Source organism: Kitasatospora sp. NPDC057936, assembly GCF_042887525.1.
Taxonomy (GTDB): Bacteria; Actinomycetota; Actinomycetes; order Streptomycetales; family Streptomycetaceae; genus Kitasatospora.
This window is the reverse complement of record NZ_JBHVPD010000038.1, coordinates 1-43612: the sequence shown is the minus strand read 5'-3', so window position 1 is coordinate 43612 and position 43612 is coordinate 1. Positions and strand designations below refer to the sequence as shown.

The window sequence follows — 43612 nt, the reverse complement described above, 5'->3', positions numbered from 1 at the left end:
ATACTGGGATTGAACCAGTGACCCCTACCGTGTCAAGGTAGTGCTCTCCCGCTGAGCTAATCGCGCCTGGTGTGGCGGTCCTGCAGCAGACCCCGAAGGGTCCGACGTGCGCGATACTGGGATTGAACCAGTGACCCCTACCGTGTCAAGGTAGTGCTCTCCCGCTGAGCTAATCGCGCCTGGTGTGGCGGTCCTGCAGCAGACCCCGGAGGATCCAACGTGCGCGATACTGGGATTGAACCAGTGACCCCTACCGTGTCAAGGTAGTGCTCTCCCGCTGAGCTAATCGCGCGGGGAGGTTCTCCCGGCGGAACCGGGCGATCCTCTTGGAGGTGGAGACGGGATTTGAACCCGTGTACACGGCTTTGCAGGCCGTTGCCTCGCCTCTCGGCCACTCCACCAGGCAACACTCGGAGAACGATCTTACACTGTTCCCCATCGAGCGGACGACGAGATTCGAACTCGCGACCCTCACCTTGGCAAGGTGATGCTCTACCAACTGAGCCACGTCCGCCTGTCTCCCGGGACCTTCACCGCTTTTCTTCGGCTGCGCTCCCTGGCGACGTGTTGAACTCTAGCGGATTCCCGGGCCAGCTAAAAATCCGTTCCCGCAGCGTGCACTCGGTGCACACCCGGAAGCCGCTCGCGCCCGGTCGTTCCGGCGTACGCCCCCGGCCTCGTCGAGCGCCCCCGACCTACACTTCAGGCACCGCCGCCCAGCACCACCGCGCAGGAGAACCGTGTCCGGCCGCACCGCCCCCCAGACCCCGCTCGCCCGCTTCGGCGGCCGCCTCGCCACCGGCCTGCGCGACGTCACCTCGGACCCGGCCGCGCTGGACTCCGCCGGCTACTGGGCGGTGGCCTACGACTTCGAGGGCCGCCTCACCTGCGCCCGCTTCGACGACGTCCGCCCCGCCCCCGCCCCGCCCTCCGGCGCCGGCTGGCACGGACCGGACGCCGGCGACTGGCACAGCTCCCTGGACCGCGGCGCCTACACCGCGGGCGTCCGCCGCATCCGCGAGCACATAGCCGCCGGCGAGGTCTACCAGGCCAACCTCTGCCGCGTGCTCTCCGCACCGCTGCCCGATCCCGGTCGCACGGACGTCGACGCCCTCACCGGACTCCTCGCCCACGGCAACCCCGCCCCCTACGCGGGCACGATCCGGCTGCCCGACCACGGCGTCGAGATCGCCACCGCGTCGCCCGAGCTCTACCTGCGCCGCTCCGGCCGCACCGTCTCCTCCGGTCCGATCAAGGGCACCGGCCGCACCGAGGACGACCTCCTCGACAAGGACCACGCCGAGAACGTGATGATCGTCGACCTGGTCCGCAACGACCTCGGCCGCGTCTGCGCGACCGGCAGCGTCACCGTCCCCGACCTGTGCGCCGTCGAGAAGCACCCCGGCCTCGTCCACCTCGTCTCCACCGTCGAGGGCACCCTGCGCGACGGCGTCGGCTGGCCCGAGCTCCTGGGCGCCACCTTCCCGCCCGGATCCGTCACCGGCGCACCCAAGTCCAGCGCCCTGCGGATCATCGAAGCCCTCGAAACCGCCCCGCGCGGCCCCTACTGCGGGGCCGTCGGCTGGGTCGACGCCGACCGGGGCGAAGGTGAACTCGCCGTCGGCATCCGGACCTTCTGGATCGACCGCACCGACCCCGCCGTCCCCGTGCTGCGCTTCGGCACCGGCGCCGGCATCACCTGGGGCTCCGACCCCGACCGCGAGTGGGCCGAAACCGAACTGAAGGCCGCCCGTCTAGTCGCGATAGCGTCGGGCAGCGAGACCCTCTGAAGGCCCGCGAACGCCCTGCGGCACCCGCAGGACCGCAGAGCCCCCAGACCCCCCCCGCCGAAGAACCGCCCCCGAGGAGCAGCGCCCGATGCACACCCCCACCAAGAGCTGGGTCAACGGCACGCTCGTCGATTCCGCCGACGCCGCCGTCTCCGTCCTCGACCACGGACTCACCACCGGTGACGGCGTCTTCGAGACCATGAAGGCCGCCGACGGCCGGGCGTTCGCCCTCACCCGCCACCTCGACCGCCTCACCCGCTCCGCCCGCGGCCTCGGTCTGTCCGATCCCGACCACGACCGGGTCCGCGAGGCCTGCGCCCAGGTCCTCGCCGCCAACCCGATGCCGCTCGGCCGACTGCGCGTCACCTACACCGGCGGCGTCGCCCCCCTCGGCTCCGAGCGCGGTGACTCCGGCGCCACCCTCGTCGCCGCCATCGGTCCCGTGAACCGGCGCCCCGACACCACCGCCGTCGCCGTCGTCCCCTGGCGCCGCAACGAGCACAGCGCCGTCGCCGGCCTCAAGACCACCTCCTACGCCGAGAACGTCGTCGCCCTCGCCGCCGCCCACCGTGTCGGCGCCTCCGAGGCCCTGTTCGCCAACACCGCCGGACTGCTCTGCGAAGGCACCGGCTCGAACGTCTTCGTCGTCATCGGCGGCCGCCTGCTCACCCCCACCCTCGCCTCCGGCTGCCTGGCCGGCATCACCCGCGCCCTCGTCGTCGAGTGGTGCGGCGCCGAGGAGACCGACCTCCCGCTGGAGGCCCTCGGGGACGCCGAGGAGGTCTTCCTGACCTCCACCCTGCGCGACGTCCAGGCCGTCACCCGCGTCGACGACCGCGAACTGCCCGGGATCGGCCCGGTCACCGCCAAGGCCATGGCGGTCTTCGCCGAGCGCAGCGGCGACGACCTCGACCCGTGAGCCCGCTCCGGCGGGCTGGTGTCCTCAGCCGTCTCCGGCGGGCTCGTGTCCTTAGCCGCCTCCGGCGGGCTGGTGTCCTTAGCCGCCTCCGGTGGGCTCGTGTCCTTGGCCGCCTCCGGCGGACTCGTGCCCTTAGCCGCCTCCGGCGGATAAGCCTCCCGGGGCGGGGAAGGGACCACCACATGACCTCCACGCTGCGGCCCGAGGGCCCCGAGACACCCACCCCCGCCGGCGGCCGCACCAGACGCTGGCAGATCTGCGCCAACGGCCGCCAGGTCGGTGCCCTGCGCACCACCGCCGTCCCGCACGGCAGTCAACTCTTCGGAGAGATCGCCGAGTTGGAGATCAGTGAAGGGCGCGGCCGGGGCCGCGGGACGTTCGGCGCGCTGGCCGCCGAGGAGGTGCTGCGCGGCTGGGGCTGCACCCGCGTGGACATCGACGTCCCCGAGTCCGCGCAGGTCGCCCGCGGCCTCGCCCTCGCCCTCGGGTACACCGAGCGGATGCGGAACCTGGCCAAGCACCTGACCGCACCCCCCGACCTCCCGGCCGGTGTCACCGCCCGCGCGATCGGGGCCGGGGAGTTCCCGGCCTGGCTCGACCGGGCCGCCGAGGACTACGTCCGCTCGCTGCGGGAGTCGGGCCTCACCGAGGAGCAGGCCCGCGCCAAATCCGGCGTCGACCACCAGCGCCTGCTCCCGCAGGGCGCCGACAGCCCCGGCGTCGCGCTGCGCCGCCTCTACGGTGGCGGGGACGACGCCGGCACCGAGCCGCTCGGCTCGCTCTGGGTGGACCTCCACCTGCGCGACCTGCCGGACGGCGAACCGCTCGCCTGGGTCATGGTCGTCGAGGTGTCCCCGGCCCACCGGGGCCGGGGACACGGCCGGACGCTGATGCTGCTCGCCGAACGCGAGTGCCTGGCCGCCGGTGTCCGCACCCTCGGCCTGAACGTCTTCACCGTCAACGAGGTCGCCATCCGGCTCTACGCCTCGCTCGGCTACCGGGTCACCAACCGCCTCTACGGCAAGCCTCTGTGACCCGACGATGCGTCAGGAGGCCTTCTTCTCCTCGATGATGGCGACGATCCGCTCGCGCAGGCCGTCCTGGCTCTGCCCGCCGTCCAGCCGCTTCCCCGCGATCACGTACGTCGGCGTGCCCTCCACCCCGATCGCCTTGCCCTCGGCCTGGTCGGCGTCCACGGTCAGCATGTGCCGCCCGTCGATCAGCGCCGTGTCGACCTCGTCGGCGTCCACCCCGACCTCGCGCGCGACGTCCAGCAGCACCTGCTGCCCCTTCGCGTCCAGCTCCTCGACGCGGGCCAGCAGCGCCTCCACGAACGGCCACCCCAACCCCTGCGCGAAGGCCTCCTCGGCCGCCTCGGCGGCCGCGTAGGCGTACTTGTGCTTCTCCAGCGGGAAGTGCCTCACCTCCACCGTCAGCGCGTCACCGTACTGGGCACGAAGCGCCCGTACGTCGTCCAGGGCGGTACGGCAATCCGGGCACTGGAGGTCGCACCAGAACTCGAGACGGGGAAGGGAACCATCGATCATCCCCCCAGTGTTCCACTGGTGGGCCCCCGCGCCGCCCGGCGGTGCGCCCGAGGGCCCGGCGACAGGAGGCACCCATGACCAGGACGACCCGATCCGACCGGACGCCACCGTGCTGAGCGCGGCCGTCAGCTTCGCACTCACGGCGGCCGGCGTCGCCGTCGCGGGCCTGCGCGCCTACCGGCGCCGCTTCCTCTCCGCGACCCGCTGGTTCGCCGTCGCCCTGCTGCCCGCGGGCCTCTACCTGACCGGCCTGTTCCCGGTCGCCCGCACGATCGCCGACGAGGTCGGCACGTGGGCCACCAAACTGGTCTTCGACCCCCGCGTCTGGACCGGCATCCTGCTGCTCGGCATCTCCGTCGCCCTGCTGCTCACCACGCGGTTCGTGAGCCGCCGCGGCGCGGTCGAGGCGCCGGAGGCCCGCCCGGCGGCGGCCCGGACGCCGGAGCGGTCCGCGGTCGAGGCGGCACAGCCCAAAGCCGCGCCGAAGAAGGCCGCGGCGAAGAAGCAGGACGACGGCCTCGGCGACTTCTCGGACATCGAGGAGATCCTCCGCAAGCGCGGCATCTGACCCGACCGCGGGGGCGTGCGGCCGCGGCCTCAGGCGGAGGGCACGGCCTCGGCCGAGCGCTGCCGCGCCCGGTAGGCGGCGACGTGCAGCCGGTTCCCGCAGGTGCGGCTGTCGCAGTAGCGGCGGGAGCGGTTGCGCGAGAGGTCCACGAAGACGCGCGCGCAGTCCGGCGCCTCGCAGCGGCGCAGCCGCTCGCTCTCGCCCGCCATGAAGATGAACGCCAGCGCCATGCCCAGCTCGGCGGCCAAGAGGTCGCCGAGCGCGGCGTGCGGGGCGAAGTAGTGGATGTGCCACCCGTGGTGGTCGTGGTTGGTCAGCCGGGGCGTCGTCCCGGCGGCCGCGACGATCGAGTTGACCAGCTCGGACGCCGCCGCGGTGGACTCCGTCCCGAACACCTCGCGCAGCCGCGACCGCAGGTCCTGCACACTGCGCAGGTCGCCCTCGGTGAGGGAGTCGATCTCGCTGATCCCCTGGTGGACCACGAAGGCGTCGAGCGCGGCCACGTCCGGCAGCAGCTCGGTGCCGCAGACCTCGGGCGCGGTGTTGAGCAGCTCGACGAGCGTGTTCAGCGCGCACTCGGTGTCGTGGGTGATCAGCACGTGGGGACTCCTCGCGGAGGGGGGACGTCGTTACCCCGCGTCGGCGGTTACCCCAGACCATACCGGGCCGTGCGGCGGAAGGCCGCTGCCTTCTTTCGAAGGTATGTACGGATTGCGTCACTGTGACGGAAAGCAGCCGGCGGTCAATCGAATAACCCCTCCGAAGACCGGTCCGCCACCCCGAAAACGGCGGCGCCCGGCATCGAGGCCGGCCACCCGAACGGATGGCCGGCCTCGATGCCGGGCGCCTGCAGTGCTGCGGCCCCGCTCCTGGTGGGAGCGGGCCGGCACCGGCCCCGAGGCCGCGTCGTGCGCGGCTGAGTCTGCTGCCGTGCCCCCGAGTAGGACGGCTGCGATGACGGCAGGGGGTGCGGCCCCGCCGTCGGCGGGGCGTGACCGCCTCCGGGCGGGATCAGCTTTCGGCGAGGATGTGGGACAGCTCCCGGTCGAGGTCGAAGTGGCGGTGTTCGGTGCCGGGGGGCACCGCGGCGTCCGTCCGCTTGAGGAACGACTCAAGCGCCCGGGCAGGGGCCTCCAGCAGGGCTTCTCCTTCCGGAGAGCTCAGCGCGATGCAGACCACCCCTTGCCCGTGGCTGCGCGACGGCCACACCCGGACGTCGCCGGTACCGGTGGGTCGGTGCAGCCCCTCCGCGAGGAGATCTCGGGCGAACACCCACTCCACGGTCTCGTCGGCGCCCGTGTGGAACGTGGCGTGCACGGCGTAGGGGTCGGCGGTGTCGTAGCGCAGGCCCGCGGGGACGGGCAGTGAGGACTCGCTGGACACGATGAGGCGCAGGTGCAGCTCGCAGCTGACCGTGGTGTTCATAAGCGCCATGGCCTTTCGCTCAGTGTGCGCTCGGGGAATCGCACGTCGGCGAACGGACCATCCCACCTCCAAGCCCGATGTAAACCCCTCTGTCCCGATTCGGGGCCGAGTCGTACCCCTTACGGCGCATTGCGGAATCTTCCCCGAGTGCCCCTGCCCGGCATTACCGGGCCGCTTCTCGGTTACTTTCCTGGCATGACTGTGCGAAACGACAAGACCGGCGGGAACACGGGAACGGGTGAATCGATCATGTCGAACGGCACGGCCGGCGGGACGGCCCCCGAAGGCGGCCGGGCGCCCGGCTCACGGGCTCCCGCGTTCATCCGCCGTTCCCGTCCGCTCCACCTCGCCTGGCGGGCGGTGATCTTCCTGGCCGGCCTCGCCGTCGTCGTCCTCGGCGTGGTCATGCTGCCGCTGCCCGGTCCCGGCTGGGTGGTGATCTTCCTGGGCATGGGGGTGTGGGCCACCGAGTTCGCCTGGGCCCAACTGGCCCTGCGGTGGACCCGCCGCAAGGTCAACGAGGCCGCCCGGCGCGCCCTGGACCCGCGGGTCCGCCGGCGGAACCTGACGCTCACCGCCCTCGGCCTGGCCGCGCTCGTCGGGGTCGGCGGCTGGTACTTCGCGCGCTACGGCCTGACCGTCCCCTGGACGGCGGACGAGAGCTGAGCCGATCCGGGGAGCGGCCCCCGCCGGGCGGCGTGTTCGGACCACCCTCCGGGATGCGGTAATGTTTTCCCTGCACCCGGGCGATTAGCTCAGCGGGAGAGCACTTCGTTCACACCGAAGGGGTCACTGGTTCGATCCCAGTATCGCCCACCGGAATGCATTGTGATATGTGAGGCCCAGCCGATTATCGGCTGGGCCTCACATGTATTTCCGGAATCCCGCCGGAAGTGCCCGCGCGAATGCACCTGAGCCCCAGTCACCTTCCGCGCGGAGCACCGGTTCTGCGGTTCGGCCAGGCCGGCCCCGGAAGGGGCGAGTTGTACGACCGGCTCCAAATGGTGCTACAGTTCTTCTCGTTGCCCGGGCGATTAGCTCAGCGGGAGAGCACTTCGTTCACACCGAAGGGGTCACTGGTTCGATCCCAGTATCGCCCACCGGACAGCATGCAGGCCCTGATCGGGATACCGGTCAGGGCCTGCGGCGCGTTCGGAGCCGGCCGCTACGCCGCCGCCTCGCAGCCGTGCTCCGGCTCCAAGCGCCTGCCGCAGCCGCACCTGGCCGGCCGGAGCGGCCAGGACAGGTCCACCCGCTCCGGCGTCCCGGACCGGTCGAACCAGTTCTGCAGCCCCCGCGCCTGCGCCGCGTGCCAGATCGCCTGACGCAGGTGCAGCTCGGCCGCCGTGAGCCCGCCCAGCGCCGCCGGGTAGCGGGCACCGATCGTCCGCGTCAGCGCCAGCGCCGCCGAGGCGTCCGCCGCCGCGTCGTGCGCGCCGGCCAGCTCGACGCCGTAGTGCGCGCACAGGTCGGTCAGCGTCCGGCGGCCCTTGCGGTAGCGGTCCACGTGCTTGTCCAGCACCCGCGGATCCAGCACCACCAGTCCGGCCGCGCCCAGCCCGCCCGTCAGCGGGAGGCCGTGGTGGCGGCGCAACTCCCGGTCCAGCAGCGTCAGGTCGTAGGGCGCGTTCATCACCACCACCGGCCGCCCGGCCCTGGCCTGCGCGGCCAGGGCCCGGGTTATCTCCGCCACGACGGCGCGGGCCGGACGGCCGTGCGCGCGCACGTGGTCGTCGGTGATGCCGTGCACCGCCCGGGCGCCGTCCGGGATCGGGACCCCCGGATCGGCCAGCCAGGTCTCGGTCTGCACGGGTGCGCCCGGGGCGAGTTGGACGACCAGGGCGGCCGAGACGATCCGGTCGTGCTCGACGTCCACGCCGGTGGTCTCGGTGTCGAAGGAGGCGAGTGGGCCGGTGTACCAGTAGTGCTGCATGACTGCCCCTCAGACGTGCGGTCCGCACCCCGGTGATACCCGGTTCTGACGCCCGCTCAACCGTTTGGCGCAGGCCGGGCCGGGGATCCTGGCCTTGGGCCGCTCCCGGGGGTGGCGGGCCCGGGGGGAGGCTAGGGGCGATGGCGCTGACACAGCCGCAGCCCGACGAGGCGGCGGCGGTCCTGCGGGGGAACCTCGCGGTGACGGCCTGCATGGAGACGCTGCAGGTCGGCTACCTGCACGCGGTCGCCGCGGCGGCCGGCTGCTCGCTCTCCCAGCCCTTCCCGGACAACGGCATCGACTGGCAGGTCAGCCACGGCTCCCGGGCGCACGAGGTCGACGACGAGGTCACCATCAAGATCCAGCTCAAGGCGACCCAGCAGATCGCGCCCGACCCGGCCGGGCCGTTCTTCAGCTTCACCCTGGACAACGACCACCTGCGCAAGCTCGCCCGGGCCCGCGTCGCGGTGCCCCGGATCCTCGTCGTCATGCTGCTGCCGCGCCGGGTCGACCACTGGCTGGCGGCCCGGCCGGACGCGCTCGAACTGCGGCACTGCTGCTACTGGGTCAACCTGGCCGGCCACCCCGTCACCGGGCAGCGCCGCACCAACGTCCGGGTGCCCACCACGAAGGTCTTCGACGACCGCGCGCTGTGCGACATCATGGCCAGGGTCGGCGCGGGCGGCAGCCCGTGACGGCCCGGCCCCGGCCGGGAGGAGCCGCACCCATGACACCACCCCACGCACCGGGCGAGCCCGACGGAGTCCTGCCCGGCGGCGGTCTGCCCGACCCGGCCACCGTCGACCCCGCGGTGCTCGCCACCCTGCTCGCCCGGCACGGCTGGGTGCGGCGCGGCGGCCCCGCCGCCCGGTACGGCCGCTGGACGCCCCCGGACGACGACCCCGGCACCAGCCTGCTCGTCCCCGCCGGCGACGGCTTCGACGACGCGGTCGACCTCCTCACCGACGCCGTCACCGCCCTCTCCCGCTCGCACAGCCCCTCCGCCCGCTCGATCCTGCTCGCCCTCTCCGTGCCCGGCGACGAACTGCGCTGGCACCGCGACGTGCCCGGACCGGCCGGCACCGCGCCCTGGGAGGACGCCGAACGGCTCGGGCGGGCGGCCCGCGCCATGCTCGCGGCCGGGGCCAAGGCCGGACGGACCAGGGCCGCCTACTTCGGCGCCCGGCTGGACACCTGGGCCGACGACTTCCTGGACCGCGTCCTGGTCGTCGAACAGGGCGCCGGCCTCACCGCCTACACCCCCGCCCCCGAGGGGCGCGCCGCCGTCACCACCCTCGTCCGCGCGCTGGAGGCACTGCGCGACGCCGTCGACTACCGGCGGGTCAGCGGCGGGCCCGAGGCCTTCGAGAACGCCGTCCAGGCCGGGGTCAGCCGCGAGCTCGTGCAGTCCGTCGAGGAACTCGTGCGCGGCGCGACCGCCGCGCGGCTCGCGGTCGCCTGGTCGGCCGCCGCCGGCACACCGGGCGGCTTCGGCGAGCGCCGCGTCGTCCTCGACTTCTCGCCCGGCGACCTGCCCGCCCTCGCCGAGGCCGCCGAACTCCTGGAGCGCATCGAGCCCGCCGTCGCCGTCACCGTCGTCGGCGTCGTCGTCCGCCTCAAGCGCGCCGACCCGACCGGACCCGGCACCGTCCGCCTGCGGATCCTCGGCGGCGCCGAGGTCCGCGAGCTCAAGGTCCGGCTGCCCGACCCCGACTACCGGCTCGCCGCCGAGGCCCACCTCGCGGGCGTCCCGGTGCGGGTCGCGGGCCGGCTGGAGAGCCGCGGCGGCTTCCGCCGGCTCACCCGGCCGCAGGGCCTTGAGCTGTGCGGATGGGACGAGGGCGACCGAGAGCGGCTGCTCAAGGGACTGACGGACGGGGGAGAAGGCGGCTAGATCGCCGTCGGTGGACGGTGGGGGCGGCGCTCTCGGTACCATCGTCACGCGCAGCGCAGTGTTGCGTCCTCTAATCCAGCACGTCAGGAGAGACCGGTGACGGACGTCCGGGTAATCATCAACCGCGAACCCGATCGGGAAGAGCGCGTGGTGACCACGGGCACTACGGCCGCCGAGCTCTTCGCCGACGACCGTTCGATCATCGCCGCCCGCGTCGGCAGCCAGCTCAAGGACCTCGCCTACGCCGTCCAGGACGGCGACGAGGTCGAGCCGGTCGCGATCGGCAGCAAGGACGGCCTGGACATCCTGCGCCACTCCACCGCGCACGTCATGGCGCAGGCCGTGCAGCAGCTCTTCCCCGAGGCCAAGCTCGGCATCGGCCCGCCGGTCAAGGACGGCTTCTACTACGACTTCGACGTCGAGAAGCCCTTCCACCCCGATGACCTCAAGGCCATCGAGAAGAAGATGCAGGAGATCATCAAGCGCGGGCAGAAGTTCTCCCGCCGCGTGGTCACCGACGAGTCCGCCCGTGAGGAGCTGGCCGCCGAGCCGTACAAGCTGGAGCTGATCGGCCTCAAGGGCTCCGCCGCCACCGCCGGCGAGGGCGCCGACGTCGAGGTCGGCGCCGGCGAGCTCACCATCTACGACAACCTGGACGCCAAGAGCGGCGACCAGTGCTGGGGCGACCTCTGCCGCGGCCCGCACCTGCCCAGCACCCGGCACATCCCGGCGTTCAAGCTGATGCGCAACGCGGCCGCCTACTGGCGCGGCAGCGAGAAGAACCCCATGCTCCAGCGCATCTACGGGACCGTCTGGCCGAGCAAGGACGAGCTGAAGGCCCACCTCGACTTCCTGATCGAGGCCGAGAAGCGCGACCACCGCAAGCTCGGCAACGAGCTCGACCTCTTCTCCATCCCCGAGGAGATCGGCTCCGGCCTCGCCGTCTTCCACCCCAAGGGCGGCATCATCCGCCGTGCCATGGAGGACTACTCGCGCAAGCGGCACGAGGAAGAGGGCTACGAGTTCGTCTACACCCCGCACGCCACCAAGGGGAAGCTCTTCGAGAAGAGCGGCCACCTCGACTGGTACGCGGACGGCATGTACCCGCCCATGCAGCTCGACGAGGGCGTGGACTACTACCTCAAGCCGATGAACTGCCCGATGCACAACCTGATCTTCGACGCGCGCGGCCGCTCGTACCGTGAACTGCCGCTGCGCCTCTTCGAGTTCGGGACGGTGTACCGGTACGAGAAGTCCGGCGTCGTGCACGGCCTGACCCGGGCCCGCGGCTTCACGCAGGACGACGCGCACATCTACTGCACCCGCGAGCAGATGGCGGAGGAGCTCGACTCCACGCTGACCTTCGTGCTCAACCTGCTCCGCGACTACGGTCTGACCGACTTCTACCTGGAGCTGTCGACCAAGGACCCGGAGAAGTTCGTCGGCAGCGACGAGACCTGGGAGGAGGCCACCCGCGTCCTCGCGGCCGTGGCCGAGAAGCAGGGCCTTCCGCTGGTGCCGGACCCGGGTGGCGCGGCCTTCTACGGCCCGAAGATCTCGGTCCAGGCGAAGGACGCGATCGGCCGCACCTGGCAGATGAGCACCATCCAGCTGGACTTCAACCTGCCGGAGCGCTTCGACCTGGAGTACACCGCGGCGGACGGCTCGCGTCAGCGGCCGGTCATGATCCACCGCGCGCTGTTCGGCTCGATCGAGCGCTTCTTCGCGGTGCTGCTGGAGCACTACGCAGGCGCCATGCCGCCGTGGCTGGCCCCGGTCACCGTGACCGGCATCCCGATCACCGACGAGCACGTCCCGTACCTGCTGGAGGTCGCGGCCGAGCTGAAGAAGCACGGGATCCGGGTCGAGGTCGACACCTCGGACGACCGCATGCAGAAGAAGATCAGGAACGCCCAGAAGAGCAAGGTTCCGTTCATGCTGATCGCCGGCAACGACGACATCGAGGCCGGGGCCGTCTCCTTCCGCTACCGCAACGGCGAGCAGAAGAACGGCGTGCTGGTCGCGGACGCCGTCGCGGAGATCGTGGACGCGGTGAAGAACCGCATCCAGGTGTGACGTCGCAGTTCGGTTGACCCCGACGCGGGGCAGGCTCCTGAGGAGTCTGCCCCGCGCGGCTTTGCAGGGGGCCTCGGGCGAATATGCTGATCAGCATGACGACTGAGCCGGAACTGCAGCGGGGCGTCGGTGAGCCGGACGGCTTCCGCCGCCTGTGGACCCCCCATCGGATGGCGTACATCCAGGGTGAGAACAAGCCCACCGGCCCGGCTCCGGACGACGGTTGCCCGTTCTGCTCGATCCCGTCGCTGAGCGACGAGGACGGGTTGGTCGTCGCGCGCGGCACGTCCGTCTTCGCGGTGCTGAACCTCTATCCGTACAACGGCGGCCACTTGATGGTGGTCCCGTACCGGCACGTCGCGGACTACACCGACTTGGACGAGGCCGAGACCGCCGAGCTGGCCGGGTTCACCAAGAAGGCGATGACCGCGCTGCGGGCCGCCTCCGGCGCGCACGGGTTCAACATCGGGATGAACCAGGGCGCGGCGGCCGGGGCGGGGATCGCGGCGCACCTGCACCAGCACGTGGTGCCGCGCTGGGGCGGGGACACCAACTTCATGCCGGTGGTGGGGCACACGAAGGTGCTGCCGCAGCTGCTGGCGGACACCCGCAAGATGCTGGCCGAGGTCTGGCCGCAGGACTGAGCGGACGCGCGTGAGCGGAGGGGCCCGTCACCGGGAGTACCGGTGACGGGCCCCTCCGTCGTGTCGCCCGGCCGATCGCTCAGCCCGCGTCGAACTGGTCGACCTTGTACGGCCGGGTGCCCTGCGCCTCGGACTTGATGATCGAGGTGCGGTTCTTGAAGAAGCGCTCGGTGTCGAGGTCGTGCTCCTCCAGGAACTCCAGCGTGGCGGCGTGGACCGCGCTGAGCACCGGGACGGAGGCGTTGAGCGCGTTGTCCGTCATGAAGCGGCTGCTCCACGGCGGGTTCGCCCAGGCGTGCCGGAAGCCGAAGGGCTCGGGCAGGCCGATGCCGCCGCCGAGCCAGGCGAGCAGCCCGGGGATGCGGACCAGGGGTGCGCGCAGGGCCTGGCGCACCACTTCGTCGTTGTCGATCAGGGGGAGCTGGACGGTCCGCTCCTCCCAGAACTTGCCGGTCTTCTGGATCGTCTTCTCCTTGGGGGCGGGCTTGTCCCCGAAGACGCCGGCGACCGGGCCGAGCGCGTAGCCGGCGACCGTCACGGTGAGGGTGTTGGCGAGCAGGGTGACGGTGACGGTGAAGGTGATGATCAGCTTGCCGTCGAAGGTGATGAACTGGGTGGCGAGGTAGTGCCGGGCGCCGCCGCCGGAGAAGGTCTGCTTGTCGGCGATGGTCTGGACGGCGAAGTCGCGCATCCGGTCGCCGTCCATGTCGGCGCCCGCGGGGCGGGAGATCTCGTCGGCGTTCTCGCCGACTTCGAGCACCGCCCACTGCTTGATCGAGACGTTGGTCATGCCGCTGTTGGCGACCTCGCTGATCGAGAGCCCCTTGAGGTGGGCGCCGATCTTGCGGACGAGGTCCCAGGGGTGGAAGGCGCGGAAGTCGCTGTGGCCCTCGGCGGGCCGCAGCACGTCGACGAGTCGCCATTCGCCCCAGCGGCGGCCGACGCCGAGGATGCCCTTGGGGCCGGCGTAGTGCTGGACGTTGGTCTCCTGCTCGGCTTCGAGGCGGCCGAGCTTGTCGCGCAGGTCGACGGCCTTCTTGTCGAGGTCGTCGCGGGGGACGGCCTTGGCGACGGTGGCGGCGACGGCGTTGCCCTCGACGAGGGCCTGCCAGCGGGCGCGCAGTTCGCGGGTGGAGCGCAGGACGATGCGTTTGGCGAGGAACCAGCCGATCACCGGGGCGATCATGGTGATGCGCAGGTAGAGGCCGAGGAGTCCGGCGGCCGGGGGGCGCAGGGCGAGGAGGACGGCGACGGCGCCGGCGGCGAGGAGGGCGAGGCCGCCGTAGACCTCGTTCTGGCGGGACTTGTCCTTGAGGAGCCAGGTGCGGAGGTAGAACGCGGCCAGCCAGATGAGGCTTCCGGGCAGGGCGAGGAGGCCGAACACCACGGTGATGGTGGTGAGTTGGCGGTCCCGGTTGCCGCGGAACTCCTGGGCGGCGAGGCAGTGTTCGACGATCTGGCGGGTGTCGGTGCCGAAGGAGGGCACGATGGGCTTGCGGGTCGCGCCGAGGGCGCGGGCGATGACGGCGGTGCTGAAGGCCTCGCCGAGATTGGCTCGGAACAGCCGGAAGCGTGGCTTCTTGTAGGTGGCGGCGCCGATCTTCTCGACGAAGGGTTCGATCTCGCCGTCCCGGTAGGCCGCGGAGGAGAGCGCCTGGGTGACGGCGGTCTGCGGGCCGGCGTCGGTCCGGGGTATCTGCGCACCCGGGGTCATGTCGAGTGTGGTCACGGTGGTGTCCCCTCCTCCCCTTGTCAGCGGCAGGTTACCGTGCCGTGGTGGTGCTGCGCGGATGATCGTCTGAAGTACCGTCACGATCGGGCCGCGTTGGTTGCCGCGTTGGCTGCCGCGTTGGTTCGAGAGGCATGATGCCCAGCTTCGCCGGTGTCGATACCCGGTGGTTCCGGTCCGGTGGCGTGGGTGCAGGATGATCGTGACTGCGATGGAAGGGGTTGCCGTGAAGGATCCGGTGCTGGTCTTCGACGGGGACTGCGCGTTCTGCTCGTCGTGCCTGGGGTGGGCGGAGCGGTATCTGCGGCAGACGCTGGCGTCGGGGGGCTGGGAGGCGGTGCCGTTCCAGTTCGCCGATCTGGCGGCGCTGGACGCGCGGGCGGGTGGCGCGGGCGAGGTCACCTGGGAGCGTGCGGAGCGCGAGGTGCTGTGGGTGACTCCGGCGGGGCGGGTGTACGGGGGTGCGCAGGCGGTGGCGCGGCTGCTGATGCGGTCGGGCGGCGCGTGGGCGTACCTGGGCGCGCTGTTGACGCTGGCTCCGGTGCGGCCGGTGGTGGGCGTGGTGTACCGCTGGGTGGCGAGGAACCGGCACCGGATGCCGGGTGGTACGCCGGCGTGCGCGCTGCCGAACCGGCAGGCCGTTCAGTCGTCGTAGCGTTCGGCGACGGCGGCGGGCATGGGTTCGTGCCGCAGGTAGGCGCGGCTGAACTCGGCGGTTCCGTGGGTGAGGGAGCGCAGGTCGAGGGGGTAGCGGGTGAGTTCGAGCTCGGGGACCTCGGCGCGCAGGAGGGTGAGTCCGGGGCCGGCGTTGTCGCTGCCGAGGACGCGGCCGCGGCGTGCGGAGAGGTCCCCGAGGACGGCGCCGAGGTAGTCGTCGGGGAGCAGGACGCTGACGGCGGCGACGGGTTCGAGCAGGCGGATGACGGCGTGTTCGGCGGCGTCGCGCAGGGCGAGGGCGGCGGCGGTCTGGAAGGACGCGTCGGAGGAGTCGACGGAGTGGGCCTTGCCGTCGGTGAGGGTGACGCGGACGTCGACGAGCGGGTGTCCGGTGGCGACGCCCTTGGCGAGCTGGGCGCGGACGCCCTTCTCGACGGACGGGATGAAGTGCTTGGGCACGGCGCCGCCGACGACGTGTTCCTGGAACTCGAAGCCGGAGCCGGCGGGGAGGGGTTCGACTTCGAGGTCGCAGATGGCGTACTGGCCGTGGCCGCCGGACTGCTTGACGAGCCGGCCGTGGCCGGCGGCGGCGCTGCCGAAGGTCTCGCGCAGGGCGACCTTGGGTTCGACGGTGTCGACGTGGACGCCGTGGCGGGTGCGCAGGCGGTCGAGGACGACGTCGGCGTGGGCCTCGCCGGTGCACCAGAGGACGAGCTGGTGGGTGTCGGGGTTCTGTTCGAGGCGCAGGGCCGGGTCCTCGGCGGTGAGCCGGGTGAGGGCCTGGGAGAGCTTGTCGTCGTCGGCCTTGCTGTGGGCTTCGACGGCGATGGGCAGCAGGGGTTCGGGGAGGGTCCAGCCGTCGAGTTCGACGGGGTGGCCGGGGTCGTGGACGGTGTCGCCGGCGCGGGCGGTGGTGAGTTTGGCGGCGCAGACGAGGTCGCCGGCGACGGCGTGCGGGACGGGGCGCTGGAGTTTGCCGAAGGGGCTGCTGAGGGCGGTGACGCGTTCGTCGCCGTCCTGGTCGGCGGGGTGCGCGGGGCCGGTGAGGTGGATGCGGGTGTCGGGGCGCAGCGTGCCGGCGTAGACGCGCAGGAGGCTGATGCGGCCGACGTAGGCGTCGCCGGTGACGCGGATGACCTGGGCGGCGAGGGGGGCGTCGGGGTCGCAGGCGGGCCCGGGGCGGGTGCGTTCGGTGGGGTCGGGGAAGGCGTGGGCGATGAGGTCGAGGAGTTCGGCGGCGCCGAGGCCGTTCTCGCTGGTGGGGACGGCGGGGTGGAGGGTGCAGGCGAGGACTTCGCGGCGCATGCCCGCTTCGAGGGCGTCGGTGTCGAGGGTGTCGCCGGCGAGGTAGCGCTCCATGAGGGCGTCGTCCTGGCCGGAGATGGCTTCGACGAGGCTCTCGCGGGCGGATGCGGTGTCGGGCAGGGGGGTGGCGTCGCCGTAGGTCTGTCCGGTGAGCAGGTCGACGCTGCCGTCGGGGTGGCCGTCGTGGTGGACGGGCAGGAACAGCGGGCGCAGGGTGTCGGGGCCGAGCTCGAAGGCGTCGTGGCAGGCGGTGAGGATGTCGTCGAAGCCGGTGCGGGCGAGGTCGAGCTTGGCGACGGCGACGGCGCGGGGGATGCCTTCGGCGGCGCACTCGCGCCAGAGGGCGCGGGTGGGGGCGGTGACGGGGTCGGTGGCGGAGACGACGAAGACGGCGGCGTCGGCGGCGTGCAGGGCGGCGCGCAGGTCGGCGGCGAAGTCGGGGTGGCCGGGCGGGTCGATCAGGTTGATCTTGGTGCCGCGCCATTCGAGGGGGAGCAGCGCGAGCTGGACGGAGCGCTGCTGCTGGTGCTCGATGTCCTCGTGGTCGGAGACGGTGGTGCCGTCGGCGACGCGGCCGGCCCGGCCGGTGGCGCCGGCGGTGAGGGCGAGGGTTTCGGCGAGGGTGGTCTTGCCCACACCGCTGCAGCCGATGAGGACGACGTTGCGCAGGTCGCGGGGGCCGGTGACGTTGGGGGCCTGGCCGGCTCGTGCGGTGCTGCGGTCGGGCATCGGGGTCTCCTCCCGTGGCGCCGAGGCTGTCTTTCGAAAGTCTAGGGTCGGGTCTCGCCGGGGCGCGTGTCGTGCGGGCGGCCGATCGTGGTGCGCGTGTGCGGGTCGGTCGGTGCGCCGTCGGGCGGTGCGTGCGCCGGAGCGTGTCGTCGGCGTGGCTACGATGGGTGCGCCGGGCGGGCTGATCCGTCCGGCCGTCTGCCGCGCGTGTTGCGCCAGGCGGGTACCAGGGAGATCGGAGCGGTCGGGAAGGCCATGCTCAACAAATACGCGCGTGCCTTCTTCACACGTGTCCTGACCCCGTTCGCCGCGTTCCTGATCCGGCTGGGCGTGAGCCCGGACGCCGTGACGCTGATCGGTACCGCCGGTTCGGTGGCCGGTGCGCTGGTGTTCTTCCCGCGCGGGGAGTTCTTCTGGGGCACCATCACGATCACGCTGTTCATCTTCTCGGACCTGGTGGACGGGAACATGGCGCGCCAGCTGGGCCGGAGCACCAAGTGGGGCGCGTTCCTGGACTCGACGCTGGACCGGGTCGCCGACGCGGCGATCTTCGGCGGTCTGGCGATGTGGTACGCGGGCAAGGGCGACAACAACCTGCTGTGCGCGGTGGCGATCGTGTGCCTGGCGAGCGGTCTGGTGGTGTCGTACACGAAGGCGCGGGCGCAGAGCCAGGGCCTGCCGTGCGACGTGTCGGGGCTGGTGGAGCGGGCCGAGCGGCTGGTGGCCAGCCTGGTGGCGGCCGGGGTCGCGGGTCTGCACGAGTTCGGGGTGCCGTACGTGGAGTGGCTGCTGCCGGTGGCGCTGTGGCTGGTCGCGGTGGGCAGCCTGATCACGGTGCTGCAGCGGATGCTGACCGTGCGCCGCGAGGCGTTCGAGGCCGACCGTGTGGCGGCCGGGAGCTGATGGGGGGCGTCCTGCGGTGACGGACCGACTGGTGTACTGGGCGTACGCGCTGGGCTGGGCGGTGCTGAAGCACCTGCCCGAGCGGGTGGCGCGGGCGCTGTTCGACCGGCTGGCGGACTACGCGTGGCGCAAGCGCGGCAAGCGGGTGCTGCAGCTGGAGGCGAACCTGCGGCGGGTCCGTCCCGGGCTGGACGAGGTGGCGCTGCGTGCGCTGTCGCGGGCGGGGATGCGCTCGTACCTGCGGTACTGGATGGAGTCGTTCCGGCTGCCGGTGTGGAGCCGGGAGCGGATTGCCAGGGACGTGCAGGTGGAGGGTTTCGAGCACCTGCGCGGGGCGCTGGAGGTCGGCCGGGGCGCGGTGATAGCGCTGCCGCACATGGGCAACTGGGACCTCGCGGGCACCTGGGTCGCGCAGCAGGGCCATCCGTTCACGACGGTCGCCGAGCGGCTGAAGCCGGAGCGGCTGTTCGACCGGTTCGTGGAGTTCCGGGAGGGCCAGGGCATGGAGGTCCTGGCACTGACCGGCGGCGGGGTGAACGTGATCGGCACCCTGGCGCGGCGGCTGCGCGAGGGGCGGCTGGTGTGCCTGGTGGGGGACCGGGACCTGTCGGAGGCGGGCATCGAGGTGTCGTTCTTCGGCGAGGCGACGCGGATGCCGGCCGGTCCCGCGGCGCTGTGCCAGCGGACGGGGGCGGCGCTGCTGCCGGTGACGCTCTGGTACGACGGGCCGCTGCTGCGGGCGCTGATCCACCCGGAGGTGCCGGTGCCGGCGGAGGGGGACCGCAAGGAGCGGACGCTGGCGATGACGCAGGCGATGGCGGACGTGTGGGAGCGGGGGATCGCCGAGCACCCCGAGGACTGGCACATGCTGCAGCGCTTCTGGCTGGCCGACCTTCCCGTCCGTGAGACGGTTGGGGGGACAGCGGGGGAGCAGGTGGGGGAGCGGGTCCTGCCGGTGCGCGGGGACGCGCCGGAGCCGGCCGGCGAGCCCGCGGCGGAGGCGACCGGGTCCTGAGACGCCGGGCCCGCTGCCGTACCGGAGCACGCGAAGGAGCATGAGGAACCCGTGAAGATCGGCATCGTCTGCCCGTACGACTGGGACGTCCCCGGCGGGGTGCAGTTCCACATCCGGGACCTGGCCGAGCACCTGATCGGCCTCGGACACGAGGTGTCGGTGCTGGCGCCCGCGGAGGACGACGAGGCGCTGCCGCCGTACGTGGTCTCGGCCGGGCGGGCGGTGGCGGTGCCGTACAACGGCTCGGTGGCGCGGCTGAGCTTCGGGATCCTGTCGGCGGCGCGGGTGCGGCGGTGGCTGCACGACGGGCGGTTCGACATCCTGCACGTGCACGAGCCGGCCTCGCCGAGCCTGTCGATGCTGGCCGCGTGGTCGGCGTCCGGGCCGATGGTGGGGACGTTCCACACGTCGAACCCGCGCTCGCGGGCGATGATCGCGGCCTCGCCGATCCTCCAGCCCGGCCTGGAGAAGATGCGGGCCCGGATCGCGGTGTCGGAGTACGCCCGGCGCACGCTGGTCGAGCACCTGGGCGGGGACGCGGTGGTGATCCCCAACGGCGTGGACGTCGGCTTCTTCGCGGAGGCCGAGCCGGACGAGCGCTGGACGGGCGGCGCGGCGGCCGGCGAGCCGGGCACGATCGGCTTCATCGGGCGGATCAACGAGCCGCGCAAGGGCCTGCCGACGCTGCTGGCGGCGCTGCCGAGGATCCTGGCCGAGCGGCCGGGCGTGCGGCTGCTGGTGGCGGGCAAGGGCGACGAGGAGGAGGCCGTGGCGGGCCTCGCGCCCGAGGTGCGGGCGCAGGTCGAGTTCCTGGGCATGGTGAGCGACCGCGAGAAGGCGCGGCTGCTGCGCAGCGTGGACCTGTACGTGGCGCCGAACACCGGCGGCGAGAGCTTCGGGATCATCCTCGTCGAGGCGATGTCGGCGGGCGCGCCGGTGCTGGCGAGCGACCTGGACGCGTTCAAGCAGGTGCTGGACGGCGGTGACGCGGGCGAGCTGTTCCCGGTGGAGGACGCGGACGCGCTGGCGAAGTCGGCGCTGCGGCTGCTGGGGGACCCGGCGCGGCTGGAGGAGCTGCGGAAGGCGGCGTCGCGGCACGTGCGGCGCTTCGACTGGTCGACGGTCGGCGCGGATATCCTCGCGGTGTACGAGACGGTGACGGCGGGCGCGGCTGCGGTCGTCGAGGAGGACGTGCGCAGCGGGCGGCGGGGCCGGTTCGGGCTGGCCAGGGACTGATCCGGGTGTGAGCGGGGTTAGGGTCGGGCGTCCGTACTGCCGTGACCCATGGGGGCAACGATGCCGCAGATCTCCGTCGACTACTCGGCCGGCCTGGCCGGTGCCTTCGACCGCCGGGCGCTGGGCCTGGCGATCAACCGGCTCGCGGTGAGCACGATCGACGCGAAGCCGGAGGCGTGCAAGACGCTCTTCCGGGCCAACGACGAGTTCGTGGTGGGGGAGAGCGAGGGCGCCGACGCCCAGGTGTACGTCCAGTTCCAGATCTTCCCGGGCCGCACGCCGGAGGCGAAGGCGGCGCTCAGCGAGGGCGTCCTGGCGCTGCTGGCCGCGCACGTCACGCCGCCGGCCGGCACCCGGCTGTTCACCGCGGTGAACGTCGAGGACATCGACCGGGGGAGTTACCGGAACGCTACCGCCGCCTGACCGGGCGGCCTGCGTTCCACGTTTCTCCGGCCCGGTAACGTAGCGGCCCGTGACTACGTGGATCTGGGCCGGCGTGGCCGTGGTGCTGTTCGGCATGTACCTGAGTTGGACGGCCGGCCGGCTGGACCGGTTGCACGCCCGGATCGACGCGGCCCGGGCGGCGCTGGACGCGCAGCTGGTCCGCCGGGCGTCGGTGGCGATGGAGCTGGCGACCTCGTCGCTGCTGGACCCGGCGGCGTCGCTGCTGCTGCTGGACGCGGCGCACGCGGCCCGGCAGGCCGACGACGAGCAGCGCGAGGTGGCGGAGAGCCAGCTGAGCCTGGCGCTGCGGGCGGTGCTGGCCGAGCCGGAGCAGGTGGCGGCGCTGGTGGCGGAGCCGGGCGGCGACGAGGCCGTGAGGGACCTCACGGCGGCGGTGCGGCGGGTGCCGATGGCGCGCCGGTTCCACAACGACGCGGTGCGGGCGGCCCGGGCTGTGCGCCAGCACCGGCTGGTGCGGTACTTCCGGCTGGCGGGCAAGGCGCCCTTCCCGATGGCCTTCGAGATGGACGACGCGCCGCCTCCGGCGCTCACCCCGGAGGGCGCTCCGGCCTGACGCCCGGATAGGGCCTGTTTGTCGCATCCGGTGGGGCGGGCTGGACTTGGTGGCGCATGGATGCGTCAATTCATGCGCCTACCATAGGGCGATAGCACTGGTTCATCTTCGAGTGAGGTCTCACGTGTCCACCACCCCCACCACCGCAGACCAGCCGCAGATCGGCACCGCCCGGGTGAAGCGCGGCATGGCCGAGCAGCTCAAGGGCGGTGTGATCATGGACGTGGTCAACGCCGAGCAGGCCAAGATCGCCGAGGACGCCGGCGCTGTCGCCGTCATGGCGCTGGAGCGGGTCCCGGCCGACATCCGCAAGGACGGCGGCGTCGCCCGCATGTCGGACCCCAACATGATCGAGGAGATCATCGAGGCGGTCTCGATCCCGGTCATGGCCAAGTCCCGCATCGGCCACTTCGTCGAGGCCCAGGTCCTGCAGTCGCTCGGTGTCGACTACATCGACGAGTCCGAGGTCCTGACCCCGGCCGACGAGGTCAACCACTCGGACAAGTGGGCCTTCACCACCCCCTTCGTCTGCGGCGCCACCAACCTGGGCGAGGCCCTGCGCCGCATCGCCGAGGGCGCGGCCATGATCCGCTCGAAGGGCGAGGCCGGCACCGGCAACGTCGTCGAGGCGGTCCGCCACCTGCGCCAGATCAAGAACGAGATCGGCCAGCTGCGCGCCCTGGACCACAACGAGCTGTACGCCGCCGCCAAGGAGCTGCGCGCCCCGTACGAGCTGGTCAAGGAGGTCGCCGAGCTCGGGAAGCTGCCGGTCGTGCTGTTCTCCGCCGGTGGCGTGGCCACCCCGGCCGACGCCGCGCTGATGCGCCAGCTGGGCGCCGAGGGCGTCTTCGTCGGCTCCGGCATCTTCAAGTCGGGCGACCCGGCCAAGCGCGCCGCCGCCATCGTGAAGGCCACCACCTTCTTCGACGACCCGAAGATCATCGCGGACGCCTCGCGCAACCTCGGCGAGGCCATGGTCGGCATCAACTGCGACACCCTGCCGGAGACCGAGCGCTACGCCAACCGCGGCTGGTAATCGCTTCCCCCGCACCGAGCCGGCCCGCCGCAGCGCCTCGGCGCGCGGCGGGCCGCGCCACGCACTCCCCCAGAAGATCGAACGAGGTTGAAGACCGTGAGCACTCCCGTCATCGGCGTCCTCGCCCTGCAGGGCGACGTCCGTGAGCACCTGGTGGCGCTGGCCGAGGCCGACGCGCTCGCCCGTCCGGTGCGCCGCGCCGAGGAGCTGGCCGAGGTCGACGCGCTGGTCATCCCCGGCGGTGAGTCCACCACCATGTCCAAGCTGGCCCTGCTGTTCGACGTGATGCAGCCGCTGCGCGAGCGGGTCGCCGCCGGGATGCCGGTGTACGGCACCTGCGCGGGCATGATCATGCTGGCGGACAAGATCCTCGACGGCCGTGAGGACCAGGAGACCGTCGGCGGCATCGACATGACCGTGCGGCGCAACGCCTTCGGCCGCCAGAACGAGTCCTTCGAGTCCGGGATCGCCTTCGACGGCCTGGGCGACGCGCCGGTGCACGGCGTGTTCATCCGCGCGCCCTGGGTCGAGGCCGTCGGCGCCGGCGTGCAGGTGCTGGCCGAGCTCCCCGCCGCGGACGGCCCGGAGAGCCGCATCGTCGCGGTGCGCCAGGGGAACCTGCTGGCCACGTCGTTCCACCCGGAGCTCACCGGCGACCACCGGGTGCACGCCTACTTCGTACGGATGGTCGAGGAGCACCTCGCCGCGTAGCCCGCGGGGCCGTGTGCTGACCGTGTGCTCCTCACCGGTGACGACACCGGTAAGATCTCATCTGTTTCATTTCCATTTGGCGACGTAAAGGAGCTGGCGATGTCCGGCCACTCTAAGTGGGCTACCACCAAGCACAAGAAGGCCGTGATCGACGCCAAGCGCGGCAAGCTCTTCGCCAAGATGATCAAGAACATCGAGGTGGCGGCGCGTACCGGCGGTCCCGACCCGCAGGGCAACCCGACCCTCTACGACGCCATCCAGAAGGCGAAGAAGAGCTCGGTCCCGATCGACAACATCAACCGCGCCGTCAAGCGCGGTGGCGGTCTGGAGGCCGGCGGCGCCGACTACCAGACCATCATGTACGAGGGCTACGGCCCGAACGGCGTCGCGGTCCTGATCGAGTGCCTCACCGACAACCGCAACCGCGCCGCCTCCGACGTGCGCGTCGCCATGACCCGCAACGGCGGCTCGATGGCCGACCCGGGCTCGGTGTCCTACCTGTTCACCCGCAAGGGCGTCGTGATCGTGCCCAAGGCCGACGGCGTGGACGAGGACAAGCTCTTCGAGGTCGTCCTCGACCAGGAGCCCGAGGAGATCAACGACCTCGGCGACTCGTTCGAGATCGTCTCCGAGGCCTCCAAGATGGTCGCCGTGCGCACCGCGCTGGTGGACGCCGGCGTCGACTACGACTCGGCCGAGGCCAACTTCCTCCCGAGCATGCAGGTCGAGCTGGACGTCGACGGCGCCCGCAAGATCCTCAAGCTGATCGACGCGCTGGAGGACAGCGACGACGTGCAGAACGTCTTCGCCAACTTCGACATCTCCGACGAGGTCGGTGCGCAGCTCGACGCCGAGTGAGTCACCCGGTGACCGGTCCGGCGTGACCGTTCTCACTTCCCGGCCCGGTGGTCCCTGGACCACCGGGCCGGTGTCGTCGGTCGGGTTGTCCGACCGGGACGGTAGCCTTCGCAGGTCGAGGACGAGAGGCGGGGCGTGACGTGCGGGTACTGGGCGTGGACCCGGGGCTGACCAGGTGCGGTGTCGGCGTGGTCGAGGGCACGCCGGGGCGGCCGCTGCGGATGGTCGGGGTCGGCGTGGTGCGCACGCCCGCGGACGCCGAGATCGGGCCGCGGCTGCTGCTGGTCGAGCAGGGCATCGAGGCGTGGCTCGACGAGCACCGGCCCGACCTGGTCGCCGTCGAGCGGGTCTTCGCCCAGCACAACGTGCGGACGGTGATGGGCACCGCCCAGGCCAGCGCGGTCGCGATGCTGTGCGCCACCCGGCGCGGCATCCCGGTCACCCTGCACACCCCGAGCGAGGTCAAGGCCGCCGTCACCGGCTCGGGCCGGGCCGACAAGGCGCAGGTCACCGCCATGGTGCAGCGCCTGCTGCGGCTGGACGCCCCGCCGAAGCCGGCCGACGCCGCCGACGCGCTGGCGCTGGCCATCTGCCACATCTGGCGCGGCCGGACGACGAACCGGCTGGAGGCCGCGATCCAGGCGGCCCGCGCCACCCCCCAGAGAGGAAGCATCCGGTGATCGCCTTCGTACAAGGACCCGTGGCAGCCATCTCCACCGGGCTCGCGGTCGTCGAGGTCGGCGGGGTCGGCATGGCGGTGCAGTGCACGCCGAACACGCTGGCCGGGCTGCGGCTGGGCGAGCCGGTCCGGCTCGCGACCTCGCTGGTCGTCCGGGAGGACTCGCTGACGCTGTTCGGCTTCGCCGACGACGACGAGCGGGCCGTGTTCGAGATCCTGCAGGCCGCGCCGGGCGTCGGGCCCAAGCTGGCGCAGGCGATCCTCGGCGTGCACAGTCCGGACGCGCTCCGGCTGGCGGTGGCGAGCGGGGACGAGAAGGCGCTGGTGGCGGTGCCCGGTATCGGCAAGGCCAAGGCGGCCAAGCTGCTGCTGGAGTACAAGGACAAGCTGGGCGCTCCGCACGGCAGCGTCCCGGCGCAGAAGCCGCTCGCCGCCGGGCCCGCGCCGTGGAGCGAGCAGCTGCACTCCGCGCTGGTCGGCCTCGGGTACGCGCCGCGGGAGGCGGACGAGGCGGTCGCCGCCGTCGCCCCGGAGGCGGAGGCGCAGGCCGTCACCGACGTCGGTGCCCTGCTGAAGGCCGCGCTGCGCACCCTGAACCGGGCCCGCTGAAACCCACCTGACGATCTGTCCGTTTGTCGACATTGGAGCCCCCGCTGATGACCCCGTACGACTCCGACCCGGCGGCCGACCGGCTGGTCACGGCCGCCGCCGACGGCGAGGACCAGGCGGTCGAGGCGGCGCTGCGGCCCAAGCTGCTGGAGGAGTTCATCGGCCAGGAGCGGGTGCGCGAGCAGCTGTCGCTGGTGCTCCAGGCCGCCCGCAAGCGCGGCGCCGCGCCGGACCACGTCCTGCTGAGCGGCCCGCCCGGGCTCGGCAAGACGACCCTGTCGATGATCATCGCGGCCGAGCTGGGCGCGCCGATCCGGATCACCTCCGGGCCGGCCATCCAGCACGCGGGCGACCTCGCGGCGATCCTCTCCTCGCTCACCGAGGGGGAGGTGCTCTTCCTCGACGAGATCCACCGGATGTCCCGCCCGGCCGAGGAGATGCTCTACATGGCGATGGAGGACTTCCGGGTCGACGTGATCGTCGGCAAGGGCCCGGGGGCCACCGCCATCCCGCTGGAGCTGCCGCCCTTCACCCTGGTCGGCGCCACCACCCGGGCCGGCCTGCTGCCGCCGCCGCTGCGGGACCGCTTCGGCTTCACCGGGCACATGGAGTTCTACGCGCCCGCCGAGCTCAAGCGGGTGGTGCACCGCTCGGCCGCGCTGCTGGACGTGGAGATCGACCCGGCCGGCGCGGCCGAGATCGCCGGGCGCTCGCGCGGCACCCCGCGCATCGCCAACCGGCTGCTGCGCCGGGTGCGCGACTACGCCCAGGTCCGGCACGACGGCGTGGTCAACGCCGGGATCGCGGCCCAGGCGCTGGACGTCTACGAGGTCGACGCCCGCGGCCTGGACCGGCTGGACCGCGCGGTGCTGGACGCGCTGCTGCGGCTGTTCGGCGGCGGACCGGTCGGTTTGTCGACACTGGCGGTCGCGGTCGGTGAGGAGGCCGAGACGGTCGAGGAGGTCGCCGAGCCGTTCCTGGTGCGCGAGGGCCTGCTCGCCCGCACCCCGCGCGGCCGGATCGCCACCGCCGCCGCCTGGCAGCACCTCGGGATGACCCCGCCGGTCCAGACCACTCGGGGTGCCGTCCCGGCCCAGACCGAACTCTTCCCGCCGGACGAGGGCTGAACGGGTGATGAGCGGTCCCCGGTTCCCGCAGGGCCCCGGTACCGGGCCGGGCGGAGATGCCGGGGGAGAAGTCCGGGGAAACTGTGCAGGCGGAGGGTCGCCACTTTCGGCGACAGGATGCGATGCTTGGCGTTGTCCGATCAGTTCGGGGTCGCCTAGACTCCGCCGGACCGCCCCTCTCACCTGACGGGCCGACCAATACCACACAGGCCGCCGACCGGCGACCCGTAAAGGACCCTGGCTGCAGTGAACTTCATCATCCTTCTCCTCCCGATCATCGCGATCGTGCTCATGTTCCGGTCGCAGAAGAAGCGCCAGCAGCAGATGCAGAGCATGCAGACCTCGCTGGAGCCCGGAGCGGGAGTGCGCACCATCGGCGGTCTGTACGCCCAGGTGAAGGCGGTCCACGACGAGACCGTCGAGCTGGAGATCGCGCCCGGCGTGTTCGCCCACTTCACCAAGAGCGCGGTCGCGGCCGTCCTGGACGCCCAGGAGTACGACGCGATCATCAACGGCCGCCCCGCCGAGGACGAGCTGTCCGAGCCGGAGGACGCGGACGCCGACGCCGCGCCGGTCGAGGATAAGCCGCTGACGCTCACCAAGGACAGCGCCGAGAAGGGCGATGTCGAGGGCGGGGCTCCCGCGAGCAAGTAGTACGGACGGGCAACCCGCCCGGCCGCGCGGCGCAGTGCCGCGAGCCCACAGGACCTCAGGGCCGCAGATCCGCCATGCCCCCGTTCCGCCACGAGCCGGACGGGGGTCCGGTCGGCGAAGTGGCATGGACAGGGAGAAACGAGCAAGGTGGCAACACCCAAGTCGCGCCCGCGCGACGGCTACCCAGGGCGGGCGCTGGCCCTCATCCTGGTCGTCACCGTCGGACTGGTCGCCCTCATGTTCGGGACGGGCAACACCAAGCCCCGCCTCGGGATCGACCTCGCCGGCGGTACCAGCATCACGCTGACCGCGAGGTCGACCGACCCCAAGGCGATCAACAAGTCCAACATGGACATCGCCACCGGGATCATCGAGCGCCGGGTCAACGGGATGGGTGTCTCCGAGGCGGAGGTCCAGACCCAGGGCTCGGACACGATCATCGTGAACATCCCCAAGGGTGGGGACAAGGAGAACGCGGCCGACAAGGTCGGCACCACCGCGAAGCTCTTCTTCCGCCCGGTCCTGGCCGTGGCGCCCAGCGGTCTCCAGATCCCGGCGCCCACCGCCACCCCGTCCGCCGGCGCCTCCGGCACCCCGGCCGCGGCCCCCTCGGCCACCGGTTCGGCCGCTCCCAGCGCCGCTGCCTCCGGCACGCCGTCCGCGGCCGCCGCCGGCACCCCCGGCGCGAGCGCGAGCGCCACCAAGCAGGGCCGCTCGGTCGGTGAGGCCCTCGCGGCCGACGCGAGCCCCTCCACCGCCGCCACCGGCGTGACCGCCGCCGCCAGTGGTGCCGCGAGCGCCCCGGCCTCCGGCGCGCCCTCCGCGGCCGCCTCCGGCGCCCCGAGCGCCCCCGCCACGGCCCCCAACCCGGCCGACCTCGCCGCCGGGCTGACCACGGGCACCGTGCCGCCGGAGCTCCAGGCCGCGTTCGCCACCCTCGACTGCACCAAGCCCGACCAGCGCCAGCAGCTGGGCGTGGCGCAGCCCGAGGACAAGGCCGTCGTCGCCTGCTCCCAGAAGCCCGAGAAGGGCGGCGCCTACTCCAAGCTCGTCCTCGGCCCGGTGGCCGTGAAGGGCTCGGACGTCTCCAAGGCCCAGCCCAGCCTGGACACCCAGCAGGGCAACGGCTGGCAGGTGCAGCTCCAGTTCAACGGCAAGGGCACCGACGACTTCGCCGCCATCACCGGCAAGCTGGCCGCGCTGCCGGACCCGAGCAACCAGTTCGCCATCGTGCTGGACAACGAGGTCGTCTCCCACCCGTTCGTGCGCGGTGCCATCCCCGGCGGCACCGCCGTCATCTCCGGCACCTTCAGCCAGGCCGAGGCGCAGGACCTGTCCAACGTCCTCAGCTACGGCGCCCTGCCGCTGGAGTTCAACCAGGGTGACGTCACCACCGTCTCCCCGCAGCTCGGCTCCGACCAGCTCAAGGCCGGTCTGATCGCCGGCGCGATCGGCATGCTGCTGGTGGTCGCCTACTCGGTGGTCTACTACCGCGGCCTCGGCCTGGTCTCGATCGCCGGTCTGATCGTCTCGGCGATCCTGACCTACTCGATCATGAGCCTGCTCGGCGGCGGGATCGGCTTCGCGCTGAACCTGCCGGCGGTCTGCGGTGCGATCGTCGCGATCGGCATCACCGCCGACTCGTTCATCGTGTACTTCGAGCGCATCCGCGACGAGGTCCGCGAGGGCGCCCCGCTGCGCCCGGCGGTCCAGCGGGCCTGGCCGCGCGCCCGGCGCACCATCCTGGTGTCGGACTTCGTGTCGTTCCTCTGTGCCGCGGTGCTCTACATCGTCTCCGTCGGCAAGGTGCAGGGCTTCGCCTTCACCCTGGGTCTGACCACCGCGCTCGACGTCGTCGTGATCTTCCTCTTCACCAAGCCGATGATCACCCTGCTGGCCCGCCGGAAGTTCTTCTCCGACGGCCACCCGTGGTCCGGCCTGGACCCGAAGCGGCTGGGCGCCCGCCCGCCGCTGCGCAGCAGCCGTCGCCGTAGCCCCTCCTCTGCCGCCGTGAAGGAGGCCTGACACCGTGTCACGCTTCTCCAATCTGGGACACCGGCTCTACCAGGGCGAGATCAGCTTCGATTTCGTCGGCCGCCGCAAGGTCTGGTACTCGATCTCCGGCGTGATCGTGCTGGTCGCGGCGATCGGCCTGGCCATGGGCCTGCACCTGGGCATCGAGTTCAAGGGCGGCTCGGTCTACACCGTGACCAAGCCGGGCCTGAGCGTCTCGCAGGCGCAGACCACGGCCGACGAGGTCGTGTCCTCGCACCCGCTGGTGCAGTCCACGGACAACAACAAGATCCGCATCCAGGTCAGCACCGACGAGGCGAAGAGCTCGGACGAGATCCGCTCGCAGCTCGCCCAGAAGTTCTCCGTGCCGCTGGACACCGTCGAGGCCCAGGTGATCGGCCCCAGCTGGGGCAAGCAGATCTCCCAGAAGGCGCTCACCGGTCTGATCGTCTTCATGATCCTGGTGACGATCTACCTGGCGATCGCGTTCGAGTGGCGGATGGCGGTGGCCGCCCTGGTCGCCCTCATCCACGACCTCCTGATCACCATCGGCGTGTACGCCCTGGTGGGCTTCGAGGTCACCCCCGGTACGGTGATCGGCTTCCTGACGATCCTCGGGTACTCGCTCTACGACACGGTCGTCGTCTTCGACACCGTGAAGGAGAACACCAAGGGGCTCACCAAGCAGAACAAGCTCACCTACAGCGAGGCGGCCAACGCGGGCCTCAACCAGACCCTGGTGCGTTCGCTCAACACCACCGTGGTCGCCCTGCTGCCGGTCGCCGCGCTGCTGTTCATCGGTGGCGGCATCCTGGGTGCCGGCACGCTGAACGACATCTCGCTCGCGCTGTTCATCGGCCTCGCGGCCGGTGCGTACTCCTCGATCTGCGTCGCCACCCCGCTGCTGGCGCAGCTCAAGGAGGAGCAGCCGCAGATGAAGGCGCTGCGCAAGCGGGTCCTGCAGCACCGCGCCAGCCAGGCGGCCAAGGCCGAGGCGGCCGGGGGCGTCGAGGACGCGCAGGGCGAGGAGCCCGCGGACGAGCCGGCCGGTATGGTCGGTCAGCGCGGCCGGTCGGCCGGCACCTCGCGTGCCAAGGGCCGTCCGTCCACCAAGCGCTGAGCCCCGACCCGAAGGACAGGACACCGTGACCACCGCCGACACCGCACTGGCCGAGCTGCTGAACAGCCGGATCCGGGACGTCCCGGACTACCCGAAGCCGGGTGTGCTGTTCAAGGACATCGCGCCGCTGCTCGCCGACGCCGAGGCCTTCGGCGCCCTCACCCGCGCGCTCGCGGAGCGGGCGCAGGAGCTCGGGGCGACGAAGGTGGTCGGGCTGGAGGCGCGCGGCTTCGTGCTGGCGGCTCCGGCGGCCTTCGCGGCCGGGCTGGGCTTCGTGCCGATCCGCAAGGCCGGCAAGCTGCCCGGCGAGGTGTTCCGGCGCTCGTACGAGCTGGAGTACGGCTCGGCGACGCTGGAGGTGCAGTGCGACGCCTTCGCGCCCGGTGAGCGGGTGCTGGTGGTGGACGACGTGCTGGCCACCGGTGGGACCATCGGCGCCTCGCTGGACCTGGTGAAGGAGGCGGGCGCCGAGCTGGCGGGCGTCGTCGTGCTGATGGAGCTGGGTTTCCTGGACGGCCGCGAGCGGCTGGCCGGTCACCTCGGCGGGGCTCCGCTGGAGACCCTGGTCACGGTCTGAGGGGCCTGCGGGACCTGAGTGACAGGCGGCGGTCGGATCATCCGACCGCCGCCTTCGCGTGTCCCCACCCGGGCGGCTGAACACCCGAGCGCCCGGCTCGGTACCATGAAGATTCATCCCCTCCCGGTTGTGCGCTGGTGGCGCGGCCCGCGAGGGGCCGGCCCGGTGCCCCGAGGAGTGTCCTTGCCCGACGAGGTTGTGCCCACGGCCGCAGCGGCCGCCCCCGAAGACCGTCCCACGCCCTCGGGGGCCACCCCGGCACGCCCGGCGCCGACCTCCTCGCGTTCGTTCCCGCCCACCGGACGGGGCTCCACCACCGGCGGCATGCGCGCCCGCCTGGCCCGCCTCGGCGGCCAGCGCTCCAGCGTGCTCAACCCCGTCCTGGAGCCGCTGTTCCGCTCGATCCGGGCGAACGACCCGAAGGCCGACCCGGTGCTGCTGCGCGACATCGAGCGCGCCTACGCGGTGGCCGAGAAGTGGCACCGCGGCCAGAAGCGCAAGAGCGGCGACCCGTACATCACCCACCCGCTGGCCGTCGCGACCATCCTGGCCGAGCTCGGCATGGACGCCCCGACCCTGATGGCCGGGCTGCTGCACGACACCGTCGAGGACACCGACTACGGCCTGGAGACCCTGCGCAAGGACTTCGGCGACTCGGTGGCCCTGCTGGTCGACGGCGTCACCAAGCTCGACCGGGTCAAGTTCGGCGAGGCCGCGCAGGCCGAGACCGTCCGCAAGATGGTCGTCGCGATGGCCAAGGACCCGCGTGTCCTGGTGATCAAGCTGGCCGACCGCCTGCACAACATGCGCACGATGCGCTACCTCAAGCGGGAGAAGCAGGAGAAGAAGGCCCGCGAGACGCTGGAGATCTACGCCCCGCTGGCGCACCGGCTGGGCATGAACACCATCAAGTGGGAGCTGGAGGACCTCGCCTTCGCGATCCTCTACCCCAAGATGTACGACGAGATCGTCCGGCTGGTCGCCGAGCGCGCCCCCAAGCGGGACGAGTACCTGGCGACCGTCATCGACCAGGTCCAGGGCGACCTGCGCGGCGCCCGGATCACCGCCTCCGTCACCGGACGGCCGAAGCACTACTACTCGGTCTACCAGAAGATGATCGTCCGGGGCCGGGACTTCGCCGAGATCTACGACCTGGTGGGCATCCGGGTCCTGGTCGACACCGTCCGCGACTGCTACGCGGCGCTGGGCACCATCCACGCGCGGTGGAACCCGGTGCCGGGGCGGTTCAAGGACTACATCGCGATGCCCAAGTTCAACATGTACCAGTCGCTGCACACGACGGTGATCGGGCCCGGCGGCAAGCCCGTCGAGCTCCAGATCCGCACCTTCGACATGCACCGGCGGGCCGAGTACGGCATCGCCGCGCACTGGAAGTACAAGCAGCGCGCGGTGGCCGGCGCCTCCAAGGTCCGCACCGACACGCCGACCCAGGTCCGCAAGGACGACAAGGCCGGCGCCGTCAACGAGATGGCCTGGCTGCGGCAGCTGCTGGACTGGCAGAAGGAGACCGCCGACCCGGGCGAGTTCCTGGAGTCGCTGCGCTTCGACCTGGCCAGCAACGAGGTCTTCGTCTTCACCCCCAAGGGCGACGTGATAGCCCTGCCGGCCGGTGCGACCCCGGTCGACTTCGCCTTCGCGGTGCACACCGAGGTCGGTTACCGGACCATCGGCGCCCGGGTGAACGGCCGGCTGGTGCCGCTGGAGTCGACCCTGGAGAACGGCGACGCCGTCGAGGTGTTCACCTCCAAGGCGGAGAATGCCGGCCCCTCGCGGGACTGGCTGGGCTTCGTCAAGTCGCCGCGCGCCCGCAACAAGATCCGCGCCTGGTTCTCCAAGGAGCGCCGCGAGGAGGCGATCGAGCACGGCAAGGAGGCGATCGTCCGGGCGATGCGCAAGCAGGGCCTGCCGATCCAGCGGATCCTGACCGGCGACTCGCTGGTCACGCTGGCCCACGAGATGCGCTACCCCGACATCTCCTCGCTCTACGCCGCGATCGGCGAGGGGCACGTCGCCGCGCAGAACATCGTCCAGAAGCTGGTCCAGGCGCTCGGCGGCGAGGAGGGTGCCACCGAGGACCTGGCCGAGACCGCGACCCCGACGCACGACCGGCGGGCCGTGCGCCGCCGGGCCAAGGGCGACCCGGGCGTGATCGTCAAGGGCGTCGAGGACGTCTGGGTCAAGCTGTCCCGCTGCTGCACCCCGGTGCCGGGCGACCCGATCGTCGGCTTCGTGACCCGCGGCAACGGCGTCTCGGTGCACCGCGCCGACTGCGTCAACGTCGAGGCGCTGAGCCAGCAGCCCGAGCGGATGATCGACGTCGAGTGGGCCGCCACCCAGTCCTCGGTCTTCCTGGTCGCGATCCAGGTCGAGGCGCTGGACCGCTCGCGCCTGCTCTCGGACGTCACCCGGGTGCTCTCGGACCAGCACGTCAACATCCTGTCGGCGGCGGTGCAGACCTCGCGCGACAGGGTCGCGATGAGCCGCTTCACCTTCGAGATGGGCGACCCGAAGCACCTCGGCCACGTGCTCAAGGCCGTCCGCGGCGTCGAGGGCGTCTACGACGTCTACCGCGTCACCTCGGCCCGCAAGTGACGTAGACGACGCCCGCGCCGCAGGCAGCGCGGGCGTCGCGGGGCATGAGGAAGGCCCCCGGGGCTCTTGGAATCCAAGAGCCCCGGGGGCCTTCGCCGTTCAGCGCGCCGAGGGGATCAGGCGCTGAACTCGTCCTGGCTCTTGTGGGCCTGCTCCAGCAGCTCCTGGACGCCGGCCAGCTCCTTCTCCAGCTTGGTGACCTTGGAGGCGTTGCCGGCGGCGCGGGCCTTGTCCAGGTCGGCCTGGATCTTGTCGGCCTTGGCCTGGAAGAGGCCGACCATGCCGGCCGCGCGGGCCTTGGCCTCCGGGTTGGAGCGCTTCCACTCGCTGTCCTCGGCCTCGCGGATCGCCCGCTCGACCGCGTTCAGCCGGCCGTCCAGCTTCGGACGGGCGTCGCGCGGCACGTGCCCGATCGCCTCCCAGCGCTCGTTGACCTCGCGCAGCGCGGCCTTGGCGGCCTTGAGGTCGGTGATCGGCAGGATCGCCTCGGCCTCGACCGCCAGCGCCTCCTTGAGCTTCTGGTTCTCCACCTGCTCGGCGTCCCGCTCGCTGAACACCGCGGAACGGGCCTGGAAGAAGACGTCCTGCGCGCCGCGGAACCGCGCCCACAGCTCGTCCTCGACGTCCCGCTGGGCGCGCCCGGCGGCCTTCCAGCGCGCCATCAGGTCGCGGTAGCGGGCCGCGGTGTCGCCCCACTCGGTGGACGAGGACAGCGCCTCGGCCTCGGTGACCAGCGACTCCTTGGTCTGCCGGGCCTGCTCGCGCTCGTTGTCCAGCGCCGCGAAGTGCGACTTGCGGTGCTTGGAGAAGACCGAGCGGGCGTGCGAGAAGCGGTGCCACAGCTCGTCGTCGCTCTTGCGGTCCAGGCGGGGCAGGCCCTTCCAGGTGTCCACCAGGGCGCGCAGCCGGTCGCCGGCCTCCCGCCACTGGGTGGACTCGGCGAGCTGCTCGGCCTCCGCGACCAGCGCCTCCTTGGCGGTGCGGGTCTCGTCCTGGGCCTTGGCCCGGGCGGCCTTGCGCTCCTCGCGCCGGGTCTCGATCTCACCGGCCAGCGTGTCCAGCCGCTTGGCCAGGGCCTCCAGGTCGCCCACCGCGTGCCCCTCGGTCACCTGCGCGCGCAGGTGCTCCAGCGCGGTCTGGGCGTCCTTGGCGGCCAGGTCGGTGGTGCGCACCCGCTTCTCCAGCAGGCCGATCTCCACCTCGATGCCCTGGTACTTGCGCTCGAAGTAGGCCAGGGCCTCCTCGGGCGAGCCGGCCTGCCAGGAACCCACGACGCGTTCGCCGTCGGCCGTCCTGACGTAGACCGTGCCCTGCTCGTCGACACGGCCCCACGGGTCGCTGCTCATAGCGCGTCCTCCACATGACGTCGCGCCCGCGCCGGGGCGGCGCGCGTCCGTCGTCCACAGTTGATGTGCGGCGGACCGAAGAAGTCCGCCGTCCCCGTCCGCCGTGTCCTGCTCGCCGAGGGTGACGGCTAAGGCGGGTCCGGGCACCCTACACAACGCCAACATAGGCGACCAGGCCCGGTGCTGTCCGCATCCGGGCCGGGCGATTTCGGGCCGGGGCCGCGCCGGAGCGCGCTCGGGAGCGCGCCGGGGCGGGCCCCGGGGTTCGTCAACCCTTGGCCGTGGTCACCGAGTTGAGGGTGACGTCGGCCATCGGGTGGCCGTCCGGGCGGCCCTCCAGGGTGCCCGCGGCGGCGATCTTCTGCAGCACGTCCAGGCCCCCGGTGATCTTGCCGAAGGGGGTGTACTTCGGGTCGAGCTGGGTGTCCTTGTAGACCAGGAAGAACTGGCTCCCGTTGGTCCCCGGGCCGGAGTTGGCCATCGCCACGGTGCCGGCCGGGTAGGTCGCGCCGGCCAGGTTCTCGTCGGCGAACTTGTAGCCGGGGCCGCCCATGCCACCCGGCACGGTCGCGCTGGCGGTCGGGTCGCCGCACTGGAGCACGAAGATGCCGCCCGTGGTGAGGCGGTGGCACTTGGTGTGGTCGAAGTACTGCTCGCCGGACAGGAAGGCGAAGGAGTTCGCCGCGTGCGGGGCCTTGGCCGCGTCCAGCGCGATCGTCACCTTGCCGCAGTTGGTGTCCAGCGTCGCCGTGTAGGTGCCCGAGGCGTCGAGCGTCATGGCCGGCTCGGCCTGCCACTGCTTGCCGTTCGGCTTGCCCGGCGCCGGGTCCGTGCAGCCCTCGACCGGCTTGCGGGTCGGCGCGGGCGGCGCGCTGGCGTCGGTCGCCGCGGGCTGCGTCGGCGCGGCCTGGGCGGTGCTCGACTTGTCCTTGTCGTCCGAGCCGAAGGCGCCCGTGGCGAAGAGGGTGCCGCCGCCGGCCAGGACCACCACGGCGAGCGAGGCGCCGAGGATCGTGTTGCGGCGCTTGCGGGCACTCGCCGCCGCGACGCGGCGCTCCATCTGGCGCTCGTACTTCTCGCGGGCGAGCTGCCGCCGCCGCTGTTCGCTGCTGACCACCGGCCGTGTCTCCTGAACGATGTGCGCTGGGCCTCCCGCCCGATCGCGGGCGAGGAGGGATGGTGAAGGATTCCGGAGCGGATCATCGCATCCATCGGCGGCCAAGTGTAGGGACCCGGCCCGTAAGAAGGCGGTGAACCTGTCAGGCGAACCGCGCCCGGCACCCCAATCTGGTTCGCAACCGGACCCGCACCGCCGGTAGGCTGCCCCTAAATCACTCTTGGCAGCATCCGTACTGGCAGCCGTCACAGCCTGTCGCCGCACACCGAAGGACGCGCGTGTTCATCGCCGGATTCCCCGCTGGAGCCTGGGGCACCAACTGCTACCTGGTCGCGCCGGGGCCCGGTGAGGAGTGCGTCATCGTCGATCCCGGCCACCAGGCCGCCGCCGGCGTCGAGGAACTGGTCCGCGAGCACCGGCTGAAGCCCGTCGCCGTGCTGCTCACCCACGGCCACATCGACCACGTCGCCTCGGTGGTCCCGGTCTGCGGCGCCCGCGGCGTCCCGGCCTGGATCCACCCCGAGGACCGGTACATGATGGCCGACCCGGAGAAGGCGCTCGGCCGCTCCCTGGGCACCCAGCTGATGGGCGAGCTCACCGTCGGCGAGCCCGACGACGTCCGCGAGCTCACCGACGGCAGCGTGCTGGAGCTGGCCGGCCTGCGGCTCACCGTGGACCACGCCCCGGGCCATACCGGGGGGTCGGTGACCTTCCGGACGCCCGGAGCCGAGGACCTCCCCCCGGTGCTCTTCTCGGGCGACCTGCTGTTCGCCGGCTCCATCGGGCGCACCGACCTCCCGGGCGGGGACAGCGAGGCGATCATGCGGTCGCTGGCCCGGGTGTGCCTGCCCCTCGACGATTCCACCGTGGTCCTCTCCGGCCACGGCGGTCAGACCACCATCGGCCGCGAGCGCGCCACCAACCCCTACCTCCGACAGGCAGCGGGGGCGGCCGGCGCCCCGGCTTTCCCGCGACGAGGAATGTGACGGAAGAGAAGTTGAGCACCTTCACCGCCCCCAAGGGCACCTACGACCTGCTGCCCCCCAGCTCCGCGACCTTCCTGGCGATCCGCGAGCGCATCGCCGCGCCCGCCCGCCGGGCCGGTTACGGCTACATCGAGACCCCGGTCTTCGAGGACGTGAAGCTGTTCTCCCGCGGCGTCGGCGAGTCCACCGACATCGTGACCAAGGAGATGTTCTCCCTCACCAAGCGCGGCAAGGAGGACCTCGCGCTGCGCCCCGAGGGCACCGCCTCGGTGCTGCGCGCCGCGCTCCAGGCCAACCTGCACAAGCTGGGCAACCTGCCGGTCAAGCTCTGGTACTCCGGCTCGTACTACCGCTACGAGCGCCCGCAGGCCGGCCGCTACCGCCAGTTCTCCCAGGTCGGCGCCGAGGCGATCGGCGCCGAGGACCCGGCGCTGGACGCCGAGCTGATCATCCTCGCCGACGACGCGTTCCGCTCGCTGGGCCTGTCGAACTACACGCTGCTGCTCAACAGCCTCGGCGACAAGCAGTGCCGCCCGGTCTACCGCGCCGCCCTGATCGACTTCCTCTCCGGCCTCGACCTGGACGAGGAGACCCGCCGCCGCGCCGAGATCAACCCGCTGCGCGTCCTCGACGACAAGCGCGAGTCCGTCCAGGAGCAGCTCGTCGGCGCGCCGATGCTGCGCGACTTCCTGTGCGAGGACTGCAAGGCGTACGACGAGAAGGTCCGCGAGCTGCTCACCGCCAACGGCGTCGCGTTCACCGACGACCCCAAGCTCGTGCGCGGCCTGGACTACTACACCCGCACCACCTTCGAGTTCGTGCACAACGGCCTCGGCGCCCAGTCCGCGATCGGCGGCGGCGGCCGCTACGACGGCCTGTCCGAGATGATCGGCGGCCCGGCGCTGCCGTCCGTCGGCTGGGCCCTCGGCGTGGACCGCACCTACCTCGCGCTGGAGGCCGAGGGCGTCGTCCTCGACCTGCCGGCCGCCACCTCCGTCTACGCCGTCGCGCTCGGCGAGGAGGCCAAGAACCTGCTGTTCGCCAAGGTGGTCGAGCTGCGCCGGGCCGGCGTCGCCACCGACCTCGCCTTCGGCGTCAAGAGCATCAAGAACGCCATGAAGTCCGCCGACCGGTCCGGCGCCCGCTTCGCCCTGATCGCCGGGGACCGGGACCTCGCCGAGGGCGTCGTCCAGCTCAAGGACATGAGCACCGGCGAGCAGTCCCCCGTCGCCCTCGACGCACTCGTCACCACCCTGAAGGAGAAGCAGCTGTGATCCGCACGCACGACGCGGGCACGCTCCGCCCGGAGCACGCAGGCACCACCGTCACCCTGGCCGGCTGGGTCGCCCGCCGCCGCGACCACGGCGGCGTGGCCTTCATCGACCTGCGCGACGCCTCCGGCACCGTGCAGATCGTGGTCCGCGACCTGGACTCGGTGCACGGCCTTCGCGCCGAGTACTGCGTCAAGGTCGTCGGCGACGTCCGGGTGCGCCCCGAGGGCAACGAGAACCCCGACATCCCGACCGGCGCCGTCGAGGTCGTCGTCAGCGACATCGAGGTCCTCTCCGAGGCCGCGCCGCTGCCGTTCCCGGTCGCCGAGTACGAGCCGGGCACGGTCAACGAGGAGGTCCGGCTGCGCTACCGCTACCTGGACCTGCGCCGCGAGGGCCCGGCCAAGGGCCTGCGGCTGCGCTCGAAGGTCAACAACATCATCCGCCGGGTGATGGAGGAGAACGACTTCCTCGACATCGAGACGCCGTACCTCACCCGCTCCACCCCCGAGGGCGCCCGCGACTTCCTCGTCCCGGTCCGCCTGCAGCCCGGTCACTGGTACGCCCTGCCGCAGTCGCCCCAGCTGTTCAAGCAGCTGCTGATGGTGGCCGGCATGGAGCGCTACTACCAGATCGCCCGCTGCTTCCGCGACGAGGACTTCCGCGCCGACCGGCAGCCGGAGTTCACCCAGCTGGACATCGAGGCCTCGTTCGTCGACCAGGAGGACATCCTGGCCCTCGGCGAGAAGATCGTCGGCTCGATCTGGCGCGAGGTGCACGGCTACGAGGTCCCGAACCCGCTGCCGCGGATGACCTACGCGGACGCCATGTCCCGCTACGGCTCCGACAAGCCGGACGTCCGCTTCGGCCAGGAACTCACCGACCTCACCGCGTACTTCAAGGGCACCGAGTTCCGCGTCTTCCAGGCCCCGTACGTCGGCGCCGTGGTCATGCCGGGCGGCGCCTCGCAGCCCCGCAAGGCCCTCGACGCCTGGCAGGACTGGGCCAAGGCGCGCGGCGCCCGTGGCCTGGCCTACGTCGTCATCGACGCCGAGACCGGCGAGCTGCGCGGCCCGGTCGCCAAGAACCTCTCCGAGGAGCACCTGGCCGGCCTGGCCGCCGCCGCCGGCGCCAAGAACGGCGACGCGATCTTCTTCGCGGCCGGCAAGGAGCGCGCCTCGCAGGAGCTGCTCGGCGCCGCCCGTCTGGAGATCGGCCGCCGCTGCGAGCTGATCGACGAGTCGCAGTGGGCCTTCCTCTGGGTCGTCGACTTCCCGATGTTCGAGCCGATCGAAGACGACAAGGGCGAGTTCCAGGGCTGGCACGCGGTGCACCACCCGTTCACCGCCCCGACCGCGGAGTCGCTGGCCACCTTCGACACCGACCCGGGCTCGGCGCTGTCCAACGCCTACGACCTCGTGCTCAACGGCTCGGAGCTGGGCGGCGGTTCGATCCGTATCCACCAGCGGGACGTCCAGAAGCGCGCGTTCGACGCGATCGGCCTGTCCGAGGAGGAGGCGGCCTCGCAGTTCGGCTTCCTGCTGGACGCCTTCAACTACGGCCCGCCGCCGCACGGTGGCGTCGCCTTCGGCCTGGACCGGATCGTCACCCTCCTCGGCGGGTACGACACCATCCGGGACGTCATCGCCTTCCCGAAGACGTCCACCGGCGGCGACCCGCTGACCGGCGCCCCGACCCCGATCACCCCGGCGCAGCGCCGCGAGGCCGGCGTGGACGCCCAGCCCAAGGTCCGCGAGGACGCCAAGTCCGAGGCGCAGCCCAAGGGCTGACGCACCATCGGCTAACCTGCAACGGCCCCGGACGGTCCACCCACCGTCCGGGGCCGGTCCACAAGGACGTGTGACACAGGGAGGGTTGACCACCCATGAAGGTCAGTACCAGAGTCGAATGTCCGGACGACGCGCCGGCCACCCGGCGGGTCCACATGGCGGCGTTCCCGGGCCCGGACGAGGCGGACCTCGTGGACGCGCTGCGGCGCGACCCGGCCTGGCTGCCCGGGCTCTCGGTGGTGGCGGTCGACGACGGCGGGCTGGTGATCGGGCACGCCCTGCTGACCCGGCTGCGGGTCGGCGCGGACGGCGAGGGCCTCGCGCTCGCGCCGGTCGCGGTCGCGCCGGAGTGGCAGCGCAAGGGCGTCGGCGAACTCGTCGTGCGCGCGGCGCTGTCGGCGGCCGAGGAGGCGGGGGAGAAGCTCGTGGTCGTCCTCGGCGACCCGGCCTACTACCGCCGGTTCGGTTTCGCGCCGGCCCGGCTGCACGAGGTGACCGGCCCGTTCGAGGTGCCGGAGGCGTACTTCCAGACGCTCGCGCTGCCCGGGTACGACGGCGCGCCGCGCGGGCTGTGCCGCTACCCCGAGCCGTTCGAGGCCGCGGCTTAGGGCGTGCCCTGGTCCCGGCCCGCGGAGCCGAACGTGGCCCGGCAGCTGTGCACGAACGCGGCCATCGCCGGGGTGAGTTGGCGGTCCCTGGGCCAGTAGAGCCCGACCTGGCTCGGACTCAGGTCCGCCACCGGCCGGTACGCGACGTCCTCGCGCGGTGCCAGCCGGCTCATGGTCTCCGGTGCGATCCCGATGCCCTGGCCGCACACCACCGCGGCCAGCCACTCGTCGGTGTTGTGCGCCACCGCGCCGATCCGCACCGGACGCCCGCGCCGTTCCTCGCCGGCGAGCCAGTACTCGCGCCAGTGCCCGGCCTCGTGCGGGATCGCGACGAACGGCTCGTCCAGGAGGTCCGCCAGCCGTACCTCCGCCAGCGATGCCAGCCGGTGCCCGGCGGGCATCGCCACCACCCGCGGCTCCTCGCCCAGCACGGCGACGTTGTACTGCGAGGCCAGGTAGGGCGGCGCGTGCCAGAGGGTGAGGTCGATCTCGCCGGTGGCCAGGCCCGAGGTCGGGTCGAACCAGTTGTTCTGCCGCAGCTCCACCTGCCAGCCGGGCATCCGCCGGGAGAAGTCGGCGACCGTGCTGCGGGTCATCAGGTTGATGATGCCGCCCTCGAACCCCACCCGCAGCGTCGCCACCTGCTCGGCGGCCGCCGCCCTGGTGGCGCGCAGCGCCTCGTCCCAGCCGGCCAGCATCGCGCCGGCGTGCTGGGCGAGCGCGCGGCCGGCCGGGGTGGGGGTCATGCCCCGGCGCGAGCGCTCGAAGAGTTCGACCCCGAGCAGCGTCTCCAGCTGGCGGATCTGCTTGGTCAGCGTCGGCTGGGAGACGAACAGCCGGGCCGCGGCGGCCGTGAGCTGTCCCTCCTCGCAGACCGCGGCGAAGCTGCGCAGCAGGCGGGTGTCGATATCCATGCCCCAAGGTTATGGAACCGGAAATTGGACCGGTCCGGCAGGTCTGGGCGAAGGTTGATCGTTCGGTCTCGCGACCGGTGATCGGGGGAGTGCGGCAGCGGCGGTTCAGGGGGCCGCCGCTGCCGCCCACGTCCGCCCACGACCTGCGGATCCGGCCTTCGGCGCCTACCGTGAGGGATCATCAGCGGTTGGACGGAGGATCCCGGGTGGCCAAGGTGCAGCGACTGGCGAAGCGGCCGTACGAGCGGGAACTGCTGCGGCTCCAGCAGGAGCTGGTGAAGCTCCAGGAGTGGGTGCGGGTCGAGGGCGCCCGGCTGGTCGTCGTCTTCGAGGGCCGCGACGCGGCGGGCAAGGGCGGCGCGATCAAGCGGGTGACGGAGTATCTGAACCCCCGCATCGCCCGGGTCGCGGCGCTGCCGACCCCGACCGAGCGGCAGAAGAGCCAGTGGTACTTCCAGCGGTACGTCGAGCAGCTGCCGGCGGCCGGGGAGATCGTGCTGTTCGACCGCAGCTGGTACAACCGGGCCGGGGTCGAGCGGGTGATGGGCTTCTGCACCGACGAGGAGTACTGGCAGTTCCTGCACCAGTGCCCGACCTTCGAGCGGATGCTGATCGAGGCCGGCATCCTGCTGCGCAAGTACTGGTTCTCGGTGAGCGACACCGAGCAGGAGCGGCGCTTCCGGGACCGCCTGGAGGACCCGATGAAGCGCTGGAAGCTCTCCCCGATGGACGTCGAGTCGATCACCCACTGGGAGGACTACTCGCGGGCCAAGGACGAGATGTTCGTCTACACCGACACCCCGGACTCGCCGTGGCACGTGGTGGAGAGCGACGACAAGCGCCGGGCCAGGGTCAACATGATCGCCCACCTGCTGTCCACCGTGTCGTACCACGAGGTGGCCGCGCCGAGGATCGCCCTGCCGCCGCGCCCGGCCCCGCGCGGCTACCAGCGGCCCCCGCGCGACCTCCAGAAGTACGTTCCGGACCACGCTGCCAGACTGGAGTAGACGGGGCTTCTCCGGGCGCCGCACTCCTGCGATCGGGCCCCCGTGGCGCCCTGCGACGTCGGGAGGCGTGCTCATGTTCGTCCGTACCGTTTATGCCACCGGACACCCCGATCGGATCGACCGGACCCTCGACGGGCTCCGCACCGAGGCCGTCGGGCTGCTCGCCCCGCAGCCGGGCTACCTCGGCTACGGGCTGTACGCCGACCGGGCGCTGGGCAAGATCACCATGAGCTCGTGGTGGGACACCGCGCAGGCCGAGCGGGACAGCGACCGGGAGCTCGGCGAGCGCCGGGCCGAGCTGCTCGCGCCGCTGGCCGGCACCGTGGCCACCGACGTGTGGGAGGCCGTCGCGGCGGCCCCGCCCGGTGACGCCGGGCCGGGCGCCGGGTTCCGGCTGGTGCGGGCCGAGGTCGACCCGGCCAAGGTGGACCGGCTGGCGGAGGTCTTCCGGGAGCGGGCGCTGCCCCTGCTGGAGAAGACCGACGGCTTCGTCACCGGCGCGATGCTCGTCGACCGGGCGCGCGGCCGGGCCGTGGTGGGCACGATCTTCGCCGACCGGGCGAGCCTGGAGGCCTCCCGCGGGCCGCAGGCCGACGCCCGGGCGCAGGCCTCGGCCGCCGTCGGCGCCACCATCGTGTCGGTGGAGGAGTTCGAGGTCGTCCTGCTGGACCGCCGGAAGCGGTAGGCCTGTCCGCACCCTCGCATAGGCTTCCGGTGTGGACGAACCGGACCTCTTCACCGCCGCCGCCGAGGAACGCCAGGCCAAGGAGCCCGGCCGGGCCCCGCTGGCCGTGCGGATGCGCCCGCGCACCCTGGACGAGGTCGCCGGGCAGCGCCGGCTGCTCAAGGCCGGCTCGCCGCTGCGCCGGCTGGTGTCCGGCTCGCGCGGGCCGGCCGCGACCAGCTCGGTGATCCTCTGGGGCCCGCCCGGCACCGGCAAGACCACGCTCGCGCACGTCATCAGCCAGGCCGTCGAGGGGCGCTTCGTCGAGCTGTCCGCGATCACCGCCGGCGTCAAGGAGGTGCGCGCGGTCATCGACGGCGCCCGGCGGGCCGTCGGCATGTCCGGCCGCGAGACGGTGCTCTTCCTGGACGAGATCCACCGCTTCTCCAAGGCCCAGCAGGACTCGCTGCTGCCGGCCGTCGAGAACCGCTGGGTGACGTTGATCGCCGCCACGTCCGAGAACC

The 43612-nt window shown here is 72.2% G+C and carries 42 protein-coding genes and 6 tRNA genes; 35 read left to right on the top strand and 13 right to left on the bottom strand.

Going from position 1 to position 43612, the window contains the following annotated elements; genetic code table 11:
- Positions 1-107 precede the first annotated feature (107 nt).
- From ACFVU9_RS20935 to ACFVU9_RS20920, 4 genes are all read right to left on the bottom strand, one after another.
- Positions 108-179 (bottom strand) — tRNA-Val (locus ACFVU9_RS20935).
- A 41-nt stretch (positions 180-220) separates the two neighbouring features.
- A tRNA-Val gene (locus tag ACFVU9_RS20930) sits at positions 221-292 on the bottom strand.
- A 35-nt stretch (positions 293-327) separates the two neighbouring features.
- Positions 328-401: transfer RNA gene (locus tag ACFVU9_RS20925), tRNA-Cys, on the bottom strand.
- A 40-nt stretch (positions 402-441) separates the two neighbouring features.
- Positions 442-514, bottom strand: a tRNA-Gly gene (locus ACFVU9_RS20920).
- A 226-nt stretch (positions 515-740) separates the two neighbouring features.
- Here ACFVU9_RS20920 and ACFVU9_RS20915 point away from each other — a divergent pair.
- The 3 genes from ACFVU9_RS20915 to ACFVU9_RS20905 all read left to right on the top strand — a co-directional run bounded on the left by ACFVU9_RS20915 (position 741) and on the right by ACFVU9_RS20905 (position 3743).
- Entirely contained in the window at positions 741-1790 is a 1050-nt protein-coding gene (locus ACFVU9_RS20915) for a chorismate-binding protein (RefSeq protein ID WP_387595295.1), read from the top strand.
- Positions 1791-1878: 88 nt separating this feature from the next.
- On the top strand, positions 1879-2709 hold the full coding sequence (locus ACFVU9_RS20910) for an aminotransferase class IV (RefSeq protein ID WP_387595292.1): 831 nt from the start codon (positions 1879-1881) through the stop codon (positions 2707-2709).
- Positions 2710-2891: 182 nt separating this feature from the next.
- Positions 2892-3743, top strand: coding sequence for a GNAT family N-acetyltransferase (locus ACFVU9_RS20905; RefSeq protein ID WP_387595289.1), 852 nt, complete (start codon positions 2892-2894; stop codon positions 3741-3743).
- Positions 3744-3755: 12 nt separating this feature from the next.
- Here ACFVU9_RS20905 and ACFVU9_RS20900 read toward each other — a convergent pair whose 3' ends face one another.
- Positions 3756-4256: a DsbA family protein gene (locus tag ACFVU9_RS20900; RefSeq protein ID WP_380443641.1), complete on the bottom strand. Its 501-nt coding sequence runs from the start codon at positions 4254-4256 to the stop codon at positions 3756-3758.
- A gap of 7 nt (positions 4257-4263) precedes the next feature.
- Here ACFVU9_RS20900 and ACFVU9_RS20895 point away from each other — a divergent pair, with 7 nt between their 5' ends.
- Positions 4264-4824: a hypothetical protein gene (locus ACFVU9_RS20895; protein WP_387595287.1), complete on the top strand. Its 561-nt coding sequence runs from the start codon at positions 4264-4266 to the stop codon at positions 4822-4824.
- 29 nt (positions 4825-4853) lie between these two features.
- Here the strand turns inward: ACFVU9_RS20895 and ACFVU9_RS20890 are convergent, their stop codons facing one another.
- Complete coding sequence (locus ACFVU9_RS20890; protein ID WP_380443645.1) at positions 4854-5423, bottom strand: CGNR zinc finger domain-containing protein; 570 nt, start codon at positions 5421-5423, stop codon at positions 4854-4856.
- Between the two features lie 412 nt (positions 5424-5835).
- Entirely contained in the window at positions 5836-6249 is a 414-nt protein-coding gene (locus ACFVU9_RS20885; protein WP_030056266.1) for an SsgA family sporulation/cell division regulator, read from the bottom strand.
- 195 nt (positions 6250-6444) lie between these two features.
- On the opposite strand from ACFVU9_RS20885, the gene ACFVU9_RS20880 reads away from it, so the two are divergent.
- The 3 genes from ACFVU9_RS20880 to ACFVU9_RS20870 all read left to right on the top strand — a co-directional run bounded on the left by ACFVU9_RS20880 (position 6445) and on the right by ACFVU9_RS20870 (position 7349).
- Positions 6445-6915: a TIGR02611 family protein gene (locus tag ACFVU9_RS20880; RefSeq protein ID WP_380438036.1), complete on the top strand. Its 471-nt coding sequence runs from the start codon at positions 6445-6447 to the stop codon at positions 6913-6915.
- Positions 6916-6993: 78 nt separating this feature from the next.
- Positions 6994-7065: transfer RNA gene (locus ACFVU9_RS20875), tRNA-Val, on the top strand.
- Positions 7066-7277: 212 nt separating this feature from the next.
- Positions 7278-7349, top strand: a tRNA-Val gene (locus tag ACFVU9_RS20870).
- A 65-nt stretch (positions 7350-7414) separates the two neighbouring features.
- On the opposite strand, the gene ACFVU9_RS20865 is transcribed toward ACFVU9_RS20870, so the two are convergent.
- Positions 7415-8182, bottom strand: coding sequence for an exonuclease domain-containing protein (locus ACFVU9_RS20865; protein ID WP_329925079.1), 768 nt, complete (start codon positions 8180-8182; stop codon positions 7415-7417).
- Between the two features lie 140 nt (positions 8183-8322).
- Here ACFVU9_RS20865 and ACFVU9_RS20860 point away from each other — a divergent pair, with 140 nt between their 5' ends.
- From ACFVU9_RS20860 to ACFVU9_RS20845, 4 genes are all read left to right on the top strand, one after another.
- On the top strand, positions 8323-8877 hold the full coding sequence (locus ACFVU9_RS20860; protein ID WP_359973248.1) for a DUF4365 domain-containing protein: 555 nt from the start codon (positions 8323-8325) through the stop codon (positions 8875-8877).
- A gap of 32 nt (positions 8878-8909) precedes the next feature.
- On the top strand, positions 8910-10076 hold the full coding sequence (locus tag ACFVU9_RS20855; RefSeq protein ID WP_380438032.1) for a hypothetical protein: 1167 nt from the start codon (positions 8910-8912) through the stop codon (positions 10074-10076).
- Between the two features lie 96 nt (positions 10077-10172).
- The gene (gene thrS / locus ACFVU9_RS20850; protein ID WP_387595282.1) at positions 10173-12152 is read left to right on the top strand and encodes a threonine--tRNA ligase; all 1980 of its coding nucleotides are present in this window, start codon (positions 10173-10175) and stop codon (positions 12150-12152) included.
- A gap of 83 nt (positions 12153-12235) precedes the next feature.
- On the top strand, positions 12236-12796 hold the full coding sequence (locus ACFVU9_RS20845; protein WP_380438028.1) for an HIT family protein: 561 nt from the start codon (positions 12236-12238) through the stop codon (positions 12794-12796).
- 79 nt (positions 12797-12875) lie between these two features.
- Here ACFVU9_RS20845 and ACFVU9_RS20840 read toward each other — a convergent pair whose 3' ends face one another.
- A complete protein-coding gene (locus ACFVU9_RS20840; protein ID WP_380438026.1) occupies positions 12876-14525 on the bottom strand; it encodes a hypothetical protein in 1650 nt (549 codons plus the stop codon).
- A gap of 196 nt (positions 14526-14721) precedes the next feature.
- Here ACFVU9_RS20840 and ACFVU9_RS20835 point away from each other — a divergent pair, with 196 nt between their 5' ends.
- The gene (locus ACFVU9_RS20835; protein ID WP_380498719.1) at positions 14722-15180 is read left to right on the top strand and encodes a thiol-disulfide oxidoreductase DCC family protein; all 459 of its coding nucleotides are present in this window, start codon (positions 14722-14724) and stop codon (positions 15178-15180) included.
- Here ACFVU9_RS20835 and ACFVU9_RS20830 read toward each other — a convergent pair.
- Complete coding sequence (locus tag ACFVU9_RS20830; protein ID WP_387595278.1) at positions 15168-17216, bottom strand: elongation factor G-like protein EF-G2; 2049 nt, start codon at positions 17214-17216, stop codon at positions 15168-15170. The genes ACFVU9_RS20835 and ACFVU9_RS20830 overlap by 13 nt on opposite strands.
- A 255-nt stretch (positions 17217-17471) precedes the next feature.
- Between ACFVU9_RS20830 and pgsA the strand changes: the two genes are divergently transcribed.
- From pgsA to ACFVU9_RS20750, 16 genes are all read left to right on the top strand, one after another.
- Positions 17472-18119 carry a phosphatidylinositol phosphate synthase gene (pgsA, locus tag ACFVU9_RS20825; protein WP_329925087.1) on the top strand — a complete coding sequence of 216 codons (648 nt, stop codon included), beginning with the start codon at positions 17472-17474 and terminating at the stop codon, positions 18117-18119.
- A gap of 16 nt (positions 18120-18135) precedes the next feature.
- A complete protein-coding gene (locus ACFVU9_RS20820) occupies positions 18136-19134 on the top strand; it encodes a phosphatidylinositol mannoside acyltransferase (protein WP_387595274.1) in 999 nt (332 codons plus the stop codon).
- Positions 19135-19185: 51 nt separating this feature from the next.
- Positions 19186-20370, top strand: coding sequence for a glycosyltransferase family 4 protein (locus tag ACFVU9_RS20815; RefSeq protein ID WP_363648673.1), 1185 nt, complete (start codon positions 19186-19188; stop codon positions 20368-20370).
- A 60-nt stretch (positions 20371-20430) separates the two neighbouring features.
- Positions 20431-20793, top strand: a complete 363-nt coding sequence (locus ACFVU9_RS20810) for a 5-carboxymethyl-2-hydroxymuconate Delta-isomerase (RefSeq protein WP_380438018.1) — start codon at positions 20431-20433, stop codon at positions 20791-20793.
- Between the two features lie 49 nt (positions 20794-20842).
- Entirely contained in the window at positions 20843-21388 is a 546-nt protein-coding gene (locus ACFVU9_RS20805; protein ID WP_380438016.1) for a hypothetical protein, read from the top strand.
- Positions 21389-21512: 124 nt separating this feature from the next.
- A complete protein-coding gene (pdxS, locus tag ACFVU9_RS20800; RefSeq protein WP_360230125.1) occupies positions 21513-22424 on the top strand; it encodes a pyridoxal 5'-phosphate synthase lyase subunit PdxS in 912 nt (303 codons plus the stop codon).
- A 96-nt stretch (positions 22425-22520) separates the two neighbouring features.
- Positions 22521-23135, top strand: a complete 615-nt coding sequence (pdxT, locus tag ACFVU9_RS20795) for a pyridoxal 5'-phosphate synthase glutaminase subunit PdxT (RefSeq protein ID WP_380438013.1) — start codon at positions 22521-22523, stop codon at positions 23133-23135.
- A 99-nt stretch (positions 23136-23234) separates the two neighbouring features.
- Complete coding sequence (locus tag ACFVU9_RS20790; RefSeq protein ID WP_196952243.1) at positions 23235-23993, top strand: YebC/PmpR family DNA-binding transcriptional regulator; 759 nt, start codon at positions 23235-23237, stop codon at positions 23991-23993.
- A gap of 140 nt (positions 23994-24133) precedes the next feature.
- Positions 24134-24673: a crossover junction endodeoxyribonuclease RuvC gene (gene ruvC / locus ACFVU9_RS20785; RefSeq protein ID WP_329925093.1), complete on the top strand. Its 540-nt coding sequence runs from the start codon at positions 24134-24136 to the stop codon at positions 24671-24673.
- Positions 24670-25281, top strand: a complete 612-nt coding sequence (gene ruvA, locus ACFVU9_RS20780; RefSeq protein ID WP_380498723.1) for a Holliday junction branch migration protein RuvA — start codon at positions 24670-24672, stop codon at positions 25279-25281. Before ruvC ends, ruvA begins: the two co-directional genes overlap by 4 nt.
- 47 nt (positions 25282-25328) lie before the next feature.
- Complete coding sequence (gene ruvB / locus ACFVU9_RS20775; RefSeq protein WP_380438009.1) at positions 25329-26408, top strand: Holliday junction branch migration DNA helicase RuvB; 1080 nt, start codon at positions 25329-25331, stop codon at positions 26406-26408.
- 246 nt (positions 26409-26654) lie between these two features.
- Positions 26655-27062, top strand: a complete 408-nt coding sequence (yajC, locus tag ACFVU9_RS20770; protein WP_380500702.1) for a preprotein translocase subunit YajC — start codon at positions 26655-26657, stop codon at positions 27060-27062.
- Between the two features lie 147 nt (positions 27063-27209).
- Entirely contained in the window at positions 27210-29087 is a 1878-nt protein-coding gene (secD, locus tag ACFVU9_RS20765) for a protein translocase subunit SecD (protein WP_387595265.1), read from the top strand.
- A gap of 4 nt (positions 29088-29091) precedes the next feature.
- Positions 29092-30195, top strand: coding sequence for a protein translocase subunit SecF (secF, locus tag ACFVU9_RS20760; RefSeq protein WP_380438003.1), 1104 nt, complete (start codon positions 29092-29094; stop codon positions 30193-30195).
- A 25-nt stretch (positions 30196-30220) separates the two neighbouring features.
- The gene (locus tag ACFVU9_RS20755) at positions 30221-30772 is read left to right on the top strand and encodes an adenine phosphoribosyltransferase (RefSeq protein ID WP_380438001.1); all 552 of its coding nucleotides are present in this window, start codon (positions 30221-30223) and stop codon (positions 30770-30772) included.
- A 105-nt stretch (positions 30773-30877) separates the two neighbouring features.
- Entirely contained in the window at positions 30878-33385 is a 2508-nt protein-coding gene (locus ACFVU9_RS20750) for a RelA/SpoT family protein (RefSeq protein ID WP_380437999.1), read from the top strand.
- Between the two features lie 116 nt (positions 33386-33501).
- Here the strand turns inward: ACFVU9_RS20750 and ACFVU9_RS20745 are convergent, their stop codons facing one another.
- The gene (locus ACFVU9_RS20745) at positions 33502-34731 is read right to left on the bottom strand and encodes a DUF349 domain-containing protein (RefSeq protein ID WP_387595261.1); all 1230 of its coding nucleotides are present in this window, start codon (positions 34729-34731) and stop codon (positions 33502-33504) included.
- 268 nt (positions 34732-34999) lie between these two features.
- Positions 35000-35848: a peptidylprolyl isomerase gene (locus ACFVU9_RS20740; RefSeq protein ID WP_380437996.1), complete on the bottom strand. Its 849-nt coding sequence runs from the start codon at positions 35846-35848 to the stop codon at positions 35000-35002.
- Between the two features lie 278 nt (positions 35849-36126).
- On the opposite strand from ACFVU9_RS20740, the gene ACFVU9_RS20735 reads away from it, so the two are divergent.
- From ACFVU9_RS20735 to ACFVU9_RS20720, 4 genes are all read left to right on the top strand, one after another.
- A complete protein-coding gene (locus tag ACFVU9_RS20735; RefSeq protein ID WP_380437994.1) occupies positions 36127-36834 on the top strand; it encodes an MBL fold metallo-hydrolase in 708 nt (235 codons plus the stop codon).
- 11 nt (positions 36835-36845) lie between these two features.
- Positions 36846-38108: a histidine--tRNA ligase gene (gene hisS, locus ACFVU9_RS20730; RefSeq protein WP_380437992.1), complete on the top strand. Its 1263-nt coding sequence runs from the start codon at positions 36846-36848 to the stop codon at positions 38106-38108.
- Complete coding sequence (gene aspS, locus ACFVU9_RS20725; protein ID WP_380500147.1) at positions 38105-39895, top strand: aspartate--tRNA ligase; 1791 nt, start codon at positions 38105-38107, stop codon at positions 39893-39895. The genes hisS and aspS overlap by 4 nt, the downstream gene beginning before the upstream one ends.
- 95 nt (positions 39896-39990) lie before the next feature.
- Positions 39991-40503 (top strand): GNAT family N-acetyltransferase, encoded by a 513-nt coding sequence (locus tag ACFVU9_RS20720; RefSeq protein WP_380437988.1) that lies wholly within the window; start codon positions 39991-39993, stop codon positions 40501-40503.
- On the opposite strand, the gene ACFVU9_RS20715 is transcribed toward ACFVU9_RS20720, so the two are convergent.
- Positions 40500-41417, bottom strand: coding sequence for a LysR family transcriptional regulator (locus ACFVU9_RS20715; protein ID WP_380437986.1), 918 nt, complete (start codon positions 41415-41417; stop codon positions 40500-40502). The two genes, ACFVU9_RS20720 and ACFVU9_RS20715, sit on opposite strands and share 4 nt — an antisense overlap.
- A 206-nt stretch (positions 41418-41623) precedes the next feature.
- Here ACFVU9_RS20715 and ppk2 point away from each other — a divergent pair, with 206 nt between their 5' ends.
- From ppk2 to ACFVU9_RS20700, 3 genes are all read left to right on the top strand, one after another.
- Positions 41624-42424 (top strand): polyphosphate kinase 2, encoded by an 801-nt coding sequence (gene ppk2 / locus ACFVU9_RS20710; RefSeq protein WP_380437983.1) that lies wholly within the window; start codon positions 41624-41626, stop codon positions 42422-42424.
- 73 nt (positions 42425-42497) lie between these two features.
- Positions 42498-43109, top strand: a complete 612-nt coding sequence (locus ACFVU9_RS20705) for an antibiotic biosynthesis monooxygenase (protein ID WP_380437981.1) — start codon at positions 42498-42500, stop codon at positions 43107-43109.
- Between the two features lie 31 nt (positions 43110-43140).
- On the top strand, positions 43141-43612 hold a 472-nt coding region (locus ACFVU9_RS20700; protein ID WP_387595254.1), incomplete at its 3' end, for an AAA family ATPase.

Coding starts and splice junctions, on each gene's coding strand:
- ACFVU9_RS20855 (WP_380438032.1), top strand. CDS start 8,910: ATGACACCACCCCACGCACCGGGCGAGCCCGACGGAGTCCTGCCCGGC.
- ACFVU9_RS20830 (WP_387595278.1), bottom strand. CDS start 17,216: ATGCCCGACCGCAGCACCGCACGAGCCGGCCAGGCCCCCAACGTCACC.
- ACFVU9_RS20790 (WP_196952243.1), top strand. CDS start 23,235: ATGTCCGGCCACTCTAAGTGGGCTACCACCAAGCACAAGAAGGCCGTG.
- ACFVU9_RS20885 (WP_030056266.1), bottom strand. CDS start 6,249: ATGAACACCACGGTCAGCTGCGAGCTGCACCTGCGCCTCATCGTGTCC.
- ACFVU9_RS20905 (WP_387595289.1), top strand. CDS start 2,892: ATGACCTCCACGCTGCGGCCCGAGGGCCCCGAGACACCCACCCCCGCC.
- ACFVU9_RS20720 (WP_380437988.1), top strand. CDS start 39,991: ATGAAGGTCAGTACCAGAGTCGAATGTCCGGACGACGCGCCGGCCACC.
- ACFVU9_RS20845 (WP_380438028.1), top strand. CDS start 12,236: ATGCTGATCAGCATGACGACTGAGCCGGAACTGCAGCGGGGCGTCGGT.
- ACFVU9_RS20835 (WP_380498719.1), top strand. CDS start 14,722: ATGATCGTGACTGCGATGGAAGGGGTTGCCGTGAAGGATCCGGTGCTG.
- ruvB (WP_380438009.1), top strand. CDS start 25,329: ATGACCCCGTACGACTCCGACCCGGCGGCCGACCGGCTGGTCACGGCC.
- ACFVU9_RS20880 (WP_380438036.1), top strand. CDS start 6,445: ATGACTGTGCGAAACGACAAGACCGGCGGGAACACGGGAACGGGTGAA.
- ACFVU9_RS20910 (WP_387595292.1), top strand. CDS start 1,879: ATGCACACCCCCACCAAGAGCTGGGTCAACGGCACGCTCGTCGATTCC.
- ACFVU9_RS20705 (WP_380437981.1), top strand. CDS start 42,498: ATGTTCGTCCGTACCGTTTATGCCACCGGACACCCCGATCGGATCGAC.
- ACFVU9_RS20750 (WP_380437999.1), top strand. CDS start 30,878: ATGAAGATTCATCCCCTCCCGGTTGTGCGCTGGTGGCGCGGCCCGCGA.
- ACFVU9_RS20810 (WP_380438018.1), top strand. CDS start 20,431: ATGCCGCAGATCTCCGTCGACTACTCGGCCGGCCTGGCCGGTGCCTTC.
- ACFVU9_RS20865 (WP_329925079.1), bottom strand. CDS start 8,182: ATGCAGCACTACTGGTACACCGGCCCACTCGCCTCCTTCGACACCGAG.
- ACFVU9_RS20900 (WP_380443641.1), bottom strand. CDS start 4,256: ATGATCGATGGTTCCCTTCCCCGTCTCGAGTTCTGGTGCGACCTCCAG.
- ACFVU9_RS20745 (WP_387595261.1), bottom strand. CDS start 34,731: ATGAGCAGCGACCCGTGGGGCCGTGTCGACGAGCAGGGCACGGTCTAC.
- ACFVU9_RS20860 (WP_359973248.1), top strand. CDS start 8,323: ATGGCGCTGACACAGCCGCAGCCCGACGAGGCGGCGGCGGTCCTGCGG.
- pgsA (WP_329925087.1), top strand. CDS start 17,472: ATGCTCAACAAATACGCGCGTGCCTTCTTCACACGTGTCCTGACCCCG.
- ACFVU9_RS20715 (WP_380437986.1), bottom strand. CDS start 41,417: ATGGATATCGACACCCGCCTGCTGCGCAGCTTCGCCGCGGTCTGCGAG.